Below are 56,218 nucleotides of genomic sequence, written 5' to 3' on the forward strand. Positions count from 1 at the left end.
TACCCTACTGAAAGGCATTATGTTTGCATCTGTTGCCGGCATAAAGCTGCATTATAAATACGCCGTTTACATGACTTTGGCCATCGTTCCCGGACTGCTTTACGGCTTCTTGAACGTACTTTAAAGGAGGAGTTTTGCTATTACTACCTAGTTTTGATGATGTCGCTGCCGCCGCTGAGCGTATTCGCCCATACGCCCATAAGACTCCTGTGTTGACGTCACGCACAGCAAATAAAAAGCTGGGGGCTGAGCTTTTCTTTAAATGTGAAAACTTCCAACGTATGGGCGCGTTTAAATTTCGCGGCGCCATGAATGCGCTACTGCAGTTTGATGAAGCGCAGAAGAAAGCCGGCGTCATTGCATTTTCCTCGGGAAATCACGCACAAGCGATAGCCTTAGCGGCTCAGTTGCTCGATATTAAAGCGACCATCATCATGCCAGAAGACGCGCCAAAGTCGAAGGTGAACGCGACCCGCGGCTACGGCGCTGAAATTATTCATTATGATCGTTACACAGAGAACCGTGAAAAAATAGGCAGAGAGCTCGCTGAGGAGCACGGTTATACGCTCATACCGCCTTACGACCATCCGCATATTTTGTCAGGGCAAGGCACTGCCGCAAAAGAGCTGTTTGAAGAAGTAGGAGAACTTGATGCACTATTTGTGTGTTTAGGTGGCGGCGGTTTGCTATCCGGCTGCGCGTTAGCGGCGCGCCATTTCGCACCTGACTGCAAGGTTTACGGTGTCGAACCGGCAACCGGAAACGACGGTCAGCAGTCGTTCCGAAAAGGTGAAATTGTTCGTATTGAAACACCCAAAACCATCGCTGATGGCGCTCAAACACAGTATTTGGGCGAATATACTTTTCCCATCATTCAAGATAATGTCGACGATATTCTAACCGTCAACGATTCCAGCTTAATTGAGTCCATGCGCTTTTTCGCTGAACGAATGAAGATGGTTGTTGAACCGACGGGATGCCTCGGCTTCGCTGCTGTAGAGCAACTTAAAGATGAGCTGCGGGGCAAACGTGTTGGCGTTATCATTAGCGGTGGCAATGTCGATATAAGCCACTATGCAGAACTCTTAAGCTCTTAAAAAGTAGGATGATTAAATGACAGTACCCCAGTGGATAGATACCCTCGATACGCCTTATTTGCTGATTGATGAAACCATTCTAAAACGCAATATCGCGCATTTAAAAACTCGAGTTGAATCACTGGGAAGTCACTTACGCCCTCACTTGAAAACTTTGCGAACGTTAGAGGCTGCCGATTACTTACTTGCGGATAAAACCAGACCCGCGACAGTATCAACGCTGGCAGAAGCGGAAGCCTACGCAAAAGCTGGCTACACCGACCTACTTTACGCCGTAGGCATTGCACCGGCAAAACTGAGCCGCGTCGCTCAACTGCGTAAGCGCGGTATTAACCTTCATATCCTGCTCGATAATATAGCGCAGGCAAAGGCAGTAAGTGACTTTGCACAAAAACACCAACAAGACTTCTCTGTTTTTATTGAAATAGACAGTGATGATCACCGTGGCGGTATTAAGCCCGAAGCACCTGAGCTTATTGATATTGCGCAGCAACTTGGTCACAACTTTACCGGACTTATGACCCATGCAGGTGGCTCATACGGTTGTCATACCCCAGACGCTTTAAAAGCATTCGCTAAACGAGAGTGTGATGCGGTTCGCATTGCCAAAAGCAGATTAGAAGCATCTGGCATTCATTGCTCAATAACCAGCGTTGGATCAACACCAACCGCTCATTATGGAGAAGACTTTAGTGACATTACAGAGGTGCGCGCTGGCGTTTACACTACCTTTGACTTAGTAATGAAAAATATCGGCGTGTGCGACTTTTCTGACATAGCCATGTCGGTAGTGACAACTGTCATCGGGCACAACAAAGAGAAAGGCTGGGTACTGACAGACAGCGGTTGGATGGCACTGTCACGTGATCGCGGTACCGCGAGCCAGGATGAGGATTTTGGCTACGGACAAGTCTGTAAAGTAGACGGTTCTCTGCTGGAAGGCTTACGCGTTAACAGCACATCGCAAGAGCACGGCGTTATCGAATTAAACGACGTTTACCAACTAGACGACTTTCCCGTTGGCTCGCAATTGCGCATATTGCCCAACCACGCCTGTGCAACCGCCGCCATGCATCCGCTTTACCACGTACTAATGAGTGATGGTTCACATAACACCTGGCAACGCATTATGGGTTGGTAAGCCCCGTGAAGCTTATCGAATAACTTCAGTAGTCACTTCAATAATCCCGGCATCCAAGTCGGCGATTTCGCCAAAGGCAGAGCGCGATAGGTCGATGATTCTCCCGTCAATAAAGGGGCCTCGATCATTAATTTTAACCACAACGCTTTTGTTATTAGCGATATTGGTGACTCGAACTTTGGTGCCAAATGGCAAGGTTCTGTGAGCGGCGGTGTCTGCGAAGTGGTTATACCGCTCACCACTGGCTGTGGTTCTGAATTGGTATTTCATGGCGTAATACGACGCCTTTCCGGACTCTTGTTTGCCAATCAAGTTACCGGGACTCTTGGCCGGAATGGAGCTACAACCGCTAAGCGCCAGTATGGATAAACTGACGCCTAACATAAGATTTTTAACGGAGTGTGTGTTTTTTGTTTTCATTCCTTAATCTTACTGAGTTCCGAAGACCCTGTCCGTTAAGGAAATAAAAAGGCACTGTAAAGATTTACACACTCACCTGAAAAGCTTCACGCACGGTTGGATACTTGAATTCAAAGCCATGGTTCCGCAGTTTGTCCGGCACCACAGCTTGCCCTTCAAGCAACATCGACGACATTTCACCCAAGCCAAGCTTAAGCACAAATGCGGGGACTCTCATAAAGTGTGGTTTATTCAATACCGACGCCAAAGTACGGCTAAAGGCTTCATTGGTAACCGGCCCCGGAGCGGTCATGTTAACGGGGCCCGATAAATTGTCGTGCTGCAGTAAATACTGGATGGCCCGAACCATGTCCTCAAGTTGTATCCAGGACATCATTTGCTTACCTTCACCTAAAGGTCCGCCTAAACCGATTTTGTATGGAAGGATCATTCTCGCTAACGCACCTTCACCTTTTGCCAGCACCACGCCTGTGCGAAGCAATACAACGCGAGTGCCCTTTTCAGCCGCTAAAGCCCTACGCTCCCACTCCTGACACAACGTCACCGCGAAGTCCGTGTGCTCGGGCTTGCCCTCTTCGTTGACAGGCTCTGAGTCTCTCGGGCCATAATAGCCAATCGCAGAGCCACTCAGAAACACCTTAGGCGGAGCTTCTGCAGCATTCATTAAGGAAGCTATCTTTTCTGTAACTTGCCAACGACTGTCTTTTAACGCTTGCTTACGAGAGTCACTCCAGCGTTTGTCAGCAATACCCTCACCCTGCAAATTGATAACCGCATCAAATTGGCCGATATCCGCCACCTCGTCCACTGAGGATAATAAACTAACATCGTCGCCCAACAGCTTCCTGGCTCGCTCTTTGTCGCGTGTGGTGACCGTGAACTTATGATCACTGCGGTATTTGCGAATAAACGCAGAGCCAATTAGGCCTGTACCTCCCGTCATCAAAATCTTCATCGGTCACCTCCTGAGTCAGTCACTGGCGCAAACTTACGCGAGCTTGCGGATAAGTTGCGCTGTATTGCGTTTAATTAGGCGATAACATGACAAACGACCTAAAATAGCCACTACCAAAGCACCGCAAAGTGGTCCTACAAGCCATAGTTTCCAATGGATTACCGGCGTCATGTTAAATACTTGGTTTTGCAATATGAACAAGGATATTTCCATCGCCAGTGTGGCTATTAATCCACTAATAGCACCCAACACCAAAAACTCGTAAGTAATGCTACGACTCAATAATTTACCAGGCGCACCCAGCGTCCGCAGAATCACAAGTTCTTTCTGCCGTTCTTCCATGCTCGCCTGAACCTGTGCAACCAAGACCAGTGAACCAGCGATAATCACGAGAACCAACACAAACACTATCGCCAGACTTACTTGCCCAATCACCTCACGTATCTGATCAATCATCGCATCCAGATCAATCAACGACGTTTGTGGGAAAGGCTTAAAGAGTTCATAAAGCTCACTCTTGCGCTCTTCGCCTAACCTAAAGCTGGTGATATATGTCGCCGGAAAGTCTTCCAATGTCGAGGTGTTGAATATCATGTAAAAGTTCGGCTGCAGCGTGTTCCAGTCGGCTTTTCGCAAACTGGTCACCGGCACTGTAAACTCCTGCCCACCTAAATTAAAGCGTAGTTCATCACCCACTTTAATATCCAGTCGTTCTGACACATTTAGCTCAACAGACACCTGAGGTTTTGCGTCATCGCCCCACCACTCACCGGCTGTTAGCTCGTTGTTAGGTGGTAAGGTATCGCGCCATGTCAGCGACAGCTCCCGACCAATGCCCTCGCGTCCTTCTGCTTCGTCGTCTTCACGATCTTCCTTGGTCACTTCGTCATGAAGTTTTTCACCATTAATATGAGTTAAACGCCCCGGCACGATAGGGTAGAGATCAGTCGACGGAATATTTTCACGCTCGAACATTGCCTGCATATCATCAACATTGTCCTGGGCAATATTAATGGCAAAGTAGTTCGGAGCGTCTGCTGGTAACTGTCGTTTCCAGTCTTCCAGTAAGTCGTTGCGTAAAACAATCACTAATAACAGCAACATAATAGCTGTTGAGAAGCTCAGCATTTGTACGCTGTTTTGCGCGGCTCTTCGCTGCAAACCTGCCATTGCGAGGCGCCAGCTGCTACCAGCCTGCATCCCCGCCTTGCGGCTTGCCGTAATAAATAAACGCCCCAGCCCCAGTAAAATGACTGCTGCGACGGCTCCCCCCGCGAACAAAGCCGTCGAGAGCCACCACTGCTGACTGTAAATTACCAGCAGTGCGTAAATGGTTCCGCCACTCAATACCCACTGCAACCAACGAATAGCGTTACCCGCGGTTAACTGACGGTGCAATACACGCAATGGCGGAATCGCCACCAAGCGAAACAGCGGATACAAAGTAAACATAACAGCACTGATAACACCGGTTGCTGCCGCCAGTGCGTATGGTTGCCAACCGGATTGCGGTAAGGTTGCGTCAAGCTTTTGAGAGACCCACTCAATCACAAAGTACTGAATAGCCCAGCCCAGCAACATACCAATAGCAACACTCACTGCGGTTAATAACAGCAAGTGCAGAATGAAAATACGGCGTATTTGTTTTTTATCAGCCCCTAAGGTTTTAAAAATAGCGACCACATCATAGTTTCGCTGGCAATAACGCTGCGCTGCTACTGCCACCGCTGTTGCGGCCAGTACCACACCGAGCAGGCTTGCCAGCATCATAAAGCGCTCAGCTCGATTTAAAGAACGCGATAACGGGCTATCACCATCTTCAATACTACGCCAACTGTGGGTGTCGTCATTGAGTCGAGGTAACAGCCAGTCTTCGTAAGCATCAATAGCGCCTGGTTCGCCAGCCATTAGTGCGTTAAAACGCACACGGCTACCCGGTTGAATGAGCCCCGTTTCTTCTAGCTGAGAATGGCGAATAATGACATTTGGGCTGTCAGTAAAGACCGAGAAACCGACATCAGGCTCGTAAGTGACGACTTTAGTCACCTTAAAGCTGCTGTTGCCCACTTCAATTGAGTCGCCAATGTCTAACTGCAGTGCCTGAAACAACTGCGATGCAACCCAAGCCTCACCTTCGGCGGGAAGTCCTTCAGCCACATACCCTTGCCCAAACGGCTGGTCTGCGATTTCTAGCTCACCTCGTAATGGGTAACCGTCACTGACCGCTTTGACATCCACCAGGGTCATATTCTCGCCAGAAAACGCCATGGAGTTGAACACGACTTTCCAAGCCGTTTGGAGTTTCATTTGTCCGGCTTGATCCAGCCATTCCTGGGGTATGTCACGACGTGAGCTCAAAACACGATCCGCGGCTAAGAATTCACTGCTGCGTTCAGTCAGTCCGGCTTGTAGGCGGTCACTGAAAATAGAAAGAGACAACACGGCGGTAACCGACAAGATAATTGCCAGCGCCATAATTGTCAGCTCACCTCGTTTCAGCTCCTGCTTAAGCAAACGAAACGAAATTTTATGCCACATCCTGTGTCGCCTCCGATAACTGCCCAGCTTCCATTTGCAGCACGCGCTGACAACGTTTCGCTAACTGTTGGTCATGCGTCACCATTATTAATGTTGTGCCATAGTCTTTGTTGAGGTCGAATAGTAATTCTTCGACCTTACCACCGGTTTTAGCATCAAGATTACCAGTAGGTTCATCGGCAAACAGAATTTTTGGCTGACCGACAAACGCACGCGCAATAGCAACCCGTTGCTGTTCACCGCCTGACAGCTGGTTTGGGTAATGGTGCCAGCGATCTTCCAGCCCAACTTTGGCTAATAGTTCGCGGGCTTCTTTCTCTGCGCCTTTATGACCCGCCAGTTCAGCGGGTAACATGACGTTTTCCAGAGCACTTAAACTTGGCACCAATAGGAACGACTGAAAAATAAAGCCAACTTTATCAGCACGAACTTTCGCGCGCTGCTCTTCATCCAATTCGCTCAGTTTTTCGTTCTCTATAAGAACCTCTCCGGAGGATGCGAGGTCTAACCCCGCAAGCAGCGACAGCAACGTTGATTTGCCAGAGCCTGACGCACCAACAATGGCAACAGTCTCGCCGGCATTGATACTGACGTTAATTGGCTGCAGAATCTGTAATGGACCCTCAGAGGTGTCTACGGTTTTTTCCAGTTGTTGAGCTTGAATGAGCATAAAATGAAAAACTTCCTTTTGAAAACGTGTCTATTTTTATCACTGTTGCTAGTTATACGCAGTGTTTCCGCAAATGTCTCACTTGTCGTTTTAGGTGACAGCCTAAGCGCCGGTTACGGACTTTCTCAGGAGCAAACCTGGGTGGCCGAACTCGATCGCCGCTGGAACCAATCTCATCCCAATATTAATATCATAAACGCTAGCATTAGTGGCGAAACCACACGTGGTGGCTTAAGCCGCTTAGAAGGCGTTTTAGAGCGTCACCAACCCGACGCATTATTTATAGAACTCGGCGGCAACGACGGACTTAGAGGCTTTGACCTCAACACAGTTCGGTCAAACTTGAAACAAATGATCGATAAAGCGCAGCAACAAGGCGTTAAAGTAGCGTTGAGCCAGGTTATGGTACCACCCAACTATGGTCAGAGATTCGCCGAACAGTTTCGACAAGTTTTTGCAGAAGTTGCGAAAGAAGAAGGCGTTAAACTCGTGCCGTTCTTTATGGAGAAAATAGCGACTAACCCAGGCTATGTGCAGAACGATGGCATTCACCCCACCGCGGAAGCCCAGCCAAAAATCGCTGACTTTTTAGAACCCTATTTACTCGAGCTGACAAAATAAAGGCACAAAAAAACCGCCTTCTGGCGGTTAATGTATTGTCCTGAAAATGGCGTCCCCTAGGGGATTCGAACCCCTGTTACCGCCGTGAAAGGGCGGTGTCCTAGGCCTCTAGACGAAGGGGACCCTGGACTGTTTTCTGTGCGTTGTGACCCTCTTAAAAGAGATGGCGTCCCCTAGGGGATTCGAACCCCTGTTACCGCCGTGAAAGGGCGGTGTCCTAGGCCTCTAGACGAAGGGGACGCAATAATCACTTTGCATCACGGTATTTGAATGGCGTCCCCTAGGGGATTCGAACCCCTGTTACCGCCGTGAAAGGGCGGTGTCCTAGGCCTCTAGACGAAGGGGACGCAACCAAATACTTTTACTACTGTCGGCGCTCTACCGAAAACAACGTGGTGGAGCTAAGCGGGATCGAACCGCTGACCTCTTGCATGCCATGCAAGCGCTCTCCCAGCTGAGCTATAGCCCCGCACCTGGCAATCACAGACTGCCTTGACAGCGGGGCGCATTCTATTTCGAGCGGCGCTAATGTGTCAACTATTTTTTGAAAAAATAAGACTGTTTGGCTGTTTTTATGGCAGTTTGTTCAGTTATTCATCAAAAACTATTTTTTCAAGCCGTCCGGCAGTTTTTGGTGATAAACATGATACACCTCTTCCAGCCCTTCCCGACTTGAAACAGACACATTCATGTCATTCACTAAACCGTTATCCAAACGATAAACCCAACCATGTAACGTAAGAGGCTGTTCTCTATCCCAGGCTTCCTGAACAACATTAGTTTTAGCTAGATTTTTTACCTGCTCTATGACATTCAATTCGCACAAACGATCAACTTTTTGAGAGTCTTCCAGAGCAGCTATTTCATCGGCATGCTCGCGGTAAACATCGCGAATCGGATACAGCCAGTGGTCAACCAACCCATGGGGCTTTGATTCCATGGCAGCTTTGACACCGCCACAGCCATAATGACCCACGACTAGTACGTGTCGAACCTTCAACGTTTCAATAGCAAACTGAATCACAGACAGGCAGTTAAAGTCTGTCTGAATAACCTGGTTTGCCACATTTCTGTGTACGAATAACTCGCCAGGATCCATACCAACAATCTGATTCGCCGGCACTCGACTATCAGAGCAGCCAATCCATAAGTACTCTGGAGCTTGCTGCCCTACCAAACGTTTAAAGAAGTCAGGGTCTCTTTGGATCTGCTCTTCCGCCCACGCTTTATTGTTTTCAATCAAATGCTTAATGTCTGGCATGATGTATCCTAAAGCCGTTTTAACGCAATGTTACGCACTCTCACGCTGAGCTATAAATTCTAAAGCAAGGTCAATTCGCGCCAAAACGGTTTTTGGGGGTATTAATTCCAGGGTTTCACCTAACGAAGGAGAGTTACCTCCACCGGTAGCAGCTACCCTTAAAGGCATACCTACTTTGCCCATGCCCACATCCAAATCAGCGGCAGTTTGATTAATTGCGGCCTGAATAGTATCAGCATTCCAGTCGTTCACTGCTCCAAGCAGTTCTTTTGCTTTCAGTAGGGGCTCTTTCGCCACCGGACGTAAATGCTTCTTCGCCGCTTTTTCGTCAAACTCTTCTACTGACTCAAAGAAATAGCGGCTAATGGCAGCCATTTCTTTCAAGGTTTTCACCCGGTCTGCTTGCAAACCAACCACTTTTTCAAGAGCAGGACCGTTGCTGGTATCCACGCCAATTTGGTCAAACTGCCACTGCAGTTGGGGCACCACTTTTTCAGCCGGCAGCGTTTTCATATAGTGCTGATTTAGCCAGTTCAGCTTTTCGGTATTAAAGGCAGATGCTGCTTTATTCACATCATCCAGTTTGAAGTATTCAATGAGTTCTTCGCGACTGAATATTTCCTGATCACCATGAGACCAACCCAGGCGCGCTAAGTAGTTAACGACCGCTTCAGGTACATAACCGTCATCACGGTATTGCATGACACTGACCGCGCCGTGACGTTTAGAAAGCTTTTTACCGTCGTCACCTAAAATCATGGAAACGTGTGCATATTCTGGTACAGGCGCCCCTAGAGCTTTAAGGATATTAATCTGGCGCGGTGTGTTGTTAATGTGGTCTTCACCACGAACAACATGCGTAATATCCATGTCCCAGTCATCTACGACAACACAGAAGTTATAGGTCGGCGTGCCATCGGTTCGGGCAATGATCAAATCATCCAGCTCAGTATTCGCAAATTCAATACGCCCGCGAATGTGATCATCGAAAACCACGCTACCTTCTTGCGGGTTACGAAAACGAATCACGTATTTGTCACCGCCAACGTTAGGATTATCACGGCAATGACCGTCGTAGCGAGGCTTTTCACCGGCTGCCATTTGCTCTTCACGCATTTTTTCCAAACGCTCGGCAGAACAATAGCACTTGTAAGCTTTATCTTCTTCCAAAAGCTTATCAATAAGCTCTTTGTAGCGGTCAAAACGTTGAGTTTGATAATAAGGACCACGATCCCAGTTCAACCCTAGCCATTCCATGCCTTCTAAAATTGCATCAATAGCAGGCTGTGTTGAGCGCTCACGGTCGGTGTCTTCAATACGTAATACGAACTCACCGCCTTGTGCCTTGGCAACTAACCAAGAATATAAAGCGGTACGAGCACCACCGACATGCAAATAACCTGTTGGACTGGGAGCAAAACGCGTTACCACACTCATGTTTTTTCCTTTCATTTAAACCGGTCAAAATAATGGCGGCAAGTTTATCAAGACTGAGCGCTCAGCGCATCTGCTAATCGAAATGATTAAAATGTCAGCAAACAGCACAAAGTTCGCAATTTTTATTTGACAGTTTTTATCTGATCCCTATAATGCCTCCTCGCAACGACGCAGAAGTGTCACAGTGAGAATGGTTGCTTAGCTCAGTTGGGAGAGCATCGCCCTTACAAGGCGAGGGTCACTGGTTCGAGCCCAGTAGCAACCACCACTTCTCTTCTTCCCCTTAGTTGCAGACCTTCAGGATGGTTGCTTAGCTCAGTTGGGAGAGCATCGCCCTTACAAGGCGAGGGTCACTGGTTCGAGCCCAGTAGCAACCACCATTTTTTATTCCTGCTCATTTCAGATTTTCAAGCAAATAATCTAACAAAACTCTGACTTTCGGAATCACTTGCCTGTTTTCAGGATACAGCGCCCAAATACCGTCGTCTTCTTGTCTAAATTGTCCCAAAACCTCTTTCAGTTGACCGGTTTCCAGTGCCTCTGTCACGTAGTAATCAGGTAGCATCGCTAGACCCAAGCCTTTTATCGCTGCATCTCTAAGCGCCAAGCCGTTGTTACAATGCAAATAAAGCTCAGGTCGGAAAGTTTCAGATCGCCCTTCTACCTCAAAACGCCACTGTTTAACCGTGCCCGTAAAACAACGATGAGCTTCCAGTTCATTTATCGTGTTAGGCTCTCCAAAGCTTTTAAAATAACTCGGTGCGCCTACAACATAGTGGCGACGAGTTCCCAACTTACGCGCCCTTAATCTTGGGTTACCCAGTTGCCCTAAACGTATCGCCACATCATAACTACCTTCGATTAGGTCGACCTGTTCGTTGGTCAATTGCAGATCAAGCCAACAGTCTTCATAAACTTGTAGAAAGTTATTTAAAAGTGGTGCTATAAAACGTTCACCATAATAGACAGGCGCAGTAATTCTAATAAGTCCCTGAGGTTGTTGTGTGCGCTGCTGAATGGCCTGATCGGCATCCCTCAAGCTGGCGACTAAATGCTGGCAGTGCGGCAGATATAACTCCCCTTCTTCTGTTAAGCTGACACTGCGGGTCGACCGGTAAAGCAGTTGCATATGCAGTCGACTCTCCAGCGCAGCTATATTCCGACTGACCTGTGCGACAGACAGACCTAACTCCTGCGCTGCTGCGGTAAAGCTCTGCCGTTCAGCGACAGCGGCAAACTCACTAATTCCCTGCCAAGCTTTCATTTCAACCTATTATTTCATTTATGAAAAAGTAATTTGTATAAACATAAGATTACCTGCTTATGAGAAAAAGTTAAACTTAGGCTACGCTTTTACGTAATTAAATTAACTGTCTAAAAGGAAACATCATGGAAACAATTAAGTCACGCGCAATGGTTGCCTGGGGTCCGGGCGAACCACTCAAAGAAGAAGTTATTGATGTTGCACCACCGAAAAAAGGCGAAGTGCGCGTTCGCATCATTGCAACCGGTGTCTGCCATACTGATGCCTACACTTTGTCGGGTAAAGATCCGGAAGGTATTTTTCCATCAGTATTAGGCCACGAAGGTGGCGGTATCGTTGAGTCTGTCGGCGAAGGTGTCACTTCCGTTGAGGTGGGAGACCATGTCATTCCTCTATACACCGCAGAATGTGGTGAATGTAAGTTCTGCACCTCGGGTAAAACCAACCTGTGTCAGGCGGTTCGTGCCACTCAGGGGAAAGGCTTAATGCCGGACGGCACCAGCCGTTTCTCAAAAGACGGTGAGACCATTTATCACTACATGGGCACTTCAACGTTCTCTGAATATACCGTTCTACCTGAAATTTCACTGGCTAAAATTCCTAAAGAAGCACCATTAGAAAAGGTCTGCTTATTGGGTTGTGGTGTTACTACCGGCATGGGTGCGGTTAAAAACACCGCCAAGGTTCAGGAAGGCGATACCGTTGCCGTATTTGGCCTGGGCGGTATTGGTCTGGCTGTTATTATTGGTGCCGTGCAAGCTAAGGCCTCGCGCATTATCGCCATAGATGTGAACGACGACAAAAAGGCGATTGCTCAAGAGTTGGGCGCAACCGACTTTGTGAACCCAACGAAACACGACAAACCTATTCAGGAAGTTATTGTCGATATGACTGACGGCGGTGTCGACTTCTCGTTTGAGTGCATTGGCAACGTTGACGTTATGCGCGCCGCACTTGAATGCTGTCACAAAGGCTGGGGCGAATCCGTTATTATTGGTGTTGCTGGCGCCGGTGAGGAAATTTCCACCCGCCCGTTCCAGTTGGTGACAGGTCGCGTATGGCGCGGCAGTGCTTTTGGGGGCGTGAAAGGTCGTACCGAACTGCCTGACTATGTTAAACAATACATGGACGGTAAGTTTGACTTAGATACCTTTATTACTCATACCATGCCATTAGAAGACATTAATAAAGCGTTCGATTTAATGCACGAAGGCAAATCGATTCGTTCAGTTATTCATTATTAATGGAGTCTGTAATGAAACAAGTTAGCGAAACCCGCTGTTTTGGCGGCCGTCAGCTGCGCTTTGAACATGACTCTGAAGTACTGAACTGCGCTATGCAGTTCAGTGTCTTTTTGCCATTGCGCGCAGAAAAAACGGAAGTGCCGGCGGTCTATTTTTTATCGGGGCTAACCTGCACTGATGAAAACTTTTCTACAAAAGCCGGTGCGCAGCGTGTCGCCACAGAGCTTGGTATTGCCTTAATTATTCCCGATACCAGCCCACGTGGAGACAACGTAGCCGACGATGCCGACGGCGCTTATGATTTAGGCTTAGGCGCTGGCTTTTACCTTAATGCCACTCAGGAGCCATGGAAGTCGAATTATCAAATGTACGACTACATTGTGAAGGAGCTTCCGGAATTGGTTGAATCGGAGCTGCCGGTTAGCGACAAGCGCGCCATTGCCGGTCACTCGATGGGCGGGCACGGTGCTTTGGTTATTGGTTTACGTAACAGTGACCGTTACACCAGTATTTCCGCGTTCTCACCCATTACCAACCCAACGCAATGCCCCTGGGGAGAAAAAGCCTTTAGCGCTTACTTGGGCAATGATCGCGAACAATGGAAGCAATACGACGCTGTTGAGATCATAAAGTCTAAAGGTCAGACACTGCCCATTCGAGTTGATCAGGGCTTAGCTGACGGATTTTTAGAAGAACAGTTAAAACCGGAGAACTTAAAAGACGCCATTAGCGAAGTTAACGGCGGCGGTACGGTTCATTTACACGACGGTTATGACCACAGCTATTACTTTATCTCGTCATTTATCGAAGCTCAGCTTCGCTTCCATGCGAAGTATCTCACCGCGTGATACGCCATATCATACGGTGAATTTAATAACCGCCTGACGCAGCTGCTCGGTTTGTTGACGAACCTGAGTGACTGCGTCAGCGTTTGACTGTGCATCATTTGCCGCTTCCACTCCTGCGTCCCGCACCCGGGTAATATTTCTTGCGGTTTCATCCACAACCGCAGACTGCTCCTCAACAGCAGTAGCAATAGAGGCGGAGCGATCGTTAATTTTAACCAACTCAGTATGAATGCGGTTGAATAGTTCATCGGATTCAGTCGAGTGCTGCGCACTTTCTTCGCCCAGCTCATTACACTCCTGCAGGGTATTCACAATAATCTGCGTTTGCTGGTTTAGCTGGCTGGTGATAGATTCTATCTCGCCAATAGACTGCTGCGTGCGAGAAGCCAGTGTACGAACTTCATCCGCAACCACGGCAAAACCACGCCCCTGCTCTCCCGCTCGGGCCGCTTCAATAGCGGCATTTAGCGCCAACAAATTTGTCTGTTCAGCAATACCATTAATCACCGTCACAATTTGTGTAATAGACGCACTGCGCTCTGCCAAGGTATTCGCTTCCGTTACGCTACTGTTCAACCGTTCTGCTAAATAACGCACTTTCTCAACACCAGCCTGTACCGAGGTACTACCATGTTTCGCCTGTTCAGACAAACTGTTCACTTGCTCAGCAGTATCTTCCGCATCATTGGCAATAGTGTGTGCCGTGCTACCCATTTCATTAATAGCAGCAGCGACCTGATCCACTTCATGCGACTGCATATCCAAGTTTTGTGAAGTATGGGTCACCGTATCAGACACTTGCTGTGTAAGGCTATTTACCGTTTCGACAGACTGGTTTATTTGCTGAATAACACTCCGGAAATAACTAAGCAGTTCATTAAAGCTATCAACTAAATCGCCAAGCTCATCATCACGGAACTTCTCCGAAGACAACGTCAGGTCATTACTCGTCTGGACCTTTTGCATATCTTCACGCAATTGGGTCAGCGGCTGATTAATGGAACGTATCACCCAGACCAGCATTGCAATAACAATGAGTGCGATAACAGCAAATACAACGACAGGTACCCACTTCATGGTTGCCTGACGAGAGGCGAGCAATTCGCTCAGCTCTTTATCTAACTGCTCAAGCGACGCTTCCATATTGCTGGCAATAGTTCTGACCTCGCCCTTTATTCCAGACTCTTCATCAAGCCCTATTTCCTTAGAAAGAGCTGCATAACGACCAAAGTCACGGCGGTACGCTTCGACTTTTTCCGCAAGTTCAGGCGTTGCAGATAGCTCTCTTTTTAATTCGTCCAGCAAACCCTCTACCCGGCCGAGATACTTATCGTCAAAGCGCAACATAAAGTCCTTTTCGCTGCGACGAACCTGCAGCAAACTAACCAGAAGCTCAGTCCGCCCGGCCGTATCAATCGCTTTTTCTAACTCATGAGTTGCCGAACGCAGCGCGCCATAAGCGCCGCTATTTTCATCTAACCCGCGCTGCTGAAATGCGTTGACCAAGCGCTCAAAGTTTTTGCTATAACGTTCTACCTGGCTTTCTAGCTGTGTAATCAGTTGAGAGGAAGCTTTATCATCAACCAGAGCGTTAAGCTGCTCAAGCCGATTGTCTGTGACTTCAGCTTGTTGAGCTAACTTTTCTGCGTAGCTCTTATCCATTCGCAACAGAAAGTCTTTTTCTGCACGGCGCAATTGCAGCAAGCTATTGTTTACGGACTCTCGAAGTTCACTCGCACGATGTAAGTCACTCACTTGTGACTGGAAAAGCATCATTAAGGCAAGCAACAAAATGAAAGCTGCAGTTGCGATCAGACCGACGGAAAGAAGCTTATTACGAATTGACATAGCAAATACCAGAGAATAAAAAGTGGCGGAATAATAGACAGCGGTCAATAATTCCGCAATGATCAATTTTGTTAATGATATGAACTTTTTATGACAACTGTATGACAGGCAAAATAAGTATCACTTACTGGGTAAATACCCTCACACGCAAAGCGGTTATACTTCTGATCTCGCTCAATACTTCTCGCTAAAAAGGAAGCCGTAATGAAAGTTAATTCAGCTGCAGAAGCGCTCTCGATTATTAACGATGGTGATGTTATTTGGTGTCAGTCGATGGCGGCCACACCCTATAAATTACTGGAAGGTCTGAAAGAAGTCGCAAAACAACGAAAAGACCTAACACTACTGCAGCTGCACACGGAATACAGCGAAATACTTTGCGACCCGGAGCTTAAAGGGCACCTTCGCCAGCGTGCTTTTTTTGTTGGCGCTTCAACTCGTCAAGCCGTGAATCAAGGGCTAGCCGACTATGTCCCTATTTTCCTGTCTGAAATTCCTAAGTTATTTCGCTCAGGTGAGCAGCCGCTGGATGCGGCTATCGTTCAGGTATCACCACCGGATAAACACGGCAACTGCAGCTTAGGGATTTCGGTTGAAGCAACTCGGGCTGCATTGCAAGTGGCAAAAAAAGTGGTTGCCTGGATAAACCCTAATATGCCTCGGACGCATGGCGACGCGCTAGTTTCCTTAAAACGATTTGATCGCTACTTTGAAGAAGCTGCCCCTATTCCATTGCACCAGCAACCAGCACAAAATCCCATTACACAAAAAATTGGTGAGCGCGTTGCCGGTCTCATTGACGACGGTGACTGTCTGCAAATGGGCATTGGCGCCATACCCGATGCGACGCTAGCGTGTCTGCATCATCATAAAGACTTGGGCATTCACACCGAAATGTTCTCTGACGGGGTATTGCCCTTAGTTGAGCGTGGCGTCATAAACAATAGCCGTAAGCGTAAGCACCGTGGCCGCATTGTCACCACTTTTGCGATGGGTTCTCAGGCACTTTATGACTTTGTTGATGACAACCAGGAAGTTTTTTTCCTTGATGTTGAGTACACCAATGACACCTCGGTGATTCGCCAAAACAAGCAGGTTATGTCTATAAATAGCGCCTTGCAGGTCGACCTGAGCGGTCAGGTTTGCGCAGACTCTATTGGCACTAAAATATACTCGGGCGTCGGCGGGCAAATGGACTTTGTACGCGGCGCCAGCTTATCGGAAGGTGGTCGCTCGGTTATTGCTCTGCCTTCAACAGCCTGCGGCGGCACTGTCTCACGCATTAGCTCACTGCTTGCGCCAGGCGCCGGCGTGGTCACCACGCGTGCCCATGTTCATTACATTGTTACTGAACATGGTGTCGCTAACTTACGCGCCAAGAGTATGAGTGAACGCGCGCGCGAACTGATTCATATTGCCGACCCGAAGTTCCGTGAAGAACTGGCAAAAGCGGCTTATGACGACTGGGGATTGAACATAACTTAGTTAACTGTTAACCGTTTACGCGGATGCCCACTCGACAGAGTTAACACTCTACTGATTCGGGTGGGTATCAATAACGAGCCGGCCCATCAGTACGAGCAGAGAGATCGAAATCATCATTGTTTTTATTTAGTGCATTAGAGTACTTTCGCTCAGCAAGGCGAGCCCACGACTCAGGTAGCGGCAACGCCTTTAACTGCTCCAGCTCAGTCAGTGGCACATCCCGCTCATAAAGCGTTCTGCAAATACGGTATAAGTTCCAATCTGGATACGGTCGCTCCCGTAAAGCGATAGCATCTCCAGCTTTTAGCTCACCAGGTTTAAGCACCCGAAAATACCAACCAGTACGTCGCGTATTTTGCACATGCAAAGCCATATCCTTTACATCAAATCGATCATTCAGTTTCCAGCAGGGCTGTCTGCCCTGACTTACTTCAAATACAACACTCCCGATCTGGTATTGGTCCCCCAGGCAGACCGTTTGTTCAGTTAACCCAGTTGTGTGAAGGTTTTCACCAAAGGCTCCGGGAGTATTCAGTACACTTTTGCCGCCAATTGCGGTTTTCCAGTACTCATAATGTTCACTGGGATAACAGTGTACTGCCTTGTCTTTACCTCCATGCACCCTGGGATCGCCGACTTCATCACCAACCAGTCCCAACTCATTCACTTCAATACCCCCCGTTAACATGCGCTTGTCGATAGCGCTAAAAGTTTTGGGGCGTGTGTAAGCTTTCGCTTTGCCTGACAACACGGCTAATACAGACGGCATAAATATAAATTCCCTATTATTAAAGCTTGGTAAGCACCATACTTCTTTTTATGTGTCTAAGAAACATACATTAGACATTTCTGATATAACCATCTTGTTAACCTTATCAATAAACTAAGCTACTCTGATTATCTATAACACAACGTAATGGAAGGCGAGATGAAAACAGTCGGCATTATTGGCGGTATGAGCTGGGAGTCCACCAGCACTTATTATCGCCGTCTAAATCAATTAATTAATGAGCGGTTAGGCGGTTTGCATAGTGCTGAAATTTTGCTTGCCAGTGTCGACTTTGCACCTATTGAAGAAATGCAGAGCAGAGGTGACTGGGAGGCTGCTGGGAGAGCTTTGAAAGCTAAAGCCCAACAACTTGAAAAGGCTGGAGCTGACTGTATTGTTATTGCAACCAACACGATGCACAAAGTCGCCCCTGAAATTGAGGCGGCTATTTCTATTCCGCTTATCCATATTGTTGATGCTCTGGCCAACCATCTTAAAAAGAATGAAATTGAACGAGCTGGACTTTTAGGCACTCGTTTTACTATGCAACAGCCATTTTATAAAGAACGTCTTGAACAGCAAGGTATAAGGGTTTTAATACCCAAAGAGGATGACAGCAAAACTGTAGACAGCATCATTTTTAAAGAGCTTTGTCACGGTCAATTTACCGATGATGCACGGAAACAGTATCTAAAAGTTATTGATGACCTCTCAGCTAAAGGCGCCCAAGGTGTTATTTTAGGCTGCACCGAAATCGGCTTACTCGTACAGCAAGAGCACTCTGCACTACCACTGTTTGATACCACCGAAGTTCACTGCCAAGCCCTAGTCGAATGGATGCTAAATTAAAAACTCTTGAATGAAAGAGTTCCTACCTGCATATTATTAAGGTGTTAATTCTTCGTTAATTAACACCTTAGGATATAACAACAACATTTGGAGTTCTTTATGGATCCTGTAGAAGTCAGTCCGCACAGTCGCGTTGTTTTGGCGATTGTTTGCTTTTTCCTGGGTAGTTTGGGTATTCACCGCTTTGTCGTTGGCAAGGTAGGCACTGGCATTTTAATGCTTCTAACCTTGGGTTTCCTAGGCCTTTGGACGCTTATCGACTTTATCGTTATTCTGGTTGGCGGCTTCCGCGACAAGCAAGGTCGATTGGTTAGAAATTAAGCAATAGAGCGTGCCTGGCGCACGCTTCTATCTCCTAACGATTTCTGCACAAGGTTACTAACCAATCCCCCAAGGCTTCTAGCCCCGGACTTTTTGCGGTTGATGACGGATAGACAAAATAGAAGCTGTCGTCTGTACGAATACTATGGAAAGGCAATTCAAAGAGACTATTTTTCCGCTCTTCTTCGGTGGTCATAAACTCATTTAAAAGCGCAATGCCCTGACCGTATTTAGCCGCCTCTGCCGCTAACAATAAATGACTGAAGTGATGCACTTTTGCGGTTTTAGGGAGTCGTAATGACACCTTTTCGAACCAACGTTGCCAGTCGGTACCCGGCTTACCGTTTGCGAAAGCAGAAATTGCTGAAAGCAAAGGAAAACGAGCCAATTCAACAGGCTCGGTAATGCGATGCGCTTCGGTCCAAACCGACTTAGAACAGTAAGGTTTCAGTGTTTCATCGTACAAATGATAGCGTTGGTACCCCGTACCCGGCGGTTGTGTGGTAATAAAACAGTCCGCCCACTGACTGTCGAACTGACCATCCTGAGTCAGCATTTGCAAGGTTAAATCAATATTTGGGTACCGCTCTCTGAAGTCATCAAGTGCTGGAATTAACCATTTAACAGCCAGTGATCCATGAATGGCCAAGCGTACTTGCCGTGTGTCATTTTCTTTCACGTTGCGTGTTGCGCTTTCGACTAACTCCAGCGCACCAACCACTTCTTGGAAATAGCTCTGTCCAACCGCGGTAAGCATAACGGTGCGGCCTTTGCGGACAAACAGTGGTTTACCCAAATAGGACTCTAATAATTTAACCTGATGACTGACTGCACTTTGAGAGACATGCAACTGCTCAGCAGCCCTGGAAAAACTCTGTAAACGGGCCACTTCAACAAAGTAATGTATCGCTCGGAACGGAACACTCACTATCTAAATATCTCATATAATGATTATTTAATATCATTATATTTTATATAAAGTGTTTCGTACAATGCTCACACTTTCAAGCAGTTTAACGGAGGTGTTGGTATGGATCGTTCCCTTATATTAGCGGTATTGCTTTTGGTTCTTGGCAATAATGTGGTCATTCTGTCTGACTCTCTCATTAAACTGCTTGATGGTTTTGAGGCACCATTTCAATTTGTGCTGTTCCGGCAGCTCAGCGCGACGCTTATCTTATTGCCGGTCATTCTTTATTTTCGCAGACCCCTATTGCCTAAAAACCTGCGTTGGCACGCAACCCGCGCACACATATTTTTAGTGGGTACAGTATTTATGGTGGTGTCTTTAACGACGCTACCGCTGGCAACCGCTAACGCGATTTTTTACGCAGCGCCATTAATTACGGTCGTTTTTGCACGCCTGTTATTTAAAGAAAGAGTGACCATTATTTCTTTGGCAACAGCCGCTTTAGGCATGGTGGGCGTCATTGTTATATTGAACCCGAGCGGCGCCAATATCTTTGCCTTAGCGGCACTAGTGGTGGCGACCACGCTGGCTCTTAACAACTTGCTTATTAAGAAACTACCGACGCAACACGGTATTATCGACACTTTATACCTGACAAATTTGTTAGGTATTCCAACCGCTCTGATTCTGGCGCTGATTGAGTTTGCGCCTTTTGACTGGAATGTCCTGTTAATTGCGGTGGGCTCGAGTTTATTTTCAATGATTTATGCGGCAACCTGCGTTTATGCCTACCGTGCAGCGGACAGTAACCAAGTCACCAGCGCAGAATACACAGGGCTACTCGGGGCGGTATTTTTCGGTGTTGTGTTCTTTGCCGAGCAACCCGATATGCGATTTTACATCGGCTCTATGTTGATTGTGGTGCCACTAACCGTGCTAACCACAATGAACTCTCGTTCGAGAGTAGTCAAAGCCGACTAGCCAGAGAAGACGACACAAATACGCCATTATTCTCTCTAAGCTGCTGTTCATATGACGCTTTGCTCAGTGGCTTAGAGAAATAGAACCCCTGAAATTCAGAAAATCCAATCTTGATCAGTGAATTTAACTGTTCCTGAATTTCAACACCTTCAACAACGCAACTTATATCTAACTCTTCACAAATCCTGTGAATACCTTTTACTAAATTATATTGGCGATTAGACAGGTGAACTTGACGAATAAGAGTGCGATCGAGCTTTAGCTTTTTGATTGGATAATAAGCCAAACGAGTAATACTTGAGTAACCAACACCAAAATCATCAACAGAGACTTTAAATCCCCACGATTGCAGCTCTTCAATAATCTTTAGAGAGTCAACGACATCAGACTCTAAGCACGACTCTGTTAGCTCTAGTTCTATTTGGGTAGGCTTCACAGAAAAGTCAGCCAAATGTTTTACAAGTTTCGATATAAAATCAGGTTGAGAGAAATCAAGGAACGAAATATTTATCGCTACAGTGGGCAAAGGCATATCTTGTTCCCGCCAGTTCGCAATAGCCGCACAAACTTTTTGGACAACGAGATCAGTCAGTCGACTGATCATCCTGTACTCTTCTGCGATAGGGATAAATTTAGCGGGAGAAACATGCCCCAAAAGCCGGCTATTCCAGCGTGCTAAAGCCTCTAACCCTACGCATTTTCCGCTACTATCAACCTTTGGTTGAAAATGAATATCCAATTCACTCTGCGATATTGCTTCGTCTAAAAGAATAGAAATTTCATGTTGCTCAACAAAGTCTTCCGAGTTTTCAGCATCGTAAAGGCTAAAAACTTGATTGTTTGAAACAAATTTAAGCGACTCGTTTGCAAACGAGACTAACTCACCAGACAGCTTACTGTGCTCGGGGAAGCTAGCCACCCCAAATTTGAAGGATTGTTGAGATCGCACTCCCTGTGATACATATTCTCTGTCTAAGGCATTCTTTAGCTCTGAAAGAATATTACTCAGATTGTGACTGAACTTACCTGGCAGGATGAAAACTAATTGATTGAGTGAAATACTCGCGATTAAACAGGGATTAAGTGAATTTTTCTTTAACCTGTTGTAGCTGGATACTAAAAATTGTTTAACAACTTCGTCCCCATGTTTTAAACGAAGGTAATCCGTGCTTTCACTTTGAGCAACGACAACGTAAAAGTCTCTCCCTGACTTTGTTATAAGTTTACTACACTGTAGTTCAAACCACTCTTTGTTTGGTAGGTTCGTTTGCGAATCGATATATCTAAGTCGCTTATTTTGATTTTCTAACTCCGTTAAATGGCCTTGTAAGCGCTTTTCTTGAGTACAGTCTACAAATTCATACACATAAGACTGAGCATCAGGTATCAATAGCTTAACTACTCGCTGATAAGTATTCTCGTGCGAAATAATTTGGTGACCTGAGTTTAAGCTTTCCTCACTCAGTTCAGAGAAAAGCTCCCTAATAGAAACATCGCTGCTTTTTATGTTCTCATTAAGAAAAAATACTTCTTTTGCTCTTCTGTTAAAGTCAATAATTATTCCGTCACAATCAGCAACGATTTTAGGGCGTCGTGATTCGGCAAAAAAAACGCGATATAAAGCGTTTTTGTTTTTTAGCCCCTCGTTAACTTGTATAACCTGATCATTCAACCTTTTAGCTGCGACTATGGTTCTCCCAAATGCTAACGGTATACACACGTTAAAAAAAACAAACATGGTTCCCGAGATGTACCAAGTCACGTTAGGAAACTGAACTTCAGGTTGCGCAAAAAAAGCGAGGTTAATATTATTCGAAATAAGAAGAAATGGGATGATATTAATCACGCCATAAAATAACGCAACGCGGCCGCTTATAAGCATCAAGGCAATTAAAGGGCAAGCATACATCAGCATAGAACCGATTTGAGCTAACCCGGGGTCTGCTAAAAAAAGATTACAGGCCGTACTGGCTCCAACAATCGTTAACAATAATAAATGGGCACAAAAACGATAGTAGCCGCTGCTAAGCCATAATAAGCCAAGCATCGCAATGAGAAATGAGGAAGTTATTACCAAAATATGGGTCAAGTTTGCGTCGACAGCGTCACTAAAGCTGTTAAGAAAAACAGCAAGACAGAGAATCATTCCGGAAAAAAGAATAATTCTTAATGCGCTAACTCTCCAGTAAGGAACATTACTATCTGAGTTCCCTTCTTTATAAAATAAGAAAAAACGATTTAAAAAGCCCATATAACAACTTGTTCGTTAACGAGTAACCATTAAAGAGCTTTATCTTAATGAAATCAATCTTTTATTGTTTTCTAAATGTTACTTAGGTGGGAGCGGTAAAAGCGCCAGCGGCGAGAGTTTAATAAATACCAAATACAAATAAACCAACCAAAGACAATGGCGGCACGTCCAAACGAGAACGCCCCATAGCTCTCGACAAAAAGCCAGCCTATTAGTACCGCATCAACCAGTAAAGAAAGCATCAATAACGGCTGGGCGAATCGCATAACAGCATTTGCCCAGTTGCGGTCATCTTCAGCCGCAAAAGCGGTCGCCAAAAGCACCACTAGAGCCGGTAGGCCCACCAATAACATGACACCGAACTGCTCGGTGTTGGTATAGAAGAGTTTGAGAAGTCGAGTTCGATCTTCCGCGAAGGTGATGGAAATAATGCCGGCGACATAGCCGCGCATTTGAAACAAAATGACAAGCAGGAGCGAGAGCGGGAAGCTCGCTCTGCCCTCTTTATCCAAGTAACGTGCTTTCTCGTACAGTTGTTGTCCGGCGCTTGTCTGTGCGCTGCCAGATTTTTTCATGGAAATAATAACCTACTGTATTTACTAACGGTTCTATCAGCGCCACTGCGCCCCCAAGAACCACGTCACCTGTCATTAACCATACAACGCTAAACGCGATGGTAAAATGCATAATACCAAATGAAACGGTTTTCGCTGCGTCTTTCATAGATTCCTCCCGCATGACCTTTATTTTATTCTGGTCGATTGGGAGGTTTATATCTAACAGATAAAACCGATAAAGCTGTTCGCTACCATCAATGCGCTTACTGGCAAATTATACGGCGCGCTTTAGTTGTTCTCGCAACTGTGCAATGTCATCTCGCAACTGCCCAGCTTTCTCAAATTCGAGATCCTGCGCTGCTTGATACATTTGCTTCTCTTTATTCTCAATTTCTTTTAATAACGATTTGGTGTCTTTTATCACCACCGTGCGTGCATCATAGCCTGATGCGACTTCCGCCAGAGCTTTGTCCGCTTTACTCTTACGAGCAGACGCACTGCCCTGCCCCAAATCCATGACATCGGTAATTTTCTTATTCAAGCCTTTCGGCGTTATGCCATGCTCTTTGTTAAACGCAATCTGCTTTTCACGGCGGCGTTCAGTTTCATCAATCGCCCGCTGCATTGAGCCGGTAATGCGGTCACCGTACAAAATCGCTTTACCATTCACATTACGTGCGGCTCGACCGATGGTCTGAATCAGAGAGCGATCGGAACGCAAGAAGCCTTCTTTATCGGCGTCTAAAATCGCCACCAGCGACACTTCCGGCATATCCAAACCTTCACGCAGCAAGTTAATTCCGACCAGCACATCAAACTCGCCTAATCGTAAGTCACGAATAATTTCCATGCGCTCGACAGTATCTATATCCGAGTGCAAGTAGCGGACTTTTATCCCATGCTCATCCAAATAATCGGATAAATCTTCCGCCATTTTCTTGGTCAGCGTGGTTGCCAATACACGCTCCCCCTGCTCTGTGCGTAAACGTATCTCTGACATCAAGTCATCAACCTGCGTCGCTACCGGGCGTACTTCAATCGTTGGATCGACCAACCCTGTCGGTCTAACGACCTGCTCAACCACCTCGTTACTGCTTCGTTCAAGTTCATACTTACCAGGCGTTGCTGAAACATAGATAGTTTGCGGTGCTATCGCTTCAAATTCGTCAAATTTTAACGGACGGTTATCCAACGCTGACGGTAACCGGAACCCGTATTCCACCAAGTTTTCTTTACGAGAACGGTCGCCTTTGTACATAGCGCCGACTTGCGACACTGTTACATGAGACTCATCGATAATGAGCAACGCATCATCCGGCAAATAGTCCATCAACGTCGGGGGCGGCTCGCCCGGCGCGCGGCCGGATAAGTAACGGGAGTAGTTTTCAATGCCCGAGCAGTATCCGAGCTCTAGCATCATTTCAATATCGAACTGAGTACGCTGATTAATACGTTGCTCTTCTATCAGCTTATTTTGCTTCAGTAATATATCGCGACGATCTTTCAGCTCGTCTTTAATCTTATCAATCGCTTTGACCAGCACTTCACGCGGCGTTACATAGTGTGTTTTCGGGTAAATCGTTGCGCGGGCGACGTCCTTCTCTGTAACTTGCCCTGTCAATGGCTCGAAGAAGCTGATTCTGTCAACTTCGTTATCAAACAACTCGACACGTACTGCCATCTCTTCCGATTCGGCCGGAAAAATATCAATCACTTCACCACGAACGCGGTACGTACCACGTTCAAAAGCGGCATCGTTTCGCTTGTATTGAAGCTGAGCTAAACGACGCAAAATATCGCGCTGGTCAATAATGTCGCCGCGACGTAAATGCAGCATCATTTTCATGTATGACTCTGGGTCACCCAAACCATAAATGGCCGACACTGACGCCACCAGCACAACATCCCGGCGTTCCATCAACGCTTTCGTCGCCGACAAGCGCATTTGTTCTATGTGGTCATTAATGGAGGCATCTTTTTCAATAAAGGTATCGGTCGTTGGCACGTAGGCTTCGGGTTGGTAGTAGTCATAGTAAGAAACAAAGTACTCCACCGCGTTGTTCGGAAAGTACTCCTTCATTTCTCCATAAAGCTGGGCAGCGAGCGTCTTGTTGTGTGCAAGTATTAATGTTGGGCGCTGCGAGCGCTCAATCACATTCGCCATTGTGAAGGTTTTTCCCGAGCCAGTAACACCCAGTAAGACTTGATGAGCTAAGCCTGCATCCAAGTTATCGAGCAAACTGTCAATGGCTTTCGGCTGGTCGCCTGCTGGCTTATACTTGGAAACCAACTGAAATGACTTAGCCATGCTCCCTCCTGAGTTCTTTTGAAAACCATACATAGGCAATGGTCGCCGTTAGCAGATTTGCCACCACACCGCCAATAAAGAGACCGGTTAAATCCGCCAGCAAACTACCGAAATACGACAACGGTACGAACAATACAAATAAGCGAATAATGCTCAGCCATAATGCATTCATCGGCTTATGCACTGCGTTAAAGCTTGAGTTTGTCAGAATAATTACGCCCTGTAGTCCATAACCCAACGGCATAATATAAATAAACAGCTTAACAATGTCGGCTACCGCCTTTTCTTCGGCAAAAGCCATCGCTATCCAGTGCGCCGTTGCGAGCATGAGCAAGTAAATAACAGCCTGAATCATCAGCACTGACTTTAACGCAGTACGATACGCCTGCTGCACCCGATCAATCCTGCCGGCACCATAGTTTTGGCTTATTAACGGCGGCAGCGACATCGATAAAGCCAATATAATAACACTCGCCAGAGACTCTAAGCGCGAGCCAACTCCAAAGGCGGCAACCGCAGGCGCACCGTAAGCGGCAACAATCGCTGTCATAACCGACATAGCCAGTGGAGTGAGCATATTCGCACCGGCGGCGGGCATGCCAATTTTTAAGACCTCTCTTGCGGACTTCACCCAAGCGGCCACAAAACTGAGCCCGTTAGCCGGCGTAAAAGACACCAACTTATTACGACGCAACAGCCAGAAAACTAAAAATACCCCGCTAAACCACGATATAACGCTGGCTAATGCGGCTCCTTCAACGCCCATCGCTGGTATTGGCCCCCAGCCGAAGATTAAAATCGGATCAAAAATGGCATTTGCCAGACCGCCTGAGGCCATAATTAATGAAGGCGTTCGGGTATCGCCTGCGGCCCGTAAAACTGCGTTTCCTACCATTGGCGTGACTAACATAACGCAACCAAAAAACCACAGCGTCATATACTCCCGAATAAGCGGCATGAGCCTGGTTTGAGCTTGCAGCAGACTAAAGATAGGCTCCATCAACACATAACCAATGACTGCCAGCGCGGCAACCAGCAACGCAGAGACAGAGAGTGCCGAGAAACCGTCAAAATGGGCTTCATCGGGTCGGTCAGAGCCATACTTTCGGGCAATAACAGCGGACGTGCCAATGCCCAGACCAATGGCCAGGCTCACTACAGTAAACGTGACGGGAAAGGTAAAACTAACAGCCGCTAATGGGTCGGTGCCCAATAAACTGATAAAGAAAGTGTCGACAACATTGAAGCTGATAAGGGTGGCCACACCGAAAATAACAGGCCAGGTCATTTCCCAAAGCTTCTGTCCTACCGGCGCGCTGATAAGACTTCGTGATGCGTCGGCAGCTGCCATTCTAATCCTCCTCAGTTAAGTAGCCCAGTAGTGTAACTCAGACCGCTGTTTGTGGCTACGGAGAATAGACTTTAACCGCCCTAATCCGTATAGTATTGGGCAATTCTCCTCTATCTGAAAAACAGGATCTGAACGTGGATTATCAACTTTCCGACCGTATCAACTCGATTCAACCATCACCGACACTAGCGGTAACTCAAAAGGCAAATGAACTTCGCCAGCAAGGCAAAGACGTCATTGGTCTAGGCGTTGGGGAGCCAGACTTCGATACGCCCGAGTTTGTTAAAGAAGCCGCTATTCAGGCAATTAAAGAGGGCAAGACAAAATATACGGCTGTTGATGGCATTGTTGAATTAAAAGACGCTGTTATCAGAAAGCTGCAGCGTGACAACAACTTAAACTACGAGCGCAACGAAATTATCGTTTCCTCGGGGGGTAAGCACAGTATCTTTAACCTGTTAAGTGCTTGGTTAAACCCGGGGGACGAAGTCGTTATTCCTGCGCCTTACTGGGTTTCTTACCCGGATATGACCAAGCTGGTGGGGGCTGAGCCAGTTATTGTGCAGGCAGGCATTGATCAGCGTTTTAAAATCACGGCCGAGCAATTACGTGCTGCGCTAACAGATAAAACCCGCCTAATGTTCATTAACAGCCCGTCAAATCCAGCGGGCACTGCCTACACGGCAGACGAGTTAAAAGCGTTAGCAGATGTATTGCGTGACTATCCAAATGTGCTTATCGCAACCGATGATATGTATGAACATATTCTCTGGTCGGACTCAGCTTTTGCAAATTTACCGATGGTTGCCCCCGATCTTAAAGATCGTACGGTAATTCTTACCGGCGTGTCCAAAGCCTATGCAATGACAGGCTGGCGAATTGGCTACGCTGCAGGCCCGGCACCGATTATTGCTGCGATGAAAAAAATGCAATCACAAAGTACGTCCAACCCAGCCAGTATCAGTCAATATGCCGCCTCCGCTGCTCTCGATGGCGATCAAAGTTGCATAAAGACAATGGTGACCGCGTTTAAAGAGCGTCACGATTATTTAGTCGAGGCCTTAAATGCAATTGACGGTATCGACTGCGTGCCAGGCGATGGTACGTTTTATGCGTTTGCGCACATCGAAAAGCTGATGCAAAAAGCCGGAACATCTGACGATGTCTCGTTTTGCGAAAAATTACTCTCTGACGCTAATGTTGCACTAGTGCCAGGCTCAGCCTTTGGTGCTGAAGGCTATTGCCGATTATCGTTTGCAACGGACCTCAATACGCTAAAAGAAGCGGTCAAACGCATTAAAACTTTTGCAGAAAACTTATAAAAAATAGGGTTTTGGTGCTAAAAAATAATCTAAGCACCAAAACCCTTCTCTTTTCTGACTTTATTTATTCCTATCTGTTAAATTTCTCACTTATTTTCATTTGACGCTTTTATTACAAATTAACAAAATTCACTACGATCCTTTCCGTGCCTTTTCTTTAAATGACTTACAGGAAGTCAAGAGAAAAAACTCAAAAATTTGATGGTGAACAGGACCAATTTTCAATCAATTTAACTAAGAAATACACAAGTTGCTGATTCTGTACGCATTGCTTGTCGAACAATCCATCAAACTGAACAAATGTTCATCGATATCTTATAAGTTAATGATTTTTATAGATATATTTTTATTTAGGCAATTTTTAACCATTCCAAAAATGGCGCTCAACACCGCGTAAACCGTATTATTTAACAGAGTTAAACACAGGGTTATCCACAGAATCCGTGGATAAGATCCTACAGCCTTTAACCAACGGGCAATTCAGTGATCTGTGGATAATCACATCAGCGATCGGATTATACCTAATGTTATAGCCGCGATTATGACCAAAGCTTGACATTGTTAACAGCGAGGTATAGACAGTTGTTTCGAACAATTTAGACTATTTTCCTAAATTGTTGAGTTTTTCAGCAGACGAGTCCATTTCCCTAAAAAACCTTGATGGAACAGTTGACAGTCTAACACAGTAGCTTTAATATTCGCAGCCGTTAAACGTTGTTCCCCAGTAGCTCAGTTGGTTAGAGCGGTGGACTGTTAATCCATGTGTCGTTGGTTCGAATCCAACCTGGGGAGCCAAGCAACGTTTACAGAACTTATCTATTCCCCAGTAGCTCAGTTGGTTAGAGCGGTGGACTGTTAATCCATGTGTCGTTGGTTCGAATCCAACCTGGGGAGCCAAGTTTCAAAGAACGCTTTCCTAAGATTCGCTAAATCCCCCAAAGTCTTTTACTTAAGTCCCGAACCGACTCCTTTGCACCATCAGTTATCCAATTCGCCAAATGTTTCGCAACGTTAGGCCATTGTATGTGGGTGCTTTGACGGCTCTTTAGCGCCTGCTCAATTGAAACATAATTCACGCTTGTCAAAACCGTCGCCAGCCCTTTTCGCGCTAGTATTTCAGCATTCTTCTGTTGCTCAAATTGACCAACCAGAGGCTTAATGATGAGCGCCTTCCCTTCTCTTAACGCTTCACAACTCGTTTCAAAGCCTGCATTTGAGATAACCGCTGATGCCCGGCCAAAGTGCCCTGAAAACTGTTTCCTGGACGGCGCAAAGCATTCAATATGTCCATAACTGCACCGCGTTAACTTGGGGTGAAAGACTGAGAACTCATAATCATCCAGAGGGTAAAGCGCATTAATGATCACTTCAGGATCCTCAAAAGGCAAGTACACAACAATTCGTTGTGCTAAGCCGCCCTCACAGTCGTCACCTGACTCTTTAACGACTGGAGGTATCGCATTGCCGCATTCGACCCAATGCATACCAACGGGTGTGGTGCACGGTGCAAATTGCTTAATAATTTGGCGTTGCCACAAACTCAGTGTTTTATAAAGATCGGGTTCAAGAAATGCGTACTGACGCCCTAAGCCAATACAACGAACTCCTGCGCGTTTCGCTGCCCAGGCACTAATAGGCTCATAGTCGGTAATAACCACGTCGTACGATGTCACATCCAACGCCTTAACATCCTGATAAAATTGTTTCCAATTATTCGATAGGACCGTTTTTCGACGTTTCAACGCGCCATTTTCAGTGACAAAAGACAACCCGCCGAAGCTCTGATAAGCGCCAAAAACATCCATATCAAATACTCCGGTATTTCCGCGCCCGGAAATCAGGTAGTCAACGTCAACAGGCCGTTGTTTTAAGTACCCTGCCAGGGTATGGCTTCTGGACAAGTGTCCGTTCCCTGTACCTTGAATGCCATAAAGAATTCTCATAGCACTAGCTCCCAAATCAACATAGCAAGCAAAGCACCGGCTACAATATCCGAAGGAAAATGCACACCCACAATGATCCGTGAGAGGCCAATGGCTGACGCCCACACGTAGCAAAGAAAGCCAAACTCGGGAAAGTGGAGCCCGGTTACGCCTGCGAATATAAAGGCTGCTGCGGTGTGGCCGGATGGAAAACTGAATCTATCAGAAGCGACGATCAACGCGGCCAGTGATAAGCCTAAGTCGCAAGGGCGGCGGCGTTTGAAGCTGCTTTTTAATAGCCAGTAAATGGGCAGTTCAATGAGAAAGGCGAGCAATAAATGTTTGAAATACGCGGTTCCAGAGTCATGCAGTAAAACGCTGCTCAGTGCGATAGCAAAGTATGCATAGCCATCACCTGAACGCGAAACCCAGACCGCGAATCGTCCGGCAACTGGACGCCCTCTTATGCCTGAAAACAAACAATAGCAGTAGGTATCGAAACGCTGTAAATAACTGAGCAGTACCATGGCTTTTATACCGTTTTAACCCCAGTTGCAGCCACTTTGCCAGCCATTTATGACGTTTTTTATGCGTTAGCGTGACAATAAAGTGACAATTTACCGATATTCACCGATAAACCCCGCCCAAAGGCGGTTGTTTATAAGCCACAAAACGCCGATAATATGCCCTCTTTATTTTTTCACTGTTGCGGACTGCTCAATGACCGACTATTTGCTGCTATTAATTGGCACAGTATTGGTAAATAACTTTGTGCTCGTTAAGTTTCTTGGCTTGTGCCCATTTATGGGTGTGTCCAATAAACTCGACACCGCTATTGGCATGTCCGCTGCAACTACTTTCGTACTAACGCTGGCGTCGGTTTGCAGTTATTTGGTGAATGAGTATTTACTTGAGCCGTTGGGGCTTATGTCACTGCAAACGCTGAGCTTTATTTTGGTGATTGCGGTCGTGGTTCAGTTCACTGAAATGGTCGTGCATAAAACCAGCCCGACTTTGTACCGTTTGCTGGGCATATTTTTGCCGTTAATCACAACCAACTGCGCGGTATTGGGTGTGGCTTTGTTGAATATTAATGAGCAGCACAACTTTGTTCAGTCAATTGTTTATGGACTGGGCGCTGCCATTGGCTTTTCTTTGGTTCTTATTCTTTTCTCAGCCTTGCGCGAACGTCTGGCTGCAGCCGACGTACCAGTCACGTTTAAAGGATCTGCGGTTGCGATGATAACAGCCGGCCTTATGTCTCTCGCCTTTATGGGCTTCAGCGGATTAGTGAGCAGTTAAATGAGTGTATTGGGAGCGGTAATTACACTTGGTATTCTAGCGCTGATATTCGGCGTTATTCTGGGCTTTGCGGCGGTGAAGTTTAAGGTGGAAAGTGACCCTATCGTTGACCAAATCGACGAAATTCTTCCACAAACCCAGTGTGGTCAATGCGGCTATCCCGGCTGTCGTCCATACGCAGAAGCCATTGCAAACGGTGACGATATTAATAAGTGCCCTCCCGGTGGCGAGGCGACCATAAAACAGTTAGCCGATTTAATGGGCGTTGAGGCGAAACCGTTAGACTCAGCCCACGGTGAAGAGGACGTAAAAAAGGTGGCCGTCATTCGTGAAGACGAATGCATTGGCTGCACCAAGTGTATTCAAGCTTGCCCGGTCGACGCTATTCTAGGTGCCGCCAAACAAATGCACACCGTTATTGAGCACGAATGCACAGGCTGCGACTTATGTGTTGAACCTTGCCCAGTCGACTGCATCGACATGGTCGCCGTGAAGGCTAGTCCGGAAACCTGGCAATGGGACCTCGATACAGTTAAAGAAAACATCAAAAAGAACAGCATTCCGGTGAAGGTGGTTGAATGAGCCATTCAGATAACAACACCATTTATGTATCGAGTAACGTCTCTGGACACTTCCCTGGTGGCATACACCCTCCGGAGAGAAAAGCGCCGGCGTGCAACAACTCCATACGTTCACTGCCTTTACCTGACGAGTTAATACTACCGGTACGTCAACACATTGGCCCATCGGGTAATTTACTGGTTGAGCCCGGCCAGAGAGTTGATAAAGGTCAGCAGCTAACCGAGGCCAGTTTGAGCTTGGGGCTACCTCTACACGCCCCGACGTCCGGTATTATTCATGCGATTGAAGAACGCCCAACGGCACATGCGTCGGGTCTACCCGAACTTGCCATTGTAATAAAGCCCGACGGCGAAGATCGCTGGGGCAATAAACACGCCATCCCGGACTACCGGGAAGTTGAGGTTTCTCGCTTACTTGAACTGATTCAACAAGCCGGCATCGCAGGTTTGGGTGGGGCTGGTTTCCCAACCGCACAAAAACTGGCACAACAAAAGCCTTTACGTCATCTCATTATTAATGGCGTTGAGTGCGAGCCTTATATTGCCGCAGACGACGGACTCATGCAGGCATACGCAGACGATATTGTTGCGGGTGTAAAAATTCTGCAGTACATCACCCATTGTGACTCTGTGCTTTTTGCCATAGAAAATAATAAGCCCAAGGCTATTGATGCTATTCTCGCTGCTATTGGGGACGATTCACAAATAGCATTGAAAGTTGTACCAACCAAATACCCTTCGGGTGGCGAAAAACAGCTTATTGAACTGCTCACCGGTGAGCAGGTTCCCAGTGGTAAGTTGCCAATGGATATCGGTTTTCTCATGCAAAATGTTGGCACCGCTTATGCCGTCAAACGCGCTATTATTCATGGTGAACCATTACTGGAGCGTGTTGTGACGATGACCGGCGACGCTATTGCGAAGAAACGCAATGTCTGGGCATTGTTAGGGACTCCCATTGAGCACTTGTTGAAAGAGTCAGGGTTTACCGCCCAAACCAAACAACGCGTGATTATGGGTGGACCAATGATGGGTTTTACACTACCGAGCATTGAAGTTCCGGTAATAAAAACCACTAACTGTGTTTTAGCGCCGACAGAGGAAGAGCTTCCTGCCCCCGGACCTGAACTGGCCTGCATTCGTTGCGGTGCCTGCGCCGATGCCTGCCCTGCAACCCTACAACCTCAGCAACTGCAATTATTGGCCAAAGCAAAAGACTACGATGCGTTAGACGAGCAGAACTTGTTTGACTGCATAGAGTGCGGCGCGTGTGCCTATGTTTGCCCCAGCGAAATTCCATTAGTGCATTATTATCGTAAAGCGAAAGCAGAGATACGCAACATTGCCCGGGAAAAAGCCAAAGCTGAGCATGCGCGTCAGCGTTTTGAAGCGCGCCAAGAACGTTTAGAACGTGAAAAACAGGAGCGTTTGGAGCGTCATAGAAAAGCAGCCGAGGCGCGTAAAAAAGCTCAGGCTGAAAAAGCCGAGACGCCAAGTTCGGACAGTAAAGAAAAGCCGGAGTCAGGCGGCAAATCGGCGGCAGTTGCAGCCGCTATCGCCCGCGCTAAAGCTAAAAAGGCCGCCCAGGCACAAAAAGCCGATGAAGAAAATAGCTCAGCGAAAGGAAATGAGTCATGAGTTTTAAAATAGCATCATCGCCTCACGGACATAGCCAGCACAGCACCAGCAGCATGATGCGCTGGGTCTGTTATGCGCTCGTGCCGGGCGTCTTGATACAAAGCTACTTCTTTGGCTTCGGTGTTTGGTTTCAAATCGTTCTGGCAGTCATTACCGCGTTGCTCGCTGAATCGGCCTGCATTATCGCGCGTGACCGCCCTGCCATGTCAGCCCTGCGCGATAACACTGCATTGGTTACAGCTATTTTATTAGCCATCAGTATTCCGCCGTTAGCCCCCTGGTGGATCATTGTTATCGGTACGCTGTTTGCTATTGTTGTTGTGAAGCACGTTTACGGTGGCATGGGCCAAAACCTGTTTAATCCTGCTATGGCGGGTTATGTATTATTGCTGGTCTCTTTTCCGGTACAAATGACCAACTGGCTACCGCCATCAACAATAGGTGAACATTCACTCACACTATGGCAGACACTGCACACCATTCTGTTTGAATACACACCCGCGGGCTACAGCGTCGAACAGCTGCGCGCCGGTATCGACGGTGTTACTATGGCGACGCCATTAGATGCTATAAAAACCGGACTAACCCAGGGTTTCACCCTAACCGAGATATATGACAAACCACAGTTTAGTTTCTTAGCAGGAGCAGGCTGGCAATGGGTTAACCTTGGCTTTCTCATTGGTGGCTTGTTACTCATACAGCAACGTATTATTAGCTGGCACATTCCTGTCGGCGTTATCGCTGGGCTGTGCGTGCCGGCCTTCTTTGCTTACCTGTTCGCACCGGACTTAATGGCGGGTCCTATCGTCCATGCACTGAGCGGTGCAACCATGCTAGGCGCATTTTTCATTGCAACCGATCCGGTATCAGCAGCCACATCAAACCGAGGCCGAGTGGTTTTTGGTCTATTAATCGGTTTGCTGGTGTTTATTATTCGTAGTTGGGGGGGCTACCCCGACGGCGTTGCATTTGCTGTGCTGTTAGCCAACATGTGTGTGCCTATTATTGATCGTTATACAAGACCAACCGTGTATGGTCACGGAGAGCGCAAATGACCATTAATAGTATGCAGAAAAACGGCCTGATATTGGCTGCCTTCGCAGTGATTGCCACGGCTTTAGTGGTGGGCGTACAAGTGCTCACTAAAGATAAAATAGCGCAACAACAACAAGCTCAGGTACTGCGCACTTTGAATCAGCTTATTCCGCCCGCTATGCACGACAACGATCTGTATGAGTCCTGTCGTCTGCTGACTCATGCCGCTCTTGGCAGCAACGAACCGCACCCAATGTATCGAGCCTGGGTTAACGATGAACCCACCGCGTTAGCCGCCGAAATTGTTGCACCCGACGGTTATTCCGGGGCCATTCGTTTATTAGTCGCGGTAAAGCCCTCAGGGGAGTTACTTGGTGTCAGAACATTGCGCCATCAGGAAACGCCAGGGCTTGGCGACAAAATAGAAATAGAGAAAAACGACTGGATTACGTCGTTTTCAGGCAAACGAGTGAAATTCCAAGACGATGATCGCTGGGCGGTAAAACGCGATGGTGGCATGTTTGATCAATTCACAGGCGCAACCATTACACCGCGTGCGGTGGTTGGCGCTGTTAAACGAGCCACACTCTATTTAGAAGAAAACGCAGGCACATTATTCAATGCTGAGCTTCAGCGCTGTCAGGAGGCCGCACAATGAACGAGTACAAAGAACTGACTTGGCAAGGACTTTGGGACAACAACCCAGCGCTGGTACAATTACTGGGGCTATGCCCGTTGCTGGCAGTCACCGCCTCTGTAACCAATGCGATGGGACTTGGCTTAGCCACACTGTTCGTTCTTATTGGCTCTAATGTGACCGTTTCACTGGTGCGTAGCTTCGTGCCTCAGGAAATACGTATTCCAGTCTTTGTTATGGTCATTGCTACCTTTGTGACCGTTATTCAACTGCTAATGAACGCTTATGTGTTCGAGCTGTACCAGTCGCTCGGTATTTTTATTCCGCTTATTGTTACAAACTGCGCCATTATCGGCCGTGCTGAAGCTTACGCCTCTAAAAACCCTTGGCAGAAAGCGGCGTTCGACGGGTTGATGATGGGCATCGGTTTTGCACTGGTACTAATGCTGCTTGGCGCTATGCGTGAAATTATTGGTAATGGCACATTGTTCGACGGTGCTGAACTGCTACTTGGGGACTGGGCGGCCCAATTACGAATTGAGTTATTCACCGTTGACTATCCGCTTCTGCTCGCCATATTGCCGCCAGGCGCCTTTATTGGCATGGGCTTTATCATTGCCCTGAAAAACCGAATTGATGCTATAAAAGCCGAGCGAGCAGAGAAGAAAACCGTCACCCGCGCCCGTGTAACCGCACAACAATAACAACTACTTATGAATAAAAATAAGCGCTACGAAATTTTAAGCCGTCTTCGCGACAATAACCCAAACCCAACCACAGAGTTGGAATATGAAACGCCGTTCCAACTACTTATCGCCGTATTATTGTCTGCTCAGGCAACCGATGTCGGGGTTAATAAAGCAACACGTAAGCTATTTCCGGCCGCTCCAACGGCTGAGGACATGCTGGCCCTGGGGGTTGAGGGGATAAAAGAGTACATAAAAACCATTGGTTTGTTTAACTCGAAAGCCGAGAATGCCTACAAGACCTGTAAGATTCTGGTGGAGCAGTACGGTGGTACAGTGCCGGAAGACAGAGCCGCGCTGGAAGCTCTACCGGGGGTCGGACGTAAAACGGCTAATGTCGTTTTAAATACCGCGTTCGGTTGGCCGACCATTGCCGTTGATACGCACATCTTCCGCGTTTCTAATCGAACCAAATTGGCACCAGGGAAGAACGTGAAAGAAGTGGAAGAAAAACTGATAAAAGTGGTGCCAAAGGAATTCAAAGTCGACGTACACCACTGGCTTATTCTACACGGTCGCTACACTTGTATTGCCAGGAAACCCCGTTGTGGCTCGTGTATTATTGAAGACTTGTGCGAGTTTAAAGACAAAACCAGCGATTGAGCCTGTTAAAGCTCAATCCCTGAGGGTTTTGCGAGCTGTACGATAACCCGGCGGTTTAACTGTCGGTTAATCTCGTTGTCATTTGACTTGATAGGTCGATCCTCACCGTGACCAACAGTTTTTATGCGATCAGCCGCTATACCACGCTCAACAAAAAACGTCTGTATTTCTTTGGCTCGCTGCTCTGTCAGCTCCTGGTTTGGTCCCCGCGCACCGAGCGAATCTGTGTAAGCATCAACAAGGACAAGCTCAAGGTCATTGTCGACTTTCAAGTAATCGCTAATTTGCTTTAACTTACGCTGTGACGATACGGTCAGTTTTTCACTGCCATCTTCATGATTCAACACCGTGTAAGCAATATCTTCAAAGCTAAACGGGAGTAACGCGTTGACACAACTTAAGAAGTCATCGTATTTATTGCGGAAATTCACCGAGGACAACGACACAGCCACCTGATCACGGTTGTTATACCAGTCGTCGTAGAAAAAAGTTGGATACCGACCTTTTTCCAGTTCGCTTAACAGTGTCCAGGCTAATTGCTTTTGTAACTCGCCATTAAACTGTTTATAAAGCTGCATAGAGCCAATTTGGTAACTTGCTTCACCCGGACGCCAGCGAGGTGGCACAGATTCAATCACCGAGACACCATAGCTGTCAGGCAACTTTCTCATGTCCATTTTCATACGCAAGTTGAGCTGTTTACTTGCTTCGCTTTGAAAGCGAACTTTACCGTAGCGCGGAATTTCATGCTCTAACGCACATTCCAGCCGAGTATCTTCACTTAGCTGCCACGACGAGCTATCAAGATCAGCGCTATAATGCCTAACTGCATTGGCGTTTGCCTGGCTTGTTGCCAGCAACACTGAAGCTGCAGCCGCAGTTAACATCGGCCAGTTTTTCATAGGCACTCCGGTTCAAAGTTCGAATACGCTTTTATCGGCATTTATTCGCCGCGCTTTAGCGTTTCTCTCAGCATTGTCGATATATCTTTGGCATAATAGACGCCAATTGAGATAACCACTTAAATAACTAAAGGGTCTTTATGTCTGACACTTCTGAGTCGCTAATGAAGAAACGGTTTCGTGGCTATATGCCGGTCGTTGTTGACGTTGAAACTGCGGGTTTTAACGCAAGAACAGATGCCCTTTTAGAAATAGCGGCGGTACTGCTGGACTTTGACAGCGACGGTACGTTAAAGCCGGTTGATTCAGTGCATTATAACGTCGAACCTTTTGAAGGCGCCAACATAGAACAAGCGGCTATCGATTTTAACGGCATTGATCCAGATAGCCCCCTGCGCGGCGCAGTCGCAGAGTCAGAAGCATTACGCGAACTGTTTAAACCCATTAGAAAAGCACAAAAAGCAGCAGGTTGTCAGCGCTCAGTTCTGGTCGGTCATAATTCGAATTTTGACCATAGTTTTGTCATGGCTGCGGCTGAGCGAGCCAATTTAAAACGTAATCCGTTTCACCCCTTTGTAAGCTTTGACACTACGTCATTAGCGGCTTTGACACTGGGGCAAACGGTACTGATAAAAGCTTGCCAGGCTGCCGGAATTGAGTTTGATGGGAAACAAGCGCACTCCGCTCTTTATGACACAGAGCGTACGGCAGAGTTATTCTGCTGGATGGTCAACCGTTGGAGAGATTTAGGTGGCTGGCCACTGGCTTCTAATGACTAACTTTAGAAACACAAAACAAAAAAGTCGCTCCTCGGAGCGACTTTTTTACTATCATTAAACGCTTATAGTTTGTCAGCGTTTTTAGACAGGTAAGAAGCAACACCTTCAGGGTTGTCTTTCATGCCTTCTTTACCTTCTTCCCAACCTGCTGGGCAAACTTCACCGTGTTTCTGGTGGAAGTTCAATGCGTCAACCATACGCAGCATTTCGTCGATGTTACGACCTAATGGTAAGTCGTTAACAACTTGGTGACGAACCATACCGTCTTCGTCGATCAGGAATGAACCACGGAACGCAACGCCTGCTTCTGGGTGCTCAACGTCATACGCTTTACAGATGCTGTGACGTACGTCAGCAACCAATGGGTATTTCACCTGACCGATACCACCATCGTCAGTTGAGGTGTTACGCCATGCGTTGTGCGTGAACTGAGAATCGATAGAAACACCGATAACTTCTACGCCACGCTTATTGAATTCTTCTAAACGCTTGTCAAAAGCGATTAGCTCAGAAGGACATACGAAAGTGAAGTCCAGTGGGTAGAAGAAAATAACTGCTTTTTTGCCTTTGATATGGTCAGACAATTTGAAATCTTCAACAATTTCACCTGAGCCAAGTACCGCTGCTGCAGTAAAATCAGGTGCTTTACGACCTACTAATACAGACATTGATTCTCTCCATTTCAGTTAAAGTTAATGAAACCTTCACAATCGGTAATGGGGATAGCCCAAGTTAAAAACAAGGGCTCTGTCAAAACTTTTGACCGATTGCTTACTATTTGTTCAGCTATTTTACTCTGCTGACGGTTCCGGGTGGCGTTCTGCTACCTCTGTAATCAGCTGCTGCAATTCACCATTTTGGAACATCTCAATGATAATATCACAACCACCGACTAATTCACCTTCAACCCAAAGCTGTGGGAAGGTTGGCCAGTTTGCGTACTTTGGCAGTTCCGCACGAATGTCTGGGTTCTGCAAAATATCCACATAAGCAAACGCCTGACCACATCCCATAAGAGCCTGTGATGCCTGTGACGAAAAGCCACAGCTTGGCAATTTCGGCGAGCCTTTCATGTATAACAAAATGGGATTTTCTTCGATTTGTTGCTTAATTCTGTCAACCGTTTCCATAACACCTCTGCTCTACATAATGGTTGATTAAAACACTCAAGTATTCTAGCACAGCAGAAAAGATTTGCCTAAATTGAAAGATTTCCTTGAAAAGCAATCTAACCAACCCTATATAACGTAGATACAAGAATAAAATTCGTCTTCTGGCGATTATAAATACGCGTCGCCAGATACTAAGTTGCCTTAAAAGAAAAACTACGGAGAGAGACTATGGCATTTGAACTACCCGCTCTTCCTTATGAGAAAAACGCATTAGCGCCTCATATCTCAGAAGAGACTTTAGAGTATCACTATGGCAAGCACCACGCGACTTACGTCAACAAGTTGAACGATGCCGTCAAAGGTACTGACCTTGAAAGTAAGTCGTTAGAAGACATCATTAAGTCAGAAAAAGGTGGCTTGTTTAATAACGCTGCTCAAGTCTGGAACCACACGTTTTACTGGAACTGTTTGAGCCCAAATGGTGGTGGCGCTCCAACTGGCGCTATTGCTGACGCTATCAACGACAAATGGGGTTCTTTCGAAAAATTCCAGGAAGAATTCAACGCAAGCGCAGCAGGCAACTTTGGCTCAGGCTGGACTTGGTTAGTGAAAAAATCTGACGGCTCTGTTGATATCCTGAACACCGATGATGCAGACACTCCAGTTGCACACGATGGTGTTGAAGCTCTATTAACTGTCGACGTATGGGAACACGCCTACTACATTGATTATCGCAACTCTCGCCCTAACTACCTGGAAGCATTCTGGAAGTTGGTGAACTGGGACTTTGTGAACAAAAACTTAGGTTAATAGTTCTGAGTTTTACAAATACAAAACAAAAAGGCGCCTCTGGCGCCTTTTTTATTGTTCGAATTCAATTTTACATCCAAGGACGATGCCCTTTTAGAACCAAGGACGATGCCCTTTTAAAACCAAGGACGATGTCCCTGAACATAGGTTTCCTCGAATTCATCGTCAGGCTTAACGATATAAATAATGAATTCAATAAACGCGATAATACCGATAATAAATGATGGAATTCCCAGTAGGATAAAACCAAACAAGAACACCAACAGCATAATAACGCCTTCTTTGGTGTATCCCAGATAGAATTTATGGGCACCAAAAGCGCCTAAGAAAAAGGCCAAGACAGCGGCGGCAATTTTCTTCGACGATGTGCTGGTATTTGAGGCAGCAGAGTCTGGGTAAACCGCTTCAGCTTTGTCACCGGTCACTGCAAAATCGACTTTCGCACCCACTTTCGGCAACTGGTTTCCTTTCCATTCTGAAATATCGAGAGTATAACGATTACCATCTTCACCAGAGATAATGCCGCTACGGTTGCCCTCGTCAAAATCTAGTACTGATCCCTTCATTTTCTTATTTTCCTTTTGGCTATTAGGTAGGTATCAGCTACTAGGTTATAGAATTGTAAATAGCTAAGCAACGCAAAAATTTTAGCCATAAAAAAAGCGCCATTCCGGCGCTTTATTCGACTAGATTATTCGGCATGTCGCCGCGCAAACTGTGCCATATTTCCGCAGACTCATAACCATAACGGCGCACCAAGTTTACCGACTCGTTATAGTCACCTTCTTTTGCACAACTCACTAAGTTTTCGTAATAGTCCCGTGCCAACTGACGAGCCTCGGGTGAGGAGAAGTAGTACTGCCCAATACGAGAATACAGACCTTTGAATCCGTTTAAGACGAGTACATAAATAGGATTTCCGGACGCCATCGCTAAATCATGGTTTAACTGGTAATCAAATTCAGCAAAGCTCTTTTCGTCATCCTCAAGCTCTTTGGCCGCTTCTATCAGCTCAATAACTCGGGTCGGATTATGGCGGATGGCAGCTCGAATATAAATTGCGCTAATATTTGTACGCGCAGACAACAGTTGGTCCACCAGTTCAGGCATGCCATCTTCGTCAAGGCGAGCTAAGGTTTCCAGTATGTTTAACCCGGAAGTTTCCCAGAAGTTATTCACCTTGGTCGGTTTGCCATGTTGAATGGTCAACCAACCATCACGAGCTAAGCGTTGCAGAACTTCGCGTAACGTCGTTCTAGTAACGCCAATTAGCTCCGATAATTCACGTTCTGCGGGTAAAATGGTTCCTGGCGCAAAATGCCCGTTCCAAATAGACTTAACGATATACTCTTCGGCAAATCCCGCCGGACTTTTGGCTTTTATAATCATTTTCCCGCCCAAATGCTGAATGATAGAGTGATTCTAGCAGCCTTATACGAGGTCGGACAAGATAACTTCAGCCTTTATATCGACATTCCCAAAGCATTTGGGTATGGTTTCATCGTTTTTACACTTTCTTAAGGAATAGAGTGATGCTGTCTATAGGTCAATGGCCGACCAAACCGTTTGCCTGGCTGCTTCTTTTTCTGGGTTGCGCTGCACTGTTAGGGACTGCCTTGTACTTTCAGGCTGTATTAGGGCTTGAGCCTTGTGTTAAATGTGTCTATCAACGCATGGCTGTTGTCGGCATTGCGCTATCCGCCATTATAGGCCTCATCGGCTCAGGCTTCGCATTACTGCGTTGGATTGGCTTGCTGGGTTGGCTTTACAGCAGCTTTGAAGGCCTCCGTATTGCCTATGACCACTGGGACTTACAAACTTCTAAAAACGCTTTTTTCGCCGTCTGCGAAAGCGCTCCTGACTTTCCGGAGTGGGCACCTCTCCACGAGTGGCTTCCGGGCCTTTTCGCCGCACCGGGGTTATGCGGTGATATCGACTGGCAGTGGCTTGGAATGGGTATGCCTGGCTGGATGACATGGATATTTGGTGGGTTACTGCTCTTAGGTGTTATTGTCACGCTAGCCCACTTCATTGGCTTATTTAAAAAGCGTAAAGGCTTAGTGCTTTACCATAAATAGATCTTAGTTGAGCGGCCAGGTAACGATTCTGTCCTCCAGATCTCCACTGTATTTCCGTTCACTGATGCATTGGCCGGCAACACAATAGCCGGCTTTTTTCATGGGCTCTTTGCTACCGTTATGCTTTAACGGATGCCATTTGGGCAAAGGTTGTCCTTGCGCCCTCAAGCGATACGCGCAAGTCGCAGGCATGAAGTAAACATCTTCAATGTTTTTTGGCGTTAACGTCACACAGGCAGGCACACGCTGACTTCGGTTTGCATAATCGGTACAGCGTGCTGTCTCGGTATCGAGCAACTGACAAGCGACATCCGTAGAGTAGAGGTTGTCTTCCTCATCGAGCAGTTGGTTGACGCAACACTGGCCGCAACCATCACAAAGCGCTTCCCACTCGGATGTGGTCAGCTCCTGCAATGGTTTTTCGTACCAAGCCATTAAACTGCCCATATGCAGCTTCGATAACTACCGAGGAAAGCGGATGCGATCGGACAAGTATCCCACTGCAGCCACAAAGTAATGCGAGCGATTCCAACGCATTAACGCATCGTAATTTGCATAAGCCAGATACACTCGCCCTTCTTTGTCATCCGGAATGACCACAGATGCTGTAATATCGTCTCTCTGCGGAAGCTTTGAGCCATCATATCGCGTCACGCCTAAGTCAGCCCATTCGCTTAGCTTTTTCTTCGTGTCCAGTCCCGACAGAGAAGTATCAAACCCTTCTGGCAGTTGCACTTGGCGGCCCCAGGTAACATCGTCGCGCCAGCCCACCGAGCTCAAATAGTTAGCGGCAGACGCAAACACATCCGGATAGCTCCCCCAAATGTCTTTACGCCCATCACCATCATAATCGACCGCGTAATTCATAAACGAGCTTGGCATAAACTGAGTCTGCCCCATAGCGCCCGCCCATGAGCCCTGCATTTTTTCCGGGGCAATGTGTCCATCCTGGATAATCGTTAACGCGTGCCATAATTGCTTTTTGAAAAACGCTTCGCGCCGTCCGTCAAACGCCAGCGTCGTCAATGCCGACACAACATCGAAACCACCTGTATATGAACCAAAATTTGTTTCAATCCCCCACAACGCAACAATAAAGCGAGGCTGAACACCGTACTCTTTGCCTACTTTTTCAAGCAGCTCTTTATGCTCTTCATACTTTTCTTGCGCTTTTTTGGCTTTCCACTCTGGAACCGCTCTTGGCAGGTAAGTATCCAACGTCAATTTAAATTCTGGCTGGTTTTTATCAAGCTCTACCGCACGTTGATAATACTTCACATTAGCAAACGCTTTTTCTAGGGTCTCGTCGCTATAGTCATTGCTTCGAGCTTCGTCTTTCAATGCTTCCACGTAGTCAGAAAACTTCTTCTCGACATTCTCGTCCTGGGCAGAGACACTCATGCTGACCAAGGCCAAAACTCCAATTAATGCACGGCTAACTATTTTTTTTAACATGAAATGTCCTCTTGCTTAGGTGGAAGCTGTAGATAAAAACCATCGTTATCAAGGCGTTCAATTAACTCTTTGACGCTCAACCGCGCCAGTTGTTCACGAGTGGTTAAATTTATGGTCAATATTTTTTCAGCTTTACCAAAGCTTTGCACAAGCGCATCCGGTAATTCACTGAAATCTTCACCATGAGGAAGGTAAATATAGGTATCCGCTTTGCGGGAACTGCGATACACATCGCACAACATAAGTGTCTCCGAAGCTATAACGAAACAATAGCCCGTAATTCTGCCCCAATTGCTGCATTTCGCCAACCCGTCAGTAAGTCTGGTTGCGGCAGACGTTCCTGTTGCTGCGGCGAGTATTGCCAGAAAAAATTAATCAGGTCATTTATTTGTTTTCGTGATGCCACTAATGATACAGGCACATCAAGTGACTCAGCGAGCTCGGTAACTTTTTGCTTTATCGCTTTAAACGTCTCCTTGTAGCCCGGCATATCGTCCAACCGACTTAAGGGCTTCAGCGATTTAGAAGTCGCCTGCTCTTCGGCTTTTCTAATGACTGTCATCATTTCATTGCCGGAATACTTCTTTGATAACGGCGGTAAGTCACGAATGTGATTTAGATCGCTTTGTGATTTGGGTTTGCGTCTGGCCAGCTCTAACAATGCGCCGTCTTTAGCGATAAAGCCTAATGGAATGTTTTTCTTTCTAGCCTTGTTGAACCGCCAACTGGCCAACTCTTGTAAAACCGCTAACTGCTCATCATTGAGTTGCCAGGCATTACCCACTTGCAAATATAAGAGATCGTCAGGAATGCGAGTCGTTCGCTTACGAACTTGAAGTACCGATTCTTCGTAGACGATATCCAAACAGCCCTTTTCTTCGCAAAGTTCTTTCAAATAAGGATACATAACAGCCAGATAGCTGGCATCAGCGGCAGCGTAATCCAGTTGTTCAGGGCTTAAAGGCCGTTTTAACCAGTTTGTGCGGGAGAGGCTTTTGTCGAGCTCCACATTATCAAATAGATCGCTGACTAAGCGAGCATAGCCCATGGACTCACCAATACCACAAAACCCGGCAGCTATTTGGCTATCAAACACACGGCTTGGTTGAGCACCGCCACTTTCATAGAAAAACAGCTCAATGTCTTCCCCACCGGCGTGCAAGACGGTTTCAATGCTATCCGAAGAAATGAGCGACCATACTGGCTCTAAATTAATATCAGCCAACGGATCCACGATAACCGTGTCACCGCCAGCATGCATCTGTAACAGTCCAAGATTCGCGTAAAACGTCCGTTCTCGCACAAACTCAGAGTCGATCGCAAACCAACCCGCCTGACGAGCTTTAGAGCAGAAGTCGGCTAACTCATCGGTAGAAGAGATGAGCCGGTACTGACGCACCGACTCCGGAAGTTCAAGCTGCGTCAAGAGTTCTCCTCGTCACGCAGCTCTTTACGTAGAATTTTGCCAACATTCGATTTCGGTAACTCGTCACGAAACTCGACAAGCTTGGGCACTTTATAAGCAGTCATATTCTCGCGCGAGAAATCGATAACTTCTCTTTCTGTTAACGACTTATCTTTTGCCACAATAAACACTTTAACGACCTCGCCTGACGACTCGTGCGGTACGCCAATAGCCGCAGACTCGAGTACTTTCGGGTGATCTGCCAGCACGTCTTCAATTTCATTCGGATAGACGTTAAAGCCAGACACCAAAATCATGTCTTTCTTACGGTCGACAATTTTAAAGTAACCGCGATCGTCAACCGTCGCCATATCGCCGGTTGCAAACCAACCGTCTTTAATAGATTCGGCCGTATCTTCAGGGCGGTTCAAATACCCGACCATAACTTGCGGACCTTTTACTTCCAGTTCACCTGGCTCGCCCATTGGCACTTCTTCGCGCGTTTCAGGGTCAACAATACGAACATCGGTACTAGGAACCGGTAAGCCGATGCTGCCAGTGTAATGCTCGATATCATAAGGGTTCACCGTAACAACCGGAGCGCACTCGGTAAGGCCGTAGCCTTCCAGAAGGCGGGATTTAGTCACCCGTTCCCATTCTTCCGCAACGGCTTTTTGTACCGCCATACCGCCGCCAAGCGCCACTTTCAGGTTAGAAAAGTTAACGTCCTTAAACCCTTTGGTGTTGAGCAGACCGTTAAATAACGTGTTAACCCCTGAAATCATTGAGAACGGGTACTTATTCAACTCTTTCACAAAATTCGGCATGTCGCGCGGGTTAGTAATTAGCACGTTTTTACCGCCGTGCTTTATAAAGGTCAGGCAGTTCGCCGTTAATGCAAAGATGTGATAAAGCGGCAATGCCGTAATAATGACTTCTTCGCCGTCATTCATAATAGGCGTAATACAGGCCGACACTTGCTCTAAATTGGCAACCATATTGCGATGAGACAGCATTGCCCCTTTGGCTACGCCAGTGGTGCCGCCGGTGTATTGTAAAAATGCAATGTCGTCACCGGTCACTTCAGGACGCTGATATTCTGTCTGGGCACCTTTTGCCATTGCCTGATTCAGGCTAATGGTATTTTTAAGGTTGTGAGACGGCACCATTCGTTTAATGTGCTTAACCACAAAGTTGACGATAAACCGCTTAGGGAGCGGCAGTTGGTCACCAATTTGAGTGGTCACAACCACATCAAGCGGTGCCTCGTCTTTTATTTTAGCGTAGGTGTGCGCAAAGTTTTCTAAAATAACCAGCGCTTTTGCCTGAGAGTCAGTCAGCTGATGCTTTAATTCGCGTGGCGTGTATAAAGGGTTTACGTTCACCACCGACATGCCGGCGCGCAAAATACCGAATAAAGCAACAGGGTACTGCAACAGGTTTGGCATCATTACCGCAACCGCATCGCCTTTTTTCAAACCCTGACTTTGCAAGTAGGCGGCGAATTCGCGAGATTTCAGTCCCAATTCTTTGAAACTCATCTCTGAGTCCATATTTACGAATGCGGTTTTCTCGCCGTACTTCTCGATGGACTGTTCGAGAATATCAACCAGCGAAGAAAAATGATCCGGGTCAATAGTTTCCGGAACACCCGCTGGATAGTTTTTCAGCCAAATCTTTTCCATAAAAGGCTCTGCCTCTCACTCTTAAATTTTGTTTTGTTAACACTTTATCTTCGCATATCCGACCAGTTAATCCTAGTCATACAGCGCTGCTAACCGCTTGATTTTAGCAACTCAGCTATTTTTTCTGGTTGCTCCATGTGAACATGATGCCCACCATTCAGTGTTATTAAGCTTAGATCAGCAACGTGATGCTGCCACCTTTCGATAGCTCGAGACAGATTTTCATGACCGTTATCTCCTCTTACAACGGTCACCGGCATGTTCAAGCCCTGAAGAAGTTCATCGACCGCCGTTGAGTGCAAACGGTAAGGTGAAACAGACTTAACCCTTGGGTCGGCGCGCCAAGAAAACGAATGGTCGGACGTTTTATTCAAGCCTCTATCAACCAGCAGCGCTACTAAGTCTCTGGAAAAGTCAGCCTGAGCAGCGCGTGCATCAATCGCAGTTTCAAGCGTTGAGTAGCCGCGCCAGCGACCACTTCGCTTTTTGTAACGACTGGCAAAGCCTTTTATCAATTGCTCCCGAGCGTTCATTTCATCAGAAACCAGCAACCCGAAAGCTTCGACCAATATCAGTTTGTCGACTTTTTCAGGGCAAAGAGACGACACCACATTACTGACAAAGCCCCCCATCGAATGCCCTAATAATGTGACAGGGTTGCTAATATGATGAGTGAGAATTTGCCAGAGGTCGTAGGCGTAGTCGATAAAGTGATAGTGGGTTCCGGGCGGGCGGTGATCACTGTGTCCATGCCCTGCCCAATCAAGTGCAACCAAACCAGCGTCATCATCATTCCAGTGTTCAGCTACAGGCAGGAAGCTGTGACAATTATCGAGCCAGCCATGGGTCGCAATGGTATTTATGTTATGCGGGTCGCCCCAGCATAAGCCCCGGACAACGCCCCATTCTAATTCATAGCTGACAGGTGTCGCTTTCGCTGCCGTTGTCCGGAAATTCATTAATACTAATTACGTTCTTTTGCAGGGGTACCAGAGTTGTCCTCGACTCGTACACGCACCGGAACTGGATAACGATAAGGATAGTAAGGTGAGTAAAAGTTATGGCGGAACCATAGCGGCGAGTAATCAATCTCGACGTGATTTCTCTGAGCTTTTGGCTTCCATAAATAGTGGTTATCGGCCTCGATTACCGGATAAACATAAGTGTACTCATCAATTTTGCCCTGTTGAGTGTTACCTATGGTACCAACAAAGCTAATTGCCCGACCTTTTTTATACACTTCTGGATCGATAAAACCATCAATAACCGCTAAGAAACGACCATCACTGTCATCACTCACTTCGGGACGTCCCCAACGTTGTAGTGGGAAGCTCACTACCTCAAATACCGTTTTATCTTCTGTATTGCGAACGTCAGCAATAACACCGCCCCAACGAGCCGGCTGACCAGCCACTTTATCCTGTTGCACTTTCGCTTGCTTATACTCAACCAGCGCATCCTCGTTGGGCGTCTCCAGTTCGGTAGGAACGGACGCACAACCGACTAAGCCGATGGTGAGTAACAAACATGTCAGTAATCTCATAACAGACCTCTCTTTAGGCATAAACATCGACACCAAACATTGACGCAACTTCTTCACGTTTTTCATTCAAAGCCACCGCCTGATAAGCGCCCAACGCCTTTTGTGAACGCTGTGGTGGTTCATCATACACCGTGTTTAAAGACTGCCAACGCTCTGCTTGACGGCGGCTTTGCTTCGCATCAGGAACGACCTGCGGTAACTCCACAGCATTAGACACGGCGGCATTTTTCTGCTGCTCGTTGTCACGCTGCACCGTCTGTTGCGATGCCTGCTGCTGGTTACTTAACGGCTGCACCGTTTGCGGATTTATCTGCACGTCAATATTGGCTCATCTGTTATGTAAGACAGGATCTATTATGGCGAGTTCCTGAGCGTTCAGCAAGTTAACGCCCCGGTAACTTTTTCCAGGTCACTTCATTACGCACATAGAGTGGCTCAAGCAGTTCGGCCTGAACCGGCTCAACACCAGCACCATTCACTACTGTCAGCATATCCTCCGCCAACGGTAGCCGGCTATTATCGCTATGTTTTAGCTCATGATTTTCATCAAGAATATCTGCGTAGACGTCCCAGCCTGTACCAGCAGTACCCCAGCCCTTCAAGCGCTCTGTATCAATAAGGTTCGTGTCTGGTTTTGCTACAGCCGGCTCTGACTGAGCCACAGCAACTCCGTTCTCATTCGTATACAAAGCGTAATAAACCTCGCCCATGCGTGCATCAATACAAGCCACCACACCAGAAACATCGTTTTTGCGGATGGCTTGCTGTGCCAGCGCCTGTAAACTGCACACGGGATAAACGGGTAAATCAGCGCTAAATGCAAGTCCCTGCGCCATAGACACGCCAATGCGCACGCCTGTAAAACTACCTGGGCCAGCGCCAACCACAAGCCCGTCCAGCTCGGCTAAAGACACGCCAGCACTGTCGAGAACCCCCTCCACAAAAGGCAGCAGCTTTTGTGAGTGCTCCCGGGGACTTTCAATATCACGGGTTGTCAGCTTGCCATCGTGAACAAGCGCGACAGAACAATTTTCAGTTGATGTATCTATAGCTAATAACGACTTCATACATTTTGCTCTTCTGTAGAACTTTTATGCGCCAGAAATTCAAGCGCGGTATCTAAGCTACGGGTGCGACTCATAGCCGGTAAGCTGGCCAAAAACTGCTTACCATACTGACGTGTTACCAGTCGGTTATCGCAAACCACCAGAATACCTGAGTCGTACTTATCCCGGATAAGCCGCCCTGCGCCCTGCTTTAGCGCAATAACGGCTTGCGGAAGCTGAATGGTGCCAAAGGCATCTACTCCTCGCAGGCGTGCGTCTTCCACCCGGGCATTCAATAAAGGATCATCCGGCGATGCAAACGGTAGTTTATCAATAATCACACAACGCAGAGCATTACCTCTGACATCCACACCTTCCCAGAACGACGAGGTGCCCAACAATACCGCATTGCCGGCTTTGGTAAAGCGCTCTAACAACTCACCTTTATTCGACTCGCCCTGCACCAAAATTTCATTGTCGACGTGTTCTCTCAGAATTCCTGCCATTTGTTGTAGCATTCGATGGCTGGTAAACAATAAAAACGTTCCGCCGTCGTTATGTGTTATGCATTGTTTGGCAATATCCGTCAGCATTTCATGGCGGTTACGATCATTAGCGTCCGGTAAATAACGAGGCAGGCACAAGGTAGCCTGCTTTTTAAAGTCAAAGGGGCTTTCCAGAACCAGGGGGGCCGCTTGCTCAATCCCCAGTCGGCGTGTGAAAAACTCAAAGTTGCCATTAACCGCTAATGTCGCCGAAGTGAATATCCAGCTCATGTTATTGCGCTTAATATAGCCACCAAAGGTCTTCGCCACACTTAGTGGCGTTTGATGCAAGCTGATTTGTCTTGGCGTCGTTTCAAACCAAAAGCTGTAGCCAGTACGTTCAACGTCCATTAACTGACGCCAAATGACCCTGTAATCCTCTGCCCGTTCTAATAAATTGTCGAGATCTTTGTTCCGCCCCTGCGCAGTTCTCAATACATCAATAAGCAGGGTTAAGCGCTCATCGAGACGATCCGTCACTTCGACAATGTCTTCTTTATTGCGCCATTCGCGCCAATTGCCGCGCATTGGATCATGAGGAAACAGTAACCGAAAATCGCGCAGCGATTGTAATAACGTTCGCGCCATCGCACTGGCCTGTGACAAGTCTTTCAGCTCCGTCAGACATAAGCGCTGAATTTCCTCACACATTTCACTCAATTGACGCGTCGACACCGTTTCACCAAAGTACTGACTGGCAATATCAGGGATTTGGTGGGCCTCATCAAATACCACGGTATCTACAGCAGGAATGAGCTCGCCAAAACCCGTATCTTTTAATGCCATGTCCGCAAAAAACAAATGATGGTTAACCACCACAACATCGGCTTCTAAAGCCTGCTTCCGCGCTTGTACTAAATGACAGTCATCATAAACCGGGCAGTCACGCCCCAGGCAGTTATCCTGAGTACTGGTTACCTGAGGTAAAACCGCCGCCCCTTCCGGAAGCACATTCAGCTCACCCATATCACCGCTGCGAGTTGTCGTTGACCAACGCGTCACGGTAATGAGCTGATCCTGAATCTCTTTAGGAAGCTGTCCCGCCTGCTGCTTTGCTTGTTCAAGTCGATGCAGACAGAGGTAATTTGAGCGCCCTTTCAGCAAGGCGACCACTTTTTGCGGTGCCAGCTTTTTTCGTAATACGGGTAAGTCCCGGTGAAACAGCTGTTCTTGCAGGTTTTTCGTGCCGGTAGAGACAATCGCCTTACCTTTGGAAAGCAGAATAGGCGCAAGGTAAGCAAAGGTTTTGCCGGTACCGGTCTCAGCTTCAACCACGAGTTGGCTTTTCTTTTTCAGCGTTTTTTCAATAGCTTGTGCCATTGTCGTTTGCGACGGACGAGGCTGGAAGTTGTCTATTGTTGAAGCCAGCTCACCATCGGGCTGAAAAATGGAGGAAACGGTCGGCATAATTCGCGCTAGTTAATGATAATTAGCGCGCATTATGACATAGAAAAAGAGTCAGGCGTAGGTGTCTATATGACCCGAATTGCTATCCAAGTTGTCCTCTGTTGACTCATCCTGAGTCACCTCGGATTCAGACTGCTGCTGTTCAGAAGACTGCTGTTGCCGCTGCTTCTCTCGGTTAGGATCATTATCAATAGTGGTGCTTTCCTCATCGCTAATCGCTTGAAGCTCTTTGGTTTTCTCAATTTGATTAACCCTCATTTGGTCCTGAGAGTGGTCAACCGGTACCCGGGTATCCTTTGGTATTAATGGCACCATTGCATCAAAGTTTGCCATGAGCGTGCTCCGCTGTTTCCTTGCTTTTTGTTACCGACGTTGCCGTCTTGATTATACAACCACTGATTAAATATTAACCTACTATCGACCCGTAAAGGAATAAATTTACGCTTGCATTACAAAATCAACCTGTTAAGGTATTATACAACTTTGCGAAATACAGCGTACACCATTGGAGTCAACAAAATGAAATTCGTTCATCATCATCATGCACATCATTGGATTTTATGGGCTAGCTGAGAGCGAGTTTCTGGCTAGCCGCATAAGCGCTAGCCTTTCGATTGACTATACAACCTCCGAAAGGCAACTTTCGGAGGTTTTTTAATTTTTAGGAGTAATTATGACTAACCGTTTAACGATAGCGATACAAAAATCTGGCCGTCTGAGTAAAGAGTCAATGGCGTTATTAAATGCCTGCGGTGTAAAGTTTAGCATTAATGAAGCTCGCCTCATTGCCCACAGCACCAGTCATCCTATCGATTTACTCCGGGTGCGTGACGATGACATTCCCGGCTTAGTCATGGACGGTGTTGTCGACTTAGGCTTAGTCGGCGAAAACGTGCTTGAAGAAGCGCGACTTGAGCGTATAGCCAGCGACACCGCTGCCGTATTTCAGCCACTCAGAGCGCTGGAGTTTGGTCAATGTCGGTTATCAATCGCTGTGCCTCGCGAACTGTCTTATCAGTCACAGGCTGATTTAGACGGTATGAGAATCGCCACGACGTACCCTCAACTTCTAAAACGTTATCTGAAAGACAATGGCATTAATGCCCGAGTTGTCATGTTGACGGGCTCCGTCGAAGTCGCCCCTAGAGCGGGCTTAGCCGATGCGATTTGTGATCTGGTATCAACAGGGGCAACACTGGAAGCTAACGGTCTCGTCGAGAAAGAAGTGATATTCCGTTCACAGGCGCAGCTTATTCAAAACGCAGAAGGTCTTTCTGATGAAAAACAGGCGATGATCGACCAGCTTCTGCCTCGAATCGATGGCGTACAAATGGCGAAGGAAAGCAAATACATTATGCTCCACGCGCCCAAAGATAAGCTTGAAGAAGTGGTTGAATTGTTGCCTGGTGCAGAAACCCCGACCATTTTGCCGCTCAGTCACACTGACAAACAAGTGGCTGTGCACATGGTCAGCACAGAAAAGCTGTTCTGGGAAACCATGGAAGATTTAAAAGCAAAAGGTTGCAGCTCGATACTTGTTCTGCCAATTGAAAAAATGATGGGGTAATTATGCAAAACCTCAATATTAACGTTGAGTGCTGGGCAGACTTGTCTGCCGACGAACAAGAGCAACGGCTCTCGCGTCCCCGTCAGGCGACAGCGACAAACACGCAACAAACGGTTAAAAAGATCCTTGCCGATATTCGTGACAACGGTGACAGTGCACTGCTGAATTACACTCGACAGTTTGATTCTTCTGATGCGACCTCATTGCGTGTATCGCAACAGCGTATAGAGCAAGCCGTGAAACGTCTCGACAAAAAAGTGGCGGAGGCGATTGATACCGCTTACGGGACGATTCGTCGTTTTCACCAGGCACAAGTCCCTGAAAACCTTGCTGTTGAAACCATAAATGGTGTTCAGTGTGAACTTCGCTATGCGCCATTAGCTGCCGTTGGGCTTTATATTCCTGGTGGTAGCGCGACCTTGCCATCCACTGCACTCATGCTCGGCGTGCCCGCCCAACTGGCCGGCTGTCAACGCGTTGTGTTGGTCAGTCCGCCGGACAAAAGTGGTGACTTACCGGATGCGCTGTTGTACGCCGCAAACCGTTGCGGCATTACAGAAATATACACCTGCGGCGGTGCTCAAGCCGTTGCCGCCCTGGCTTATGGTACAGAGTCCATCATCCCGGTTGATAAAGTATTTGGTCCGGGCAACAGTTTTGTCACCGAAGCTAAGCAACAGGTGAGCAATGACGCCAGTGGCTGTGCTATCGACTTACCCGCCGGTCCTTCTGAATTACTGGTTATTGGTGATGACACTGCTAACCCGGCTTATATTGCGGCCGACTTGTTGTCTCAGGCCGAGCACGGCCCCGACTCACAAGTTATTCTGGTCACACCATCCAGCACACTGGCAGACAAAGTAAGACAAGCACTCATTGAGCAGTGTCAGCAGTTACAACGGGCTGATATTGCAGCCCAGGCGTTAGCCGAAAGCCGTTTACTGGTTGTCGAGACTATTGATGAAGCAATAACCATTAGCGAGCAATATGCGCCTGAGCACTTATCCATACAAACGGATAATGCCCGCTCATTGCTACCCAAATTGACCCGCGCGGGCTCTGTTTTTGTGGGTCACTATACACCGGAGTCTGGTGGTGACTACGCAACAGGCACTAACCACGTATTGCCGACCTATGGTTACGCGCGCAATTACAGTAGTTTGGGACTACTGGACTTTTATCGCCGTTACACCGTGCAAGAAGTGTCCTACGAAGGCTTAGCGACTTTGTCAGAGGCTATTACAACCCTGGCGAATGTTGAGGGGCTCGATGCGCACGCTAAAGCTGTCACCATTCGCATGGAGGACCAATAATGTCATTAGTGGAACAGTCTCAGCGCCAGCACTTAAAAACACTGACGCCCTATGCGTCGGCCAGACGCAGTATGAGCGGTGGTAATGTGTGGCTGAACGCCAATGAGTCACCTTTTGATAACGGTTACCGCTTTGACGATGCCGCTCTGAACCGGTATCCACAGTTTCAGTCAGAGGCGCTGAATAACGCTTATACCGACTATGCTGGTATACAACCCAACCAGGTGTTGAGTACTCGCGGCTCTGATGAAGGTATTGAATTGTTAATTCGGGCGTTTTGCGAACCGGGTCAAGACAGTATTCTCATTTGTCCGCCGACTTACGGCATGTATGCGATATCGGCTAAAACCTATGCCGTCGATACTATTGAGGTGCCGCTAATAGATTCAGAGCAGCGAAAAGGCCAACTGAACGTTGAGCAGGTGATCACGCAGGCTAAGAATTGTAAGGTCGCGTTTCTGTGCTCACCGTCCAACCCCCTGGGTAACACGCTAAATGCAGCAGACATTCAGCAAGTGCTGGATGCCTGCCCCAACACCGTTATTGTGGTTGACGAAGCCTATATTGAATTCTGTTATGACGACAGCAAAGCACCTTGGCTGACGACCTACCCTAACCTGGTAGTTTTGAGGACATTATCAAAAGCCTTTGCGCTTGCCGGCATTCGTTGCGGCTTTTTACTCGCCAATGATGACATTATTGAGCTAATGAAAAAGATACTGGCACCCTACCCACTGCCGGAGCCTACCATTAATATAGCAACGCAGGCTCTGAGCCCGGGCAATATTAAGCGTATGCAGCAGCAGGTCGATACACTTATCGGCGAGCGCGAGCGGCTGATGGGGTTACTCAGTGACTTACCACTTACACTAGAGTTTGACAGCGTAACGAATTTTTTACTGTATCGTTGTGATACCACCCAGACCAATGCGGCCGACATTGTCAGTGCGCTACAACAACACGGTGTGTTGGTTCGGGACCAATCTAAACAACTCGGGTTAGACGGTTGTATTAGAATAACGGTAGGTAGCCACGAAGAAAATGACGAGCTGGCACAACGATTAAAAGGGTATTTTTCATGACACAGCAATCCATACTTTTTATTGACCGCGACGGCACCTTGGTTGAAGAGCCCCTCGTCGATAAGCAGCTCGACAGTGTCGACAAGCTCGTTTTTGAGCCAAATGTCATACCGGCACTGTTAAAGCTTCAAAATGCCGGGTACCGACTGGTCATGGTGTCTAACCAGGACGGGCTGGGTACCGAGAGCTTCCCGACGGACACCTTTGAGGCTCCGCACAATTTAATGATGTCGGTATTTGAGTCGCAAGGGGTTCGTTTTGATGACGTATTAATTTGCCCACATTTTGACGAAGACAACTGCGCCTGTCGTAAGCCTAAGCTGGGGCTTGTGCAACCCTATCTAACGGAAGGGAAAGTCGACTTTGCTAACTCTTTCGTTATTGGCGATAGAGAAACTGACTTACAACTGGCACAAGGCATGGGCATTCGCGGTATTCGCTACAACCGGGAAGAATACAGCTGGGACGACATTGTCCACGAAATTGTTGACCGTCCCCGTACCGCCAAAGTGTCTCGTAAAACTCATGAAACTGACATTAATATCGCCATTGATCTGGACAGCTCTGCACGCGGCAC

General features: G+C 47.2%; 58 protein-coding genes and 8 tRNA genes (2 of these 66 only partly in view). 29 read left to right on the forward strand and 37 right to left on the reverse strand.

Going from position 1 to position 56,218, the window contains the following annotated elements; genetic code table 11:
- The 3 genes in view from EST55_RS10110 to EST55_RS10120 are tightly spaced (at most 16 nt apart) and all read left to right on the forward strand, a layout consistent with a single transcriptional unit that may run on beyond the window.
- Window positions 1-124, forward strand: the end of a protein-coding gene (locus tag EST55_RS10110; protein WP_129497362.1) for an MgtC/SapB family protein. It extends 1,142 nt beyond the left edge of the window; the window shows 124 of its 1,266 coding nt (coding positions 1,143-1,266); its start codon lies off the left edge, out of view; its stop codon occupies window positions 122-124.
- Window positions 125-134: 10 nt separating this feature from the next.
- Window positions 135-1,097 (forward strand): threo-3-hydroxy-L-aspartate ammonia-lyase, encoded by a 963-nt coding sequence (locus EST55_RS10115; protein ID WP_129497363.1) that lies wholly within the window; start codon window positions 135-137, stop codon window positions 1,095-1,097.
- 16 nt (window positions 1,098-1,113) lie between these two features.
- A complete protein-coding gene (locus tag EST55_RS10120) occupies window positions 1,114-2,238 on the forward strand; it encodes a DSD1 family PLP-dependent enzyme (protein WP_100691759.1) in 1,125 nt (374 codons plus the stop codon).
- Between the two features lie 12 nt (window positions 2,239-2,250).
- Here the strand turns inward: EST55_RS10120 and EST55_RS10125 are convergent, their stop codons facing one another.
- From EST55_RS10125 to EST55_RS10140, 4 genes are all read right to left on the reverse strand, one after another.
- Window positions 2,251-2,658: a septal ring lytic transglycosylase RlpA family protein gene (locus tag EST55_RS10125; protein WP_129497364.1), complete on the reverse strand. Its 408-nt coding sequence runs from the start codon at window positions 2,656-2,658 to the stop codon at window positions 2,251-2,253.
- A gap of 64 nt (window positions 2,659-2,722) precedes the next feature.
- Entirely contained in the window at window positions 2,723-3,613 is an 891-nt protein-coding gene (locus EST55_RS10130) for a TIGR01777 family oxidoreductase (protein WP_100691756.1), read from the reverse strand.
- A 33-nt stretch (window positions 3,614-3,646) separates the two neighbouring features.
- A complete protein-coding gene (locus EST55_RS10135) occupies window positions 3,647-6,151 on the reverse strand; it encodes an FtsX-like permease family protein (protein WP_129497365.1) in 2,505 nt (834 codons plus the stop codon).
- On the reverse strand, window positions 6,141-6,821 hold the full coding sequence (locus EST55_RS10140) for an ABC transporter ATP-binding protein (protein ID WP_100691754.1): 681 nt from the start codon (window positions 6,819-6,821) through the stop codon (window positions 6,141-6,143). Before EST55_RS10140 ends, EST55_RS10135 begins: the two co-directional genes overlap by 11 nt.
- Before the next feature lie 3 nt (window positions 6,822-6,824).
- On the opposite strand from EST55_RS10140, the gene EST55_RS10145 reads away from it, so the two are divergent.
- Window positions 6,825-7,442: an arylesterase gene (locus EST55_RS10145; RefSeq protein WP_129497366.1), complete on the forward strand. Its 618-nt coding sequence runs from the start codon at window positions 6,825-6,827 to the stop codon at window positions 7,440-7,442.
- 47 nt (window positions 7,443-7,489) lie between these two features.
- Here EST55_RS10145 and EST55_RS10150 read toward each other — a convergent pair.
- The 6 genes from EST55_RS10150 to gltX all read right to left on the reverse strand — a co-directional run bounded on the left by EST55_RS10150 (window position 7,490) and on the right by gltX (window position 10,140).
- Window positions 7,490-7,565 (reverse strand) — tRNA-Glu (locus tag EST55_RS10150).
- Window positions 7,566-7,606: 41 nt separating this feature from the next.
- Window positions 7,607-7,682: transfer RNA gene (locus tag EST55_RS10155), tRNA-Glu, on the reverse strand.
- A 31-nt stretch (window positions 7,683-7,713) separates the two neighbouring features.
- Window positions 7,714-7,789, reverse strand: a tRNA-Glu gene (locus EST55_RS10160).
- A gap of 46 nt (window positions 7,790-7,835) precedes the next feature.
- A tRNA-Ala gene (locus tag EST55_RS10165) sits at window positions 7,836-7,911 on the reverse strand.
- 135 nt (window positions 7,912-8,046) lie between these two features.
- A complete protein-coding gene (can, locus tag EST55_RS10170; protein WP_129497367.1) occupies window positions 8,047-8,703 on the reverse strand; it encodes a carbonate dehydratase in 657 nt (218 codons plus the stop codon).
- Between the two features lie 30 nt (window positions 8,704-8,733).
- Window positions 8,734-10,140 carry a glutamate--tRNA ligase gene (gltX, locus tag EST55_RS10175; protein WP_129497368.1) on the reverse strand — a complete coding sequence of 469 codons (1,407 nt, stop codon included), beginning with the start codon at window positions 10,138-10,140 and terminating at the stop codon, window positions 8,734-8,736.
- Between the two features lie 192 nt (window positions 10,141-10,332).
- Between gltX and EST55_RS10180 the strand changes: the two genes are divergently transcribed.
- Both EST55_RS10180 and EST55_RS10185 read left to right on the forward strand, forming a co-directional pair.
- Window positions 10,333-10,408, forward strand: a tRNA-Val gene (locus EST55_RS10180).
- Window positions 10,409-10,444: 36 nt separating this feature from the next.
- Window positions 10,445-10,520 (forward strand) — tRNA-Val (locus tag EST55_RS10185).
- 14 nt (window positions 10,521-10,534) lie between these two features.
- On the opposite strand, the gene EST55_RS10190 is transcribed toward EST55_RS10185, so the two are convergent.
- A complete protein-coding gene (locus tag EST55_RS10190; RefSeq protein WP_129497369.1) occupies window positions 10,535-11,404 on the reverse strand; it encodes a LysR family transcriptional regulator in 870 nt (289 codons plus the stop codon).
- A gap of 125 nt (window positions 11,405-11,529) precedes the next feature.
- Here EST55_RS10190 and EST55_RS10195 point away from each other — a divergent pair, with 125 nt between their 5' ends.
- Window positions 11,530-12,648 (forward strand): S-(hydroxymethyl)glutathione dehydrogenase/class III alcohol dehydrogenase, encoded by a 1,119-nt coding sequence (locus EST55_RS10195; RefSeq protein ID WP_129497370.1) that lies wholly within the window; start codon window positions 11,530-11,532, stop codon window positions 12,646-12,648.
- Between the two features lie 11 nt (window positions 12,649-12,659).
- Window positions 12,660-13,496 carry an S-formylglutathione hydrolase gene (gene fghA / locus EST55_RS10200; RefSeq protein WP_129497371.1) on the forward strand — a complete coding sequence of 279 codons (837 nt, stop codon included), beginning with the start codon at window positions 12,660-12,662 and terminating at the stop codon, window positions 13,494-13,496.
- A 9-nt stretch (window positions 13,497-13,505) separates the two neighbouring features.
- Here fghA and EST55_RS10205 read toward each other — a convergent pair whose 3' ends face one another.
- Window positions 13,506-15,344, reverse strand: a complete 1,839-nt coding sequence (locus tag EST55_RS10205) for a methyl-accepting chemotaxis protein (RefSeq protein ID WP_129497372.1) — start codon at window positions 15,342-15,344, stop codon at window positions 13,506-13,508.
- A gap of 204 nt (window positions 15,345-15,548) precedes the next feature.
- Here EST55_RS10205 and EST55_RS10210 point away from each other — a divergent pair, with 204 nt between their 5' ends.
- Window positions 15,549-16,829, forward strand: a complete 1,281-nt coding sequence (locus EST55_RS10210) for an acetyl-CoA hydrolase/transferase C-terminal domain-containing protein (RefSeq protein ID WP_129497373.1) — start codon at window positions 15,549-15,551, stop codon at window positions 16,827-16,829.
- Window positions 16,830-16,896: 67 nt separating this feature from the next.
- On the opposite strand, the gene EST55_RS10215 is transcribed toward EST55_RS10210, so the two are convergent.
- Window positions 16,897-17,598 (reverse strand): MOSC domain-containing protein, encoded by a 702-nt coding sequence (locus tag EST55_RS10215; protein ID WP_129497374.1) that lies wholly within the window; start codon window positions 17,596-17,598, stop codon window positions 16,897-16,899.
- A 159-nt stretch (window positions 17,599-17,757) separates the two neighbouring features.
- On the opposite strand from EST55_RS10215, the gene EST55_RS10220 reads away from it, so the two are divergent.
- On the forward strand, window positions 17,758-18,447 hold the full coding sequence (locus EST55_RS10220; protein WP_129497375.1) for an aspartate/glutamate racemase family protein: 690 nt from the start codon (window positions 17,758-17,760) through the stop codon (window positions 18,445-18,447).
- Window positions 18,448-18,546: 99 nt separating this feature from the next.
- On the forward strand, window positions 18,547-18,768 hold the full coding sequence (locus EST55_RS10225) for a TM2 domain-containing protein (RefSeq protein WP_129497376.1): 222 nt from the start codon (window positions 18,547-18,549) through the stop codon (window positions 18,766-18,768).
- 34 nt (window positions 18,769-18,802) lie between these two features.
- Here the strand turns inward: EST55_RS10225 and EST55_RS10230 are convergent, their stop codons facing one another.
- Complete coding sequence (locus tag EST55_RS10230) at window positions 18,803-19,696, reverse strand: LysR substrate-binding domain-containing protein (RefSeq protein WP_100691744.1); 894 nt, start codon at window positions 19,694-19,696, stop codon at window positions 18,803-18,805.
- Window positions 19,697-19,798: 102 nt separating this feature from the next.
- Between EST55_RS10230 and EST55_RS10235 the strand changes: the two genes are divergently transcribed.
- A complete protein-coding gene (locus EST55_RS10235) occupies window positions 19,799-20,659 on the forward strand; it encodes a DMT family transporter (RefSeq protein WP_129497377.1) in 861 nt (286 codons plus the stop codon).
- Here EST55_RS10235 and EST55_RS10240 read toward each other — a convergent pair.
- From EST55_RS10240 to EST55_RS10260, 5 genes are all read right to left on the reverse strand, one after another.
- Entirely contained in the window at window positions 20,646-22,910 is a 2,265-nt protein-coding gene (locus EST55_RS10240; RefSeq protein ID WP_164976538.1) for a GGDEF domain-containing phosphodiesterase, read from the reverse strand. The genes EST55_RS10235 and EST55_RS10240 overlap by 14 nt on opposite strands.
- Before the next feature lie 71 nt (window positions 22,911-22,981).
- Complete coding sequence (locus EST55_RS10245; RefSeq protein ID WP_129497378.1) at window positions 22,982-23,485, reverse strand: DUF2919 family protein; 504 nt, start codon at window positions 23,483-23,485, stop codon at window positions 22,982-22,984.
- On the reverse strand, window positions 23,415-23,633 hold the full coding sequence (locus EST55_RS10250) for a DUF2061 domain-containing protein (RefSeq protein ID WP_100691741.1): 219 nt from the start codon (window positions 23,631-23,633) through the stop codon (window positions 23,415-23,417). Before EST55_RS10250 ends, EST55_RS10245 begins: the two co-directional genes overlap by 71 nt.
- Window positions 23,634-23,741: 108 nt before the next feature.
- On the reverse strand, window positions 23,742-25,775 hold the full coding sequence (uvrB, locus tag EST55_RS10255; RefSeq protein WP_100691740.1) for an excinuclease ABC subunit UvrB: 2,034 nt from the start codon (window positions 25,773-25,775) through the stop codon (window positions 23,742-23,744).
- The gene (locus tag EST55_RS10260) at window positions 25,768-27,126 is read right to left on the reverse strand and encodes an MATE family efflux transporter (protein ID WP_129497379.1); all 1,359 of its coding nucleotides are present in this window, start codon (window positions 27,124-27,126) and stop codon (window positions 25,768-25,770) included. Before EST55_RS10260 ends, uvrB begins: the two co-directional genes overlap by 8 nt.
- A gap of 134 nt (window positions 27,127-27,260) precedes the next feature.
- On the opposite strand from EST55_RS10260, the gene EST55_RS10265 reads away from it, so the two are divergent.
- From EST55_RS10265 to EST55_RS10275, 3 genes are all read left to right on the forward strand, one after another.
- Window positions 27,261-28,448: a pyridoxal phosphate-dependent aminotransferase gene (locus EST55_RS10265; RefSeq protein WP_100691738.1), complete on the forward strand. Its 1,188-nt coding sequence runs from the start codon at window positions 27,261-27,263 to the stop codon at window positions 28,446-28,448.
- Between the two features lie 718 nt (window positions 28,449-29,166).
- A tRNA-Asn gene (locus tag EST55_RS10270) sits at window positions 29,167-29,243 on the forward strand.
- Window positions 29,244-29,268: 25 nt separating this feature from the next.
- Window positions 29,269-29,345, forward strand: a tRNA-Asn gene (locus tag EST55_RS10275).
- Window positions 29,346-29,374: 29 nt separating this feature from the next.
- Here the strand turns inward: EST55_RS10275 and EST55_RS10280 are convergent.
- Complete coding sequence (locus EST55_RS10280) at window positions 29,375-30,391, reverse strand: glycosyltransferase family protein (protein ID WP_129497380.1); 1,017 nt, start codon at window positions 30,389-30,391, stop codon at window positions 29,375-29,377.
- Window positions 30,388-30,897, reverse strand: coding sequence for a phosphatase PAP2 family protein (locus EST55_RS10285; RefSeq protein WP_129497381.1), 510 nt, complete (start codon window positions 30,895-30,897; stop codon window positions 30,388-30,390). Before EST55_RS10285 ends, EST55_RS10280 begins: the two co-directional genes overlap by 4 nt.
- Before the next feature lie 193 nt (window positions 30,898-31,090).
- On the opposite strand from EST55_RS10285, the gene rsxA reads away from it, so the two are divergent.
- The 7 genes from rsxA to nth are packed head-to-tail and all read left to right on the forward strand — an operon-like array spanning window position 31,091 to window position 36,912.
- Window positions 31,091-31,672 carry an electron transport complex subunit RsxA gene (gene rsxA / locus EST55_RS10290; RefSeq protein ID WP_053952646.1) on the forward strand — a complete coding sequence of 194 codons (582 nt, stop codon included), beginning with the start codon at window positions 31,091-31,093 and terminating at the stop codon, window positions 31,670-31,672.
- Window positions 31,673-32,254 (forward strand): electron transport complex subunit RsxB, encoded by a 582-nt coding sequence (gene rsxB, locus EST55_RS10295; protein ID WP_126751708.1) that lies wholly within the window; start codon window positions 31,673-31,675, stop codon window positions 32,252-32,254.
- Window positions 32,251-33,891 carry an electron transport complex subunit RsxC gene (rsxC, locus tag EST55_RS10300; RefSeq protein ID WP_129497382.1) on the forward strand — a complete coding sequence of 547 codons (1,641 nt, stop codon included), beginning with the start codon at window positions 32,251-32,253 and terminating at the stop codon, window positions 33,889-33,891. Before rsxB ends, rsxC begins: the two co-directional genes overlap by 4 nt.
- Window positions 33,888-34,946 carry an electron transport complex subunit RsxD gene (rsxD, locus tag EST55_RS10305; RefSeq protein ID WP_100691733.1) on the forward strand — a complete coding sequence of 353 codons (1,059 nt, stop codon included), beginning with the start codon at window positions 33,888-33,890 and terminating at the stop codon, window positions 34,944-34,946. Before rsxC ends, rsxD begins: the two co-directional genes overlap by 4 nt.
- Window positions 34,943-35,584, forward strand: a complete 642-nt coding sequence (rsxG, locus tag EST55_RS10310) for an electron transport complex subunit RsxG (protein WP_129497383.1) — start codon at window positions 34,943-34,945, stop codon at window positions 35,582-35,584. The genes rsxD and rsxG overlap by 4 nt, the downstream gene beginning before the upstream one ends.
- The gene (locus EST55_RS10315) at window positions 35,581-36,267 is read left to right on the forward strand and encodes an electron transport complex subunit E (RefSeq protein ID WP_088767777.1); all 687 of its coding nucleotides are present in this window, start codon (window positions 35,581-35,583) and stop codon (window positions 36,265-36,267) included. The genes rsxG and EST55_RS10315 overlap by 4 nt, the downstream gene beginning before the upstream one ends.
- A 9-nt stretch (window positions 36,268-36,276) precedes the next feature.
- Entirely contained in the window at window positions 36,277-36,912 is a 636-nt protein-coding gene (gene nth / locus EST55_RS10320; RefSeq protein ID WP_129497384.1) for an endonuclease III, read from the forward strand.
- A 5-nt stretch (window positions 36,913-36,917) separates the two neighbouring features.
- On the opposite strand, the gene EST55_RS10325 is transcribed toward nth, so the two are convergent.
- Window positions 36,918-37,814 (reverse strand): OmpA family protein, encoded by an 897-nt coding sequence (locus EST55_RS10325; protein ID WP_129497385.1) that lies wholly within the window; start codon window positions 37,812-37,814, stop codon window positions 36,918-36,920.
- A gap of 140 nt (window positions 37,815-37,954) precedes the next feature.
- Between EST55_RS10325 and rnt the strand changes: the two genes are divergently transcribed.
- Window positions 37,955-38,593, forward strand: coding sequence for a ribonuclease T (gene rnt / locus EST55_RS10330; RefSeq protein WP_129497386.1), 639 nt, complete (start codon window positions 37,955-37,957; stop codon window positions 38,591-38,593).
- 62 nt (window positions 38,594-38,655) lie between these two features.
- Here rnt and EST55_RS10335 read toward each other — a convergent pair whose 3' ends face one another.
- Window positions 38,656-39,261: a peroxiredoxin C gene (locus EST55_RS10335; RefSeq protein WP_088767774.1), complete on the reverse strand. Its 606-nt coding sequence runs from the start codon at window positions 39,259-39,261 to the stop codon at window positions 38,656-38,658.
- Window positions 39,262-39,384: 123 nt separating this feature from the next.
- Window positions 39,385-39,723 (reverse strand): Grx4 family monothiol glutaredoxin, encoded by a 339-nt coding sequence (locus EST55_RS10340; protein WP_088767773.1) that lies wholly within the window; start codon window positions 39,721-39,723, stop codon window positions 39,385-39,387.
- A gap of 210 nt (window positions 39,724-39,933) precedes the next feature.
- Here EST55_RS10340 and EST55_RS10345 point away from each other — a divergent pair, with 210 nt between their 5' ends.
- Window positions 39,934-40,515 (forward strand): Fe-Mn family superoxide dismutase, encoded by a 582-nt coding sequence (locus tag EST55_RS10345; protein ID WP_100691728.1) that lies wholly within the window; start codon window positions 39,934-39,936, stop codon window positions 40,513-40,515.
- Between the two features lie 116 nt (window positions 40,516-40,631).
- Here EST55_RS10345 and EST55_RS10350 read toward each other — a convergent pair whose 3' ends face one another.
- Together EST55_RS10350 and fadR are read right to left on the reverse strand one after the other, a co-directional pair.
- Window positions 40,632-41,081 carry a TM2 domain-containing protein gene (locus tag EST55_RS10350; RefSeq protein WP_129497387.1) on the reverse strand — a complete coding sequence of 150 codons (450 nt, stop codon included), beginning with the start codon at window positions 41,079-41,081 and terminating at the stop codon, window positions 40,632-40,634.
- A gap of 112 nt (window positions 41,082-41,193) precedes the next feature.
- Window positions 41,194-41,904 carry a fatty acid metabolism transcriptional regulator FadR gene (gene fadR / locus EST55_RS10355; RefSeq protein WP_129497388.1) on the reverse strand — a complete coding sequence of 237 codons (711 nt, stop codon included), beginning with the start codon at window positions 41,902-41,904 and terminating at the stop codon, window positions 41,194-41,196.
- Window positions 41,905-42,047: 143 nt separating this feature from the next.
- Between fadR and dsbB the strand changes: the two genes are divergently transcribed.
- A complete protein-coding gene (gene dsbB / locus EST55_RS10360; protein WP_129497454.1) occupies window positions 42,048-42,593 on the forward strand; it encodes a disulfide bond formation protein DsbB in 546 nt (181 codons plus the stop codon).
- A 3-nt stretch (window positions 42,594-42,596) separates the two neighbouring features.
- On the opposite strand, the gene EST55_RS10365 is transcribed toward dsbB, so the two are convergent.
- The 11 genes from EST55_RS10365 to EST55_RS10415 all read right to left on the reverse strand — a co-directional run bounded on the left by EST55_RS10365 (window position 42,597) and on the right by EST55_RS10415 (window position 52,012).
- Complete coding sequence (locus tag EST55_RS10365) at window positions 42,597-43,028, reverse strand: YcgN family cysteine cluster protein (protein WP_129497389.1); 432 nt, start codon at window positions 43,026-43,028, stop codon at window positions 42,597-42,599.
- Window positions 43,029-43,055: 27 nt separating this feature from the next.
- The gene (locus EST55_RS10370; protein WP_240665300.1) at window positions 43,056-43,994 is read right to left on the reverse strand and encodes a lytic murein transglycosylase; all 939 of its coding nucleotides are present in this window, start codon (window positions 43,992-43,994) and stop codon (window positions 43,056-43,058) included.
- Between the two features lie 47 nt (window positions 43,995-44,041).
- Window positions 44,042-44,290 (reverse strand): YcgL domain-containing protein, encoded by a 249-nt coding sequence (locus tag EST55_RS10375; protein WP_129497391.1) that lies wholly within the window; start codon window positions 44,288-44,290, stop codon window positions 44,042-44,044.
- A 14-nt stretch (window positions 44,291-44,304) separates the two neighbouring features.
- On the reverse strand, window positions 44,305-45,474 hold the full coding sequence (gene rnd / locus EST55_RS10380; protein ID WP_129497392.1) for a ribonuclease D: 1,170 nt from the start codon (window positions 45,472-45,474) through the stop codon (window positions 44,305-44,307).
- Window positions 45,471-47,138, reverse strand: a complete 1,668-nt coding sequence (fadD, locus tag EST55_RS10385; protein ID WP_129497393.1) for a long-chain-fatty-acid--CoA ligase FadD — start codon at window positions 47,136-47,138, stop codon at window positions 45,471-45,473. Before fadD ends, rnd begins: the two co-directional genes overlap by 4 nt.
- An 89-nt stretch (window positions 47,139-47,227) precedes the next feature.
- Entirely contained in the window at window positions 47,228-48,097 is an 870-nt protein-coding gene (locus tag EST55_RS10390; protein WP_129497394.1) for an alpha/beta fold hydrolase, read from the reverse strand.
- A 5-nt stretch (window positions 48,098-48,102) separates the two neighbouring features.
- Window positions 48,103-48,681, reverse strand: a complete 579-nt coding sequence (locus EST55_RS10395) for a Slp family lipoprotein (RefSeq protein ID WP_129497395.1) — start codon at window positions 48,679-48,681, stop codon at window positions 48,103-48,105.
- A gap of 13 nt (window positions 48,682-48,694) precedes the next feature.
- Window positions 48,695-48,997: a hypothetical protein gene (locus EST55_RS10400; RefSeq protein WP_129497396.1), complete on the reverse strand. Its 303-nt coding sequence runs from the start codon at window positions 48,995-48,997 to the stop codon at window positions 48,695-48,697.
- A gap of 67 nt (window positions 48,998-49,064) precedes the next feature.
- Complete coding sequence (tsaB, locus tag EST55_RS10405; protein WP_129497397.1) at window positions 49,065-49,748, reverse strand: tRNA (adenosine(37)-N6)-threonylcarbamoyltransferase complex dimerization subunit type 1 TsaB; 684 nt, start codon at window positions 49,746-49,748, stop codon at window positions 49,065-49,067.
- Entirely contained in the window at window positions 49,745-51,679 is a 1,935-nt protein-coding gene (locus EST55_RS10410; RefSeq protein WP_129497398.1) for an ATP-dependent DNA helicase, read from the reverse strand. The genes tsaB and EST55_RS10410 overlap by 4 nt, the downstream gene beginning before the upstream one ends.
- A gap of 51 nt (window positions 51,680-51,730) precedes the next feature.
- Window positions 51,731-52,012, reverse strand: a complete 282-nt coding sequence (locus tag EST55_RS10415) for a hypothetical protein (RefSeq protein ID WP_058578750.1) — start codon at window positions 52,010-52,012, stop codon at window positions 51,731-51,733.
- A gap of 340 nt (window positions 52,013-52,352) precedes the next feature.
- On the opposite strand from EST55_RS10415, the gene hisG reads away from it, so the two are divergent.
- The 4 genes in view from hisG to hisB are tightly spaced (at most 2 nt apart) and all read left to right on the forward strand, a layout consistent with a single transcriptional unit that may run on beyond the window.
- A complete protein-coding gene (gene hisG / locus EST55_RS10420) occupies window positions 52,353-53,246 on the forward strand; it encodes an ATP phosphoribosyltransferase (protein ID WP_129497399.1) in 894 nt (297 codons plus the stop codon).
- 2 nt (window positions 53,247-53,248) lie between these two features.
- Window positions 53,249-54,559: a histidinol dehydrogenase gene (gene hisD, locus EST55_RS10425; RefSeq protein ID WP_129497400.1), complete on the forward strand. Its 1,311-nt coding sequence runs from the start codon at window positions 53,249-53,251 to the stop codon at window positions 54,557-54,559.
- Window positions 54,559-55,641, forward strand: coding sequence for a histidinol-phosphate transaminase (gene hisC, locus EST55_RS10430; RefSeq protein ID WP_129497401.1), 1,083 nt, complete (start codon window positions 54,559-54,561; stop codon window positions 55,639-55,641). The genes hisD and hisC overlap by 1 nt, the downstream gene beginning before the upstream one ends.
- A protein-coding gene (hisB, locus tag EST55_RS10435; RefSeq protein ID WP_129497402.1) for a bifunctional histidinol-phosphatase/imidazoleglycerol-phosphate dehydratase HisB crosses the window boundary here: on the forward strand, window positions 55,638-56,218 show its 5' portion. The gene runs 496 nt beyond the window's last position; only the first 581 of its 1,077 coding nucleotides appear in the window; its start codon is at window positions 55,638-55,640; its stop codon lies beyond the right edge, outside the window. The genes hisC and hisB overlap by 4 nt, the downstream gene beginning before the upstream one ends.

This window comes from Idiomarina sp. 29L, from assembly GCF_004123135.1.
Taxonomy (GTDB): Bacteria; Pseudomonadota; Gammaproteobacteria; order Enterobacterales; family Alteromonadaceae; genus Idiomarina.

Excerpts from the sequence above, each read along its gene's own strand:
- EST55_RS10195 (WP_129497370.1), top strand. The coding sequence starts at position 11,530 with ATGGAAACAATTAAGTCACGCGCAATGGTTGCCTGGGGTCCGGGCGAA.
- rnt (WP_129497386.1), top strand. The coding sequence starts at position 37,955 with ATGTCTGACACTTCTGAGTCGCTAATGAAGAAACGGTTTCGTGGCTAT.
- EST55_RS10325 (WP_129497385.1), bottom strand. The coding sequence starts at position 37,814 with ATGAAAAACTGGCCGATGTTAACTGCGGCTGCAGCTTCAGTGTTGCTG.
- EST55_RS10135 (WP_129497365.1), bottom strand. The coding sequence starts at position 6,151 with ATGTGGCATAAAATTTCGTTTCGTTTGCTTAAGCAGGAGCTGAAACGA.
- EST55_RS10215 (WP_129497374.1), bottom strand. The coding sequence starts at position 17,598 with ATGCCGTCTGTATTAGCCGTGTTGTCAGGCAAAGCGAAAGCTTACACA.
- EST55_RS10140 (WP_100691754.1), bottom strand. The coding sequence starts at position 6,821 with ATGCTCATTCAAGCTCAACAACTGGAAAAAACCGTAGACACCTCTGAG.
- rsxC (WP_129497382.1), top strand. The coding sequence starts at position 32,251 with ATGAGCCATTCAGATAACAACACCATTTATGTATCGAGTAACGTCTCT.
- EST55_RS10375 (WP_129497391.1), bottom strand. The coding sequence starts at position 44,290 with ATGTTGTGCGATGTGTATCGCAGTTCCCGCAAAGCGGATACCTATATT.
- EST55_RS10130 (WP_100691756.1), bottom strand. The coding sequence starts at position 3,613 with ATGAAGATTTTGATGACGGGAGGTACAGGCCTAATTGGCTCTGCGTTT.
- hisG (WP_129497399.1), top strand. The coding sequence starts at position 52,353 with ATGACTAACCGTTTAACGATAGCGATACAAAAATCTGGCCGTCTGAGT.
- EST55_RS10315 (WP_088767777.1), top strand. The coding sequence starts at position 35,581 with ATGAACGAGTACAAAGAACTGACTTGGCAAGGACTTTGGGACAACAAC.
- EST55_RS10410 (WP_129497398.1), bottom strand. The coding sequence starts at position 51,679 with ATGCCGACCGTTTCCTCCATTTTTCAGCCCGATGGTGAGCTGGCTTCA.
- EST55_RS10220 (WP_129497375.1), top strand. The coding sequence starts at position 17,758 with ATGAAAACAGTCGGCATTATTGGCGGTATGAGCTGGGAGTCCACCAGC.
- EST55_RS10395 (WP_129497395.1), bottom strand. The coding sequence starts at position 48,681 with ATGAGATTACTGACATGTTTGTTACTCACCATCGGCTTAGTCGGTTGT.
- EST55_RS10210 (WP_129497373.1), top strand. The coding sequence starts at position 15,549 with ATGAAAGTTAATTCAGCTGCAGAAGCGCTCTCGATTATTAACGATGGT.
- EST55_RS10125 (WP_129497364.1), bottom strand. The coding sequence starts at position 2,658 with ATGAAAACAAAAAACACACACTCCGTTAAAAATCTTATGTTAGGCGTC.
- EST55_RS10225 (WP_129497376.1), top strand. The coding sequence starts at position 18,547 with ATGGATCCTGTAGAAGTCAGTCCGCACAGTCGCGTTGTTTTGGCGATT.
- fghA (WP_129497371.1), top strand. The coding sequence starts at position 12,660 with ATGAAACAAGTTAGCGAAACCCGCTGTTTTGGCGGCCGTCAGCTGCGC.
- rsxG (WP_129497383.1), top strand. The coding sequence starts at position 34,943 with ATGACCATTAATAGTATGCAGAAAAACGGCCTGATATTGGCTGCCTTC.
- rsxB (WP_126751708.1), top strand. The coding sequence starts at position 31,673 with ATGAGTGTATTGGGAGCGGTAATTACACTTGGTATTCTAGCGCTGATA.
- rsxD (WP_100691733.1), top strand. The coding sequence starts at position 33,888 with ATGAGTTTTAAAATAGCATCATCGCCTCACGGACATAGCCAGCACAGC.
- EST55_RS10190 (WP_129497369.1), bottom strand. The coding sequence starts at position 11,404 with ATGAAAGCTTGGCAGGGAATTAGTGAGTTTGCCGCTGTCGCTGAACGG.
- dsbB (WP_129497454.1), top strand. The coding sequence starts at position 42,048 with ATGCTGTCTATAGGTCAATGGCCGACCAAACCGTTTGCCTGGCTGCTT.
- fadD (WP_129497393.1), bottom strand. The coding sequence starts at position 47,138 with ATGGAAAAGATTTGGCTGAAAAACTATCCAGCGGGTGTTCCGGAAACT.
- EST55_RS10120 (WP_100691759.1), top strand. The coding sequence starts at position 1,114 with ATGACAGTACCCCAGTGGATAGATACCCTCGATACGCCTTATTTGCTG.
- EST55_RS10145 (WP_129497366.1), top strand. The coding sequence starts at position 6,825 with ATGAAAAACTTCCTTTTGAAAACGTGTCTATTTTTATCACTGTTGCTA.
- hisD (WP_129497400.1), top strand. The coding sequence starts at position 53,249 with ATGCAAAACCTCAATATTAACGTTGAGTGCTGGGCAGACTTGTCTGCC.
- tsaB (WP_129497397.1), bottom strand. The coding sequence starts at position 49,748 with ATGAAGTCGTTATTAGCTATAGATACATCAACTGAAAATTGTTCTGTC.
- EST55_RS10285 (WP_129497381.1), bottom strand. The coding sequence starts at position 30,897 with ATGGTACTGCTCAGTTATTTACAGCGTTTCGATACCTACTGCTATTGT.
- gltX (WP_129497368.1), bottom strand. The coding sequence starts at position 10,140 with ATGAGTGTGGTAACGCGTTTTGCTCCCAGTCCAACAGGTTATTTGCAT.
- EST55_RS10245 (WP_129497378.1), bottom strand. The coding sequence starts at position 23,485 with ATGAAAAAATCTGGCAGCGCACAGACAAGCGCCGGACAACAACTGTAC.
- can (WP_129497367.1), bottom strand. The coding sequence starts at position 8,703 with ATGCCAGACATTAAGCATTTGATTGAAAACAATAAAGCGTGGGCGGAA.
- nth (WP_129497384.1), top strand. The coding sequence starts at position 36,277 with ATGAATAAAAATAAGCGCTACGAAATTTTAAGCCGTCTTCGCGACAAT.
- EST55_RS10370 (WP_240665300.1), bottom strand. The coding sequence starts at position 43,994 with ATGAGTGTCTCTGCCCAGGACGAGAATGTCGAGAAGAAGTTTTCTGAC.
- EST55_RS10335 (WP_088767774.1), bottom strand. The coding sequence starts at position 39,261 with ATGTCTGTATTAGTAGGTCGTAAAGCACCTGATTTTACTGCAGCAGCG.
- EST55_RS10345 (WP_100691728.1), top strand. The coding sequence starts at position 39,934 with ATGGCATTTGAACTACCCGCTCTTCCTTATGAGAAAAACGCATTAGCG.
- hisC (WP_129497401.1), top strand. The coding sequence starts at position 54,559 with ATGTCATTAGTGGAACAGTCTCAGCGCCAGCACTTAAAAACACTGACG.
- EST55_RS10205 (WP_129497372.1), bottom strand. The coding sequence starts at position 15,344 with ATGTCAATTCGTAATAAGCTTCTTTCCGTCGGTCTGATCGCAACTGCA.
- fadR (WP_129497388.1), bottom strand. The coding sequence starts at position 41,904 with ATGATTATAAAAGCCAAAAGTCCGGCGGGATTTGCCGAAGAGTATATC.
- EST55_RS10260 (WP_129497379.1), bottom strand. The coding sequence starts at position 27,126 with ATGGCAGCTGCCGACGCATCACGAAGTCTTATCAGCGCGCCGGTAGGA.
- EST55_RS10250 (WP_100691741.1), bottom strand. The coding sequence starts at position 23,633 with ATGAAAGACGCAGCGAAAACCGTTTCATTTGGTATTATGCATTTTACC.
- EST55_RS10390 (WP_129497394.1), bottom strand. The coding sequence starts at position 48,097 with ATGAATTTCCGGACAACGGCAGCGAAAGCGACACCTGTCAGCTATGAA.
- EST55_RS10240 (WP_164976538.1), bottom strand. The coding sequence starts at position 22,910 with ATGGGCTTTTTAAATCGTTTTTTCTTATTTTATAAAGAAGGGAACTCA.
- EST55_RS10365 (WP_129497389.1), bottom strand. The coding sequence starts at position 43,028 with ATGGCTTGGTACGAAAAACCATTGCAGGAGCTGACCACATCCGAGTGG.
- rsxA (WP_053952646.1), top strand. The coding sequence starts at position 31,091 with ATGACCGACTATTTGCTGCTATTAATTGGCACAGTATTGGTAAATAAC.
- EST55_RS10340 (WP_088767773.1), bottom strand. The coding sequence starts at position 39,723 with ATGGAAACGGTTGACAGAATTAAGCAACAAATCGAAGAAAATCCCATT.
- EST55_RS10350 (WP_129497387.1), bottom strand. The coding sequence starts at position 41,081 with ATGAAGGGATCAGTACTAGATTTTGACGAGGGCAACCGTAGCGGCATT.
- EST55_RS10280 (WP_129497380.1), bottom strand. The coding sequence starts at position 30,391 with ATGAGAATTCTTTATGGCATTCAAGGTACAGGGAACGGACACTTGTCC.
- EST55_RS10235 (WP_129497377.1), top strand. The coding sequence starts at position 19,799 with ATGGATCGTTCCCTTATATTAGCGGTATTGCTTTTGGTTCTTGGCAAT.
- uvrB (WP_100691740.1), bottom strand. The coding sequence starts at position 25,775 with ATGGCTAAGTCATTTCAGTTGGTTTCCAAGTATAAGCCAGCAGGCGAC.
- EST55_RS10415 (WP_058578750.1), bottom strand. The coding sequence starts at position 52,012 with ATGGCAAACTTTGATGCAATGGTGCCATTAATACCAAAGGATACCCGG.